The following is a 55,874-nucleotide window of genomic DNA, read 5'->3' on the forward strand; positions in this document are numbered from 1 at the left end:
GGCGTCCGCCAGCGCCGCCCAGTCCCGCGCCGCGTCGCGCCGCGCGGCCAGCGCGCCAAAGGCATCGCGCGCCGCGGCGAGCGCGCCCGAGCGCAGGGCGGTGCGCCCAAGCTCTTGCAGTTGTTCAAGGCTCAACCCGCCGGCAAGCGCCCGCGCGCCAAGGGTGGCGGCGTCCTCGCGCGCCGCGGCCAGATAGCCGCCGGGCAGGAAATCCAGGTCCTTGGCCCGGGTTTCGGCGCGGCGCAGCGCCGGCGCGGGGGTGGCGACGATGCGCGCCGACACCGCGCCCGCATAGGGGCGGATCTCGTCAACGCCGGTTTTCAGGAAACAGGCGCGGGCCTTGGGATTGTAGGTGAGCGCCGCGCATTCGGCGCGCCCGAGGCAGGCGGCGACGCAATCCTGCTGGCTGACGTCGCGCAGTTCATCCATGTCGCCGCCGTAAAAATCCAGATCGCGCTCGACCACGACCCGCCGTTCGGGCGCGGGCGATCGTTCCGCCGACTGATTTGCCGCCGACTGATTTGCCGCCGTCTGATTTTCGGTTGTCTGCGCGACCGCGACCGCGCCCGGTCCGGCCAGAAGCAGCGCCAGAAAACCGATGCGAAGGGCCGGAAATCGGGGGCGAATGGGCATGACGCGACCTCCCTGCAGCGACTGAGGCCCCGTGCGCGGCGCGGAATCGCGCGGCGGGGGGACGGGGGCAGGTTAGCGCCTTGTCGCGGCGATTGCGCGACGGAAATCGCCGCATCGCGGCGCATGACGTCCCGGGCCGGCAAAACCGCTAGGGGGCCCGATACACCTGCGCCTGACGCGCCGAGACCGCCGCCCAGTCCGCGGCCGTCGCGGGGTCCGGCGCCACGGTGTCGCCATCGTTGCTCATGGCCCCGGCCGCCGCGTCAAAGCTGTCGAACCAGCCGGCGCCCACCGCCGCCGACATGCCCGCGCCCAGCGCCGAGGCCTCCAGCGAGAAACTGCGCGTCAGGGGCAGGCCGGTGGCGTCGGCCAGCATCCGGGTCCAGATGCGGCTGTTGGCGCCGCCGCCCACGGCGAGGATGCGTTCGGGCCGCAGCCCGTTGTCGCGCATGGCGGCGATGCAGCGCGCGCTTTCCAGGGTCAGCGCCTCCAGCGCCGCGCGGTAGACATGGCCGATGCCGTGCCCCGGCGCCAGCCCGGTGATCGCCGCCCGCGCCCGCGGGTCCCAATGGGGATCCATGCAGCCCGTGAGATAGGGCGAGACGGCGACGCCTTCGGCCCCCAGCGGGATCTTTTCGGCCAGCGATTCCAGCCGGTCATACACGCCGGGATCTTCCCGCCCGCCGGCGAAGGCGTCGATCAGCCAGTCGACGAAGAACGCCCCGGCGCGCTGGCAGCCCTCCAGAAAGAACCCCTCGCCGGTGGGCGAGGTCATGGTGCGCCAATGGCGGCTGATCTCGGGGCGCGGCGACCAGGCGCCGGTGATCATCGCGGTGCCCAGATTCAGGTAGATCACCCCCGGACGCACCGCGTTGACCCCGAGCCCGGCGCATTGCCCGTCGCCGCCCGCCGCGAATACCGGCGTGCCGGGGGCGAGCCCGGTTTCGCGCGCCGCCGCCGCGGTGACGGTCCCGACCGGCGCCCCCGGGCGGGCGAGATCGGCGAAGCGTTCGCCGCCCAGCCCCAGATGCGCCAGCACCGGCTGCGACCACTGTCTGGCGGCGATGTCGAACGTGCCGAACGGGTCGGCGCTGGTCCAGCTCGCCACCGCCCTGCCGGTGAGAAACCCGGTGAGAAATCCGTGCACGTCGAGGATTTTCGCGGTTCGCGCCAGCGCGTCCGGCTCATGGCGCTTCATCCAGCTCAGCCGGTGCAGGACGGGCGTGATGTCGAGCGGCTTGCCGGTGATCGCGTGCAGCCGATCGCCGCCGAATTCCCGGTCGATGATCGGCAATTCGTCTAGCGCCCGTTCGTCGAGCCAGACGATGGCGGGCCGGGTCGCGGCGCCGTTTTCATCGATGAAGGCCACGGTTTCGCGCTGGTTGGAGATCGCCAGTCCGGCGACGCGCGCCGGGTCGATCCCGGCGCAGACCGCCTGCAGCGCCGCGGCGGCGGCGGCGCGCCAGTCGGCGGGGTCCTGTTCGACCCAGCCGGGGCGGGGCGCGGCCATGTCGATGGCGGCGCGGCCCTCGGCCACCGGCTCGCCGGCGCGGCTCCAGGCGATGGCTTTCGCGGATTGGGTGGAACTGTCCAGCCCGATGACCAGATCCTTGTTCATCGCGTCCCCGTATCGGAATTCGCGGCCCGGCGCGCCAGCAGGTCGCGCGCGGTGTCCGCATCGGTCACCAGATGGGTGGCGTAGCCGCCGGACAGGATCGCCGACAGCGCGTTCAGCTTGCGCGGCCCGCCCGCCACGCAGATGCGTTCCGGCGCCGCCAGCACGTCGCCAAGCTCGATGCCGATCTGGCGGCCGGAAAGCGGGCCCTCGACCTCGCGCCCGCCTGCGTCGACGAAGCGCCCGATCATCACCCCGGCGGCCTGCGCGTCGAGATAGCGGGCGACGGTCTCCTCGGTCAGGAAATCGCGGTCCGAGAACTCCACCGAGCGATCCAGTTCCCCGGCCCCGAACAGGATCACGTCGCAGGCGCGGATGCGCGCCAGCTGCCGCGCGATCCCGGGCTCGGCCAGCAGCGCGTCGCGCAGGCGCGGCGAGGACACGATGGCCGGGGCATGGAAATTCTCGCAGCGGGCGCCCAGCCGCGTGGCGATCAGCGCGGTGCAGAATTCCGGCGATTGCGCGCGTCCGCCAAGCGAGCTGCCGGACACCTGCACCACCCGCATCCGCGGATTGCGGGTCTCGGGCAGGGCCTCGGCCAGCGCCAGCATGGTGCGCCCCCAGGCGACGCCGAGCACGCTGTCGCGGCGCAGCCGCGGGCGCAGCACATGCGCCCCGGCGATGCCGAGCCGACGGCGCAGATCGGCGGCGGCGGGCGTTTCGGGGCCGGAATCGGGGCCGGAATCGGGGCCGGAAGCCGGGTGGGACTCAGGGTCCGCCTCGGGCAGGGTCGCGGGGATCACATGCGCCCCCGTCAGCCGGTAGGCGGCGGCCAGCGCGCGCCCCAGATCGACGCGGGCGAGCATGCCGGGATCGACATTGATCGACACCAGCCCCCGCCGCCGCGCCTCGGCCAGGTAATTGGCCACCGAGGCGCGCGACACGTGCAGCGTCTGGGCGACCTCGTTCTGGGTGCGGCCCTCGGCGTAATACAGCCACATGGCCCAGGCCACGGCGTCGTCGCCGAATTCCGCCGGCGGCGTCGCGGCGGCGCGGCCCGCGGCGCGGCCGGAAGGGGGCGGGGTCGAGGTCATGGCCTATTTCGGCCCGCAGCGTGTCAAATGTCAAGGTCGGGTGTCATTAGTGTTGACATATGACAGCACCTGCTATCACATGTATCCAGCAGGCAGCAACCGCATGACCCAAACCGCATGACCCAGACCGCGTGACCCAGACCGCATGACCCAGACCGCATGACCCAGACCGCATGACCCAGACCGACGCCGCGCCCGATCCGCCGACCGCCCGCGCCCGCGCCTCGGGCGCGCCCGCCGGCGGCTGGACCGCGGGCATCGACGAAATCCGCCGCGGCGAATGGGTGAACCCCGAGACCGGCGAAAAAGCCCCGCCCGCGCCCAACGAGGCCATCGTCATCGCCGACGATCTGGACGGGCGCGAACCGGCGCTGATCCGGGGCCTGGGGCTGGACGGCGCGGTGACCATCGTCGCCGATCGCGACACCTGGGACGCGCTCGGCGCCCGGGTGGCGCGCAATCTCGGCGGCAAGCCGGCCGGCGTCAGCGAGATCATTCTCGATCGCCCGCACGCCACGATCGCCGAGGCCGAGGCCCTGAAGACCCGCCTGCGCGGCGCCGACGCGATCGTCGCCGTGGGGTCGGGCACCGTCAACGACCTGTGCAAATACGTGACCGCCGGGGACGGGCGGCGCTACTGCGTGTTCGGCACCGCGGCGTCCATGGACGGCTACACCTCGACCACCGCCTCGATGACCCTGGAAAGCGGGCTGAAGATCTCGTTGCCCGCCCATGCCGCCGCCGGGGTGTTCCTGGACCTGAACGTCAGCGCCGCCGCGCCCGCGCGGCTGGCGGCGGCGGGGTTCGGCGACAACCTGTGCCGGTCGGTGGCGCAGATCGACTGGTGGATGTCGCATCGGCTGCTGGGCTCGTTTTACACCGGGGCGCCCTACCTGATCGCCGACGCCGACGAAATCGAGACCAACCGCCGCGCCGCCGCCATCGCGCGCGGCGATCACGAGGCGATCGGCTATCTCAACCGGTCGCTGATCCTGTCGGGGCTGGGGGTGGCCTTCACCGGCGTGTCCAATCACGGCTCCATGGGCGAGCACCAGATCTCGCATTACGTCGACTGCTTTGCGGGCGCGCGCCATCCCGGCACGCTGCACGGCCAGCAGGTGGGGGTGGCGACGCTGACCATGGCGCGGCTCCAGCGCCGGATGCTGGCGCGGGACGCGCCGCCCGAACTGCGCGCGACCCGCATCGACGAGGCCGACATGACGCGGCGCATGGGGCCGGAGATCGCGGCGCTTTGCATCGCCGAATACCGCAAGAAGGCGCTGGACGCGGCGGGCGCGGCGCGGATGAACCGGAAGCTGCGCGACATCTGGCCGGCGCTGCGCGCCGAATGCCTGCGCTTCGCGCTGCCGGTCGAGGACATGCGCGACATGCTCGCCGCCGCCGGCGGCCCGGTCAGCGCCGCCGAACTGGGTCTGCCGGCGGAGGTCTATCGCGAGGCGGTGCGCCACGGTCACGAGATGCGCAACCGGTTCTCCTTCGCCGATCTGGCCTGCGATTCAGGGCTGCTCGACGATTTCGCCGCGGCGGAGGGCTGAGAGCCATGCGCCCCATCCGCGACATGCCCCCCGCGACCGCCGCCGGCATCCGCTGCGTGCTCACCGACATCGACGACACGCTGACCAGCGACGGGCGCCTGCCCGCCGCCGCCTACGCCGCGCTGGAATCCCTGCATGACGCCGGGATCAAGGTGGCCCCGATCACCGGGCGCCCGGCGGGCTGGTGCGACATGATCGCCCGGCAATGGCCGGTGGCCGGCGTGGTCGGCGAAAACGGCGCCTTCTACTTCGCCTATGATCCGGGCGCGCGGCGCATGACGCGGGTCCATGCGCAGGACGCCGCCACCCGCGCGGCCAATCGCGATCGCCTGCGGGCGATCCGCGCCCGGGTGCTGGCGGAGGTTCCGGGCGCGGCGGTGGCCTCGGACCAGTTCTGCCGGGAAATCGACCTCGCGATAGATTTCTGCGAGGACGTGGAGCCGCTGCCGCCCGCCTCCGTCGATCGCATCGTGGCGATCTTCGAGGACGCCGGCGCGGTGGCGAAAATCTCCTCGATCCACGTCAACGGCTGGTTCGGGGATCATGACAAGCTGACGATGTCGCGCCGATTCGCCGCCGAGGCGCTGGGGCTGGACATGCAGGCCGACGAGGCCGCCTTCGTCTTTTGCGGCGACAGCCCCAACGACGCGCCCATGTTCGCGCATTTCTCCAACGCCTGCGGGGTCGCCAATGTGCGCGATTTCGCCGGGCGCATGGAAGCCCTCCCCGCCTGGATCGCCGAGGCGCGCGGCGGCGCCGGGTTCGTCGAGATCGCCGAGATCATCCTGGCCGCCCGACGCGGCGGCGCCCGACATGTCACAGCAGGACTGGAAAGCACATGACCAAAGCGGAACTCGCGCTCAGGCAGGAAATCGCCGATCGCTGCCGGGAGATGAACGCCAACGGGCTCAATCAGGGCACTTCGGGCAATATATCGGCGCGATTCGGCGACCGGATGCTGATTTCGCCCTCGGCCACGCCCTATGACGACATGACGGCCGAGATGATCGCCTCGGTGGCGGCGGACGGGTCGTGGGAAGGGCCGCTGAAGCCCTCGACCGAATGGCGCTTTCATCTGCGGCTGCTGCAGGAACGCCCGGACAGCAACGCCGTCATCCACGCCCATTCCACCTATTGCACGACGCTGGCGATGGCCCGCAAGGAGATCCCGGCCTGCCACTACATGATCGCCGCCTTTGGCGGCAACAACGTGCGCTGCGCCGGCTACGCCACCTTCGGCACCGCCGATCTGTCGGACCTGGCGCTGGAGGCGATGCGCGATCGCTCCGCCTGCCTGCTGGCCAATCACGGCATGATCGCCATCGGCGAAAACCTCGCCAAGACCATGTGGCGCGCGGTGGAGCTGGAAACCATCGCCCAGCAGTATTTCCACACCCTGCAGATTGGCGGACCGGTGGTGTTGAGCGACGCCGCCATCGACGACACCATCGCCGGTTTCGCCGGCTACGGACTGCAGACCGAGGATGACGAGGCGCCGGCCAAGCCCGCCCGCCGCGCGCCCCCAAAGACCGCGCGCAAGACCGTGCGCAAACCGGCGGCGAGGCGGCGCGCGACCTGAAGGCTCGCGCCCAAGGGACCGCGCCGAGGGGGGCGAGGGGGCGCCGTTCAGCCGCGGGTCATCCTTGAGCGCGGCAAATGGGTGACGGCGGCCCGTCGGCCGCCCCGATGAACGCCTTGCCGCCGGTCGCGACCGGCGGCGCGAATGCAAGGCCGAAGACCGGCCGCAACGACCAGACCCGGATCAGCGGGCGCCAGACAGGGAGAACGCGAAGATGAGCGGATCAATGGGCAGGCTGCGCAGGCTGGTCTCGTCAGACCACCCGTTGCCGTGGCTGACGCCGCTCATCGTCATGCTCGGCGTGTTCGCGATCTATCCGCTGTTCTACAATATCTGGCTCAGCTTCCACGAATACGCGCCGTTCAAGCGCAAGCTGGTCTATGTGGGCTGGGACAACTGGTCCAAGCTGATGAGCGACGACCGGTTCTGGGAATCGCTGATCGTCACCTTCGTGTTCTTCGCCGTGGCGCTGGCCATCGAACTGGCGCTGGGCATGGCGCTGGCGCTGCTGCTGGACAATGACGATCCGGGCTTCGGGCTGCTGCGCGCGGTGCTGACCCTGACGCTGGTGGTGCCCCCGGCGATCACCGGCATGATGTTCCTGCTGATGGAGGATCCCAGCTTCGGGGTGCTGTCCTACGTGCTGACGCTGGTCGGCGCGCTGGATCCGTCGACGCCGATCCTGGCCACGCCCTCGACGGCGCTGGCGGGGGTGATGCTGGCCGATGTCTGGCAGTGGACGCCGTTCATGGTGCTGATCTTCCTCGCCGGGCTCAGGTCGCTGCCCGCCGAGCCCTACGAGGCGGCGATGCTGGACGGGGCCTCGGCGGCGCAGGTGTTCCGGCGCATCACCCTGCCGCTGCTGTCGCGCGTGATCGCGGTGGCGGTGCTGCTCAGGGGCATCGATCTGCTGCGCATGTTCGACTACGTGTTCGTGATGACCTCGGGCGGGCCGGGCACTTCGACCTACACGGTCAGCCTCTACGCCTGGCAGCAGACCTTCAGCTTCATCAAATGGGGCTACGGGGCCACCATCTCGCTGGTCACGCTGGCGCTGATCGTGCTGATCGCCAACCTGTTCATCTGGCGCATGAAAGTGAGGTGGTGATGGTCCGCTCCAACACATCGCGGCTGCTGCGCGCCCTGTTCGCCTGGGCGGCGGTGCTGCTGTTCGCCTTTCCGCTGTATTACTGGGTGACGGTGGCCTTCAAGGACGCCCGCGAAATCTTCGACACCATCCCCAATGTCTGGACCTTCTCGCCCACGGTGAAGAATTTCGAGCAGGTGTTCGGGATCTCGCTGGGCTTCATTTCCCAGCAGGAGGTCCTGCCCGGCGGCGGCAATTTCTACATGGCCCCGCGGCTGTGGGATTCGATCGTCATCGCGGTGTTCTCGACCATCCTGGCGGTGTCGATCTCGACCCTGGCGGCCTATGCGCTGTCGCGGATGCAGTTTCGCGGCCGCCACCATTTCGTCAACTGGGTGCTGTCCACAAGGATGATGCCCCCGGTGGCCGTGGCGATACCCATGTTCTTCATCTACAAGGATTTCGGGCTGCTGGACACCTATCTGGGCATGGTGCTGGCGCACGCGCTGATGAACCTGCCGCTGGCGGTGCTGCTGCTGAAAAGCTTCTTCGACGACATTCCTCAGGAAATCGACGAAAGCGCCATCATCGACGGCGCCTCGCGCTGGCTGATCTTTCGCCGCGTGGTGCTGCCCATGGCCAAGGGCGGGATCGCCGCCACCGCGGTGCTGTGCTTCATCTTCAGCTGGACGGAGTTCCTGTTTTCGCTGACGCTGACGCAGACCAGCATCAAGACCGTGCCGGTGGTGTCGTCCAGCTTCGTCACCTCGACGGGCACCGCATGGGGCAACATGGCGGCGCTTGGCGCCGTGGCCATGGTCCCGGCTTTCATTTTCATCCTGCTGGTCCAGAAACAGCTGGTCCGCGGGCTTACGCTCGGATCGCTCAAGCAATAGAGCGCCAGGCTTCACCACTGCATCAGGGAGGATACGCCGATGCGAGACCAAGACCGAAAGCAATATCTGGCGAGACTGACCGACAGCTACGTGAAACGCAAGATCAACCGGCGCGATTTCATGCGATCCGCCGCCAAGCTGGGGCTGGGGCTCGGCGCCTTCGGGTTGGGCATGTCGCGCCCGTTCGGCGGGCATTTCTTCCCCTCCGCCGAGGCCGCCGAACTGCGGCCCTCGGATGAGAACCTCGCCTGGGTGAAGGAGGTCTCCAAACCCTTCGCCGGCACGACGCTGAAGCTGGCGACGGAATCGACGCCGCCGTCGAACGCGCTCAACAGCCAGTTGAAGAAATACTTCGAGGAAGCCTCCGGCATGAGGGTGGAGATCGAGGTGCTGCCGCTGGAGCAGGTGCTGCAGAAGATGACGCTGGACATCGCGTCCCAGCTCGGCACCTATGATCTCTACTACATCGACCAGAGCTGGGCCGCCTCGGTCAGCCGCGACGTGTTCGACCCGCGCGAACAGACCGCCGACAAGCCCGACCTGGCGATGCCGGGCTACAATCTCGACGATTTCCTGCCGGCTCTGGTCGACGGAATCGCGCTCTACGAGGACCGCTGGGTCGGCGTCCCCTACGACATCCCGATCTTCATCATGATGTACCGCAAGGACATCTACGAGAACATGGGCTTCAAGGCGCCGGTCAGCCTCGACGAATACCTGATGCAGGCGCAGGCCATCACCAAGGAATACGGGCCGAAGATGTACGGCGCCACCGGGCAGATGAAGTCCGGCCACTATTCGCTGGAATGCGACTGGACCGCGTGGCTCTGGGCGCATGGCGGTTCGATCTTCGATTCCAACGGCAAGTTCTCGGGCCATGACGGGCGCGGGCTGGAGGCGATCGCCTACTGGGACAAGCTCAAGGAAACCATGCCGCCGGGCGTCACCGGCTGGACCTGGGACGGGCAGGGGCAGTCCGTGGCGCAGGGCGTCGCCGCGTCGATGATGTCATGGGGCGAGTTCTTCCCCTATTTCGACGATCCCAGCGCCACCAAGGTCTCGGGCCTGATGGAAGCGGTGCGCTGCCCGCCGCCCAAGAACCCGCTGCGCACGGTCGACGAGACCGGTTTCGGCGAAATCCCCGGCGTCGGCCATCAGGGCGGATCCTCGCTGGCGGTGTCGCATAATTCCAAGAACCCGGACGCGGCGTGGATCTTCATGCAGTGGGCGACCTCGTTTGACACCCAGGTGCTGATCACCGCGCTTGGCGGGGGCACCGGGCCGACGCGGGCCAGCGTCTATGACGACCCGCGCATCATCGCCAATCGGCGCGTCGGGCCGGGCACCACCCGCCATCTCGACGTGGTGCGCGACACCATCGCCATGGACATGGGGTCCGAACCGGATCTGCCCCAGTGGGCGGAGCTGTCCAACGACACCATCCCGGTGCGTCTGGGCAAGTATTTCGCCGGCGAATACAGCTCGGCGAAGGAGGCCATGGACGATATCGCCCAGGCCGCCGACAAGATCGTCGCCGGCTGAACCGCCGGTTGGATCAAAGCATGGCCGGGGATGGGCGAGATCGTCGCCGGCCATGCGGCGACCGGGGTCCCGGCGGCGTCTCCCTTCGCCGCCGGGGCGTCGGCCCCGGTTGGGCCGTCAGGCCCGCAGCACCGCATTGACCGGCCGCCGCGCGCCGGCGCCGAACCGACTGGGACGAGAATGGCAACTGTCGAATATCGCAACATCCGCAAGACCTACGGCGCCGTCGAGGTGCTGCACGACGTGTCGCTGTCGATCGCGGACAAGGAATTCACCGTGCTGCTCGGGCCCTCGGGCTGCGGCAAGACCACGCTGTTGCGCATGACCGCCGGGCTGGAGACCATCACCGGGGGCGATCTGCTGATGGACGGCGCGCGGATGAACGACGTGCATCCGCGCGATCGCGACATCGCCATGGTGTTCCAGAACTACGCGCTCTACCCGACCATGAAGGTGTTCGGGAACATCGCGTTTTCGCTGGAAATCAAGAAGCTGCCCAGGGACGAGATCCGGCGCAAGGTGGAGGCGGCGGCGGAGCTGCTGCATCTGACCCCGTATCTCGACCGCTACCCCAAGGAATTGTCCGGCGGCCAGCGTCAGCGCGTGGCCATGGGCCGGGCCATGGTGCGCAACCCCAAGGTGTTCCTGTTCGACGAACCGCTGTCCAACCTGGACGCCAAGCTGCGCGCCCGGATGCGAGTGGAGATCCGCCAGCTGCACGCCCGGCTGGAGGCCACGACGATCTATGTGACCCATGACCAGATCGAGGCCATGACCATGGCCGACCGCATCGTGCTGATGAAGGACGGCGACATCGAGCAGGTGGGCGCCCCCGACGAATTGTTCGACCGGCCGGTGAGCCGCTACGCCGCCGACTTCATCGGCTCGCCGTCGATGAATTTCATCGACGCGGCGATTTCCGCCGAAAACGGCGCGCCGGTGGTGAGCGGCGAGGGCGTGCGCCTGACGCTGCCCGAGGGGACCGCCGCGCAGGTCGGGCAGAAGGTGACTTGCGGGCTGCGGCCCTCGGATCTGACGCTGGACCCGCAGGGGGAGATCACCGGCGAGGTGATCCTCGCCGAAAAGACCGGCCCCGATCAGAACCTGTATCTGAAAGTCGGGATCGCCGAATTCATCGCCACCGCGCCGCGCGACGCGCGGATCGCGGCCGGCGAGACCATCCGCCTGCACGTGCCCCGGGACAAGATCCACCTGTTCGATCCGGCGAGCGGCCGGCGGATCTGATGTCTTTCCGGGGTCGGGTCGTGCGGCGCGGCGGTCAGGCCGGGCCGGCGTGGTCGAGCGCCAGCAGGGCCATGCCGTAGGCCGCGTCGCCGGACAGGGTTTTCGCCGCCTTCACCCCGAGCTTTCCTTCGCGCATCGCGGTCCAGACCGGGTTGCGCGCGCCGCCGCCGACGGTGCGGATGCTGCGCAGCGGCGGCGCGCCGAGTTCGGCGAGGCGCTGATAGGCGAGGCGCTCGACATTGGCGACGCCTTCGAGCAGCCCGTGCAGGAAAGCGGCGTCATCGGCGGGGCGCGGCGTCAGGCGCGGCGCGAAATCCGGGTCGCTGTGGGGAAAGCGTTCGCCGGGCCGGTTCAGCGGGTAATAGTCGAGCCCGGTGGCGGCTTCGGGGTCGATGCGGCGCGACAATTCGGCGATGCGATCGGCGCTGAAGAACCGCGCCAGCACCGCGCCGCCGGTGTTGGAGGCCCCCCCCGCCAGCCAGCGATCGCCGATCCGGTGGGAATAGATGCCGAATTGCGGCGCGAAGATCGGCGCGTCGCAGAGCAGCTTCACGGTCATGGTGGAGCCGAGCGCCGTCACCCCGTCGCCCGGTTGCGCCGCGCCGGTGGCGAGAAACGACGCGCAGCCGTCGCTCATCCCGGCGACCACCTGCGCGCCCGCGGGCAGGCCGAAGCGGCGCGCGGCCGCGGCGGTGACGCGCCCGGCGGGGGCCCCGGGGGGCAGCGCCTCGGGCAGCAGCTCGATGCGCGCGCCGGCCGCCGCCATCCAGTCCGGCCAGCGCCCGGTCACCGGGTCGAAGCCGGTTTTCAGGGCGTTGCTGGAATCGGAAAGGTCGAAGCGCCCGGAGAACTGCGCCGCCAGCCAGCCCGCCTGATGGGCGATGCGCGCGACGCCGGGGGTGGTCTGGAGCGCCACGAAACGGGCCAGCCCGGACGTCGCGCCATGCACGGCGCTGGCGCGCGGGGCGGCGGCGGCAATGGGGTCCAGGATCGCCGGATCGGCGATCGCGTGATCATACATCAGCCCGTCGGCGAGCGGCGCCCCAGCGGCGTCGATCGGGGCCATGCTGCCCGAAGTGCCGTCCACCGACAGCGCCCGCACCCGCCCCAGATCGGCGGTTTCGGCGAGCCGGGCCAGGGCCGCCGTCATGGCCGCGGCCCAGGTCGCCGGGGCGCGCGGGGCGTCGCCGAAATCGGCCATGGCGGCGGCGGCTTCGCCGACCGCGGTCCGGGTCGCGTCCACGGCCACGGCGCGCACCCCGGAGGTGCCGCAGTCGATGCCGAGCCAGAGCGCGCCGTCGGGGGCGGCCGGAGCGCCGGGGGCGTTCACGCGCCGGACTCCGCCGGGGCGGTCTCCAGCGACTGGCGGTATTTTTCCGCGTCCCAGTCGAGCAGGGCGTGGGTTTCGTCCGGGGTCAGGGGGCGCAGGCGCGCCTCTGCGGGGATGCGGGCGGCGACATCGGCAAGGCAGCGGGCCAGTTCCTCGGCCCCGTCGCTGGCGGTTTCGTGCATCAGCACCCCCTGTCCGGGGAAAAGGATCGACGTCGGAACCGGGCGCCCGGCGGCCTGCTCGCGCATCAGCACGCCCTTTGCGTCCTGATGTCGCTCGGCAATCACGCAACCCGTTCCGAGGAAGATCACGTGGTCGGGATACAGCGCGCCCTGCGCGGCGATGGCGAGCGAGACCGGATCGCAGGCCACGGCATGGGCGCGGGCGTGGCGCGGCGCCCGGTAGGGGGCCCCCGCCGCCAGCCGCGCCAGCGTCGCGTCGGGGGCGGTCGGGCCGGGGGCGCGGGGGGGAACGGCGAGCGCCTCGCGCACCCGCGTCAGCAGGGCTTGCGCGCCCGCGACGCTGTCGGCGGCCACCACCAGCCCGTGATTGCCGAGCACCGCCACGTCGATGCCCGGCGTGAGCCGGGCGGCGATTTCGCGCGACAGCGGCAGGCCGGGGCGGATATAGGGGACGTGGATCCAGTCAAACCCCGCCAGTCGCCGCTCAAGCGTATCCCGGTCGCGGCGCACCGCGGCGGCGATGGTGTCCACGCAATGCACATGGATCACCACGCGCTGCTCGAAGGCGGCGTGCACCGTGGTTTCGATCGAGGGGCGCAGGCCGGAGCGGTCCAGCGCCGCGATGACGAAATCCTGGGCCTTTTCGGCGCGGGGGTCGTTGGCCTCCATGGCCGCGCGCAGGGGGGCGAGGGCGACGGGGGCCATGACCTCGCGGGTCATGGCGTGGGCCAGCCAGGCGCCGGAGGCCTTGATCCACATCGCCGCGTCGGTCTTCAGCGAGGTATTGCCGCCGGCCCCCTGAATCAGCGTCGGGTCGGCCCCGATGCGGGCGGAGAACCGTTTCAGTGCCTGAAGCTCGTCCATGTCGCGCAACCTCGTCAGCGATTCGGTCGCGCCGCGGGCGGCCGCCCCGAAGGTGGTGAATCAATCGCTGCGAGCATAGCGCCTTTTGCGCGCCGGGCGGGGGATTTCGCCCCCCGCCAGGAGAGTGCAGGCGCAAAAACCTTTTGTTGCCAAGGGGGGGGCAAAGGCGACGATCGGTGCGCCGGGTCGGGGTCTCAGCCGACGAAGGCGCGTTCCACGACGTATTCCGAAGGCTTGTTGTTGGCGCCTTCGGTCAATCCGAAATCCTCCAGCACCGCCTTGGTGTCCTTCAGCATGGCCATGGAGCCGCAGATCATGCCGCGATCCACCTTCGGGTCGATGGGCGGCACGCCGAGCTGCCTGAACAGGCTGCCGGTGGTCAACAGGTCGGTGATGCGGCCCATGCGGGGGAAATCCTCGCGGGTGGTGGAGGTGAAATGCACCAGCTTGGGGGCGGCGAGTTCGCCGACCAGCGGGTCGTTGCGGGTGGCGTCCACCAATTCCTCGCCGTATTTCAGTTCGGCCACCTCGCGGCAGGTGTGGGTGAGGATCACCTGATCGAATTTCTCGTAGGTCTCGGGGTCGCGGATCAGCGAGGCGAAGGGGGCGATGCCGGTGCCGGTCGAGAACATGTAAAGCCGCTTGCCCGGGGTCAGCGCGTCGAGCACCAGGGTGCCGGTGGGTTTCTTGCGCATCCAGATCTTGTCGCCGGGCCGGATCTTTTGCAGCTTTGAGGTCAGGGGGCCGTCGGGCACCTTGATGGAGAAGAATTCGACCTCCTCGTCCCAGGCGGGCGAGGCGATGGAATAGGCGCGCCAGACCGGTTTTTCGCCGGGCATGGCGATCATCACGAATTCGCCGGAGCGGAAGCGGAAGCTGGCCGGGCGGGTGATGCGGAACTTGAACAGGCGGTCGGTGTAGTGCTTCACGCTGAGCACGGTTTCGGCGAACACGCCCTTGGGGGGCTCGATCGCATCGCTTGCCGTGGGCGCCGTTTCTGCCATGATGTTCATCCGTGTTTCTCCGCGACTGGCGTTCGATAACAGGCGGGACGGCGGGGGGAAAGGCCGTTGGCGCCGCGTTGGGGTCCATCTGGGCCGGCGGCGGGCGGATTGCAATTGATTTTCACATCAAATTTTTGGCGTGGATATATTTCACGCGAAAACGGTGTGATGGATTTGGAGGCGCGAGCGTCGCGCACGCGACGCCCCCGGGGCGCATATGGTGGGGGAAGCGCGCTCCGGGGTCTGGCCGACTTACGCAACTCGATCAGCCTCAAACCGTGATGGCCTAGTCGACCAGCTCCCCGGAGCGCCAGTCAACGACAGGGAGTGGACCCAGTCTTTCACGAAGCCCTGTGCGGCGTAAGACTCCGAAATGGTGAGGATGACGGTGTCAGGCCATTGATGACGCAGCGTCAAGTGGCGATCAGAGCACCGCGGTGGCCTCGATCTCCACCTTGGCGCGGTCCTCGACCAGGGCGCTCACCTGCACCAGGCTCATGGCCGGGTAATGGCGCCCGATGACATCGCGATAGGCGGCCCCCACATCGGCGAGCCGGTCGAGATATTCGCGCTTGTCGGTGACGAACCAGGTGAGGCGGGCGATGCGGTCGGGCCCGGCGCCGGCTTCTGCCAGCACTGCGACGATGTTTTGCAGGGCCTGGCGGGTCTGGTCGGCGAAATCGTCGGTCTCGAAGACCTGCTCGGCGTTCCAGCCGATCTGGCCGCCGACGAAGACCAGCCGGCCTTCGGCGAGGATGCCGTTGGCGTAGCCTCTCGCGGCTTTCCAGGTTTTCGGGTGCAGCGGGGTCAGCGGATCGGTCATGGCCGGGGTCCTTGCGTGGGCCGGGCGGTTCCTTGCAGCGCCTGGCGGGCGATGATCACCTTCTGCACGTCCGAGGCGCCCTCGTAGATGCGCAGGGCGCGGATCTCGCGATAGAGGCTCTCGACGATCGATCCCTTGCGCACCCCGTCGCCGCCATGGATCTGCACCGCCTGGTCGATGATCTTCTGGGCGGTCTCGGTGGCGTGCAGCTTGGCCATGGCGGCCTCGCGGGTGATGCGCGCGGCGCCCATGTCCCTGGCCCAGGCGGCGCGGTAGATCAGCAGGGCCGAGGAATCCACCCCGAGCGCCATGTCGGCGATATGGCCCTGCACCATCTGCAAGTCCGACAGGGGCGCGCCGAACAACTGGCGCGACTGGGCCCGGGCGAGGGTTTCGTCGAGCGCGCGGCGCGCAAAGCCGAGCGCCGCGGCGCCGACCGTGGCGCGGAACATGTCGAGCACCGACATGGCGATGCGGAATCCGCCGCCGGCTTCGCCGATCAGCGCCTGCGCGGGCAGGCGGATGTCGTTGAAGCGAAGATGCGCCAGCGGGTGCGGGGCGATGGCCTCCAGCCGCTCGACGATCTCGAGTCCCGGCGCGTCGCCCGGCAGCAGAAAGGCGGAGAGTCCGCGCGCGCCCGGGGCCTCGCCGGTGCGGGCGAACAGGCAGTAGAGATCGGCGATGCCGCCGTTGGAAATCCAGGTCTTTTCGCCGTTGATGCGCCAGTGGTCGCCGTCCCGGGTTGCGGTGGTCTGGATCTGGGCCACGTCCGAGCCGGAGGCAGGTTCGGTGAGCGCGAAGGCGGAAATCGCGGCCCCGGCCTGCGTGCGGTCGAGCCATTGCCGCTGTTCGGGCGTGCCGAACAGGCTGATGGCGCCGGTCCCGAGCCCCTGCATGGCGAAGGCGAAATCGGCGAGGCCGTCATGGCGGGCGAGGGTTTCGCGGATCAGGCAAAGCGTGCGCACGTCGATGCGCCCGCCCGAGGCATGACGCAGGACTCCGGCCTTGCCGAGCGCCGCGACCAGGCCGCGACAGGCGGCGTCCACGTCGCCGTGGTCCACGGGCAGGTTGGCGGCGCACCATGTTTCAAGCTCGGCGGCCAGCGCGCGGTGGCGGGGGTCGAAGAACGGCCAGTCGAGGAAGCTGCGATCGGGCATCAGCCTGTCCTGGTTGGGGCGGCGTTGGGGCGGGCGGCGTCCCGGATCGGGTCCGGGACGCGCGCGGGACCAGGGGCGGGACGGGAACGGGCGCGGGAACGGGCGCGGGAATGGGCGCGGGAATGGGCGCGGGGCGCCATGTTCAGTCGCCCTCGAACACGGGTTTCCGCTTGGCGACGAAGGCCTTGTAGGCGCGTTCGAAATCGCGGGTCTGCATGCAGATCGCCTGGGCCTGGGCCTCGGATTCAATGGCCTGATCGAGGCTCATGTTCCATTCCTGGTTGATCTGGGTTTTGGTGATTCCGTTGGCGAAGACCGGGCCGGCGGCGATGCGCCGGGCCAGCGCGAGGGCCTCGGATTCGACCTCGTCGCCCGGCGCGAGGCGGTTGAAGAAGCCCCAGCGTTCGGCTTCCTCGCCCGACATGGCGCGCCCGGTGTAGAGCAGCTCGGCGGCGCGGCCCTGGCCGATGATGCGGGGCAGCATGGCGCAGGCGCCCATGTCGCAGCCCGCCAGCCCGACGCGCGAGAACAGGAACGCCACGCGGGATTCGGGCGTGCCGATGCGCAGGTCCGAGGCCATGGCGATGATCGCCCCGGCCCCGACGCAGACCCCGTCCACCGCCGCGACGATGGGCTTGCCGCAATGCAGCATGGCTTTCACCAGATCGCCGGTCATGCGGGTGAAATTCAGCAACTGCTTCATGTCCATGGCCACCAGCGGGCCGATGATGTCGTGGACATCGCCGCCGGAGCTGAAATTGCCGCCATTGGCGGCGAACACCACCGCGTCCACGTCCTCGGCGTAGACGAGGGCGCGGAACGTGTCGCGCAGTTCGGCGTAGCTGTCGAAGGTCAGGGGGTTCTTGCGCGCGGGGCGGTCGAGGCGGATCACCGCGACCCGGCCCTCCATGCGCCAGAGGAAATGCTTCGGGGCGAGGCCCGCCATGTCGGTCATCGTCGTGATTCCTCAGATTTCGCCGCCAGCGATGGGGATCGCCTGGCCGGTGACGGCGTCGGAGCCGGGCCCGCACAGCCAGAGCGCGGCGGCGGAGACCTCCGCCGGGCGGATCAGGCGGCCCATGGGGTTGGCGGAGGCGAGCGCGGCGCGGGCTTGCGATTCGGTCCGGCCGGTCTTTTGCATGATGTTGGCGACCGAGGCGTCGGTCATGGGCGTGTCGAGAAACCCGGGGCAGAGCGCGTTGACCGTGATCCCGGTCTTCGCGGTTTCCCGGGCCAGCGCGCGCACCAGCCCCACGGCGCCGTGCTTGGCGGCGCAATAGGGCGCGACATAGCCGTAGCCCTTGAGCCCGGCGGTGGAGGCGACCGCGATCAGCCGCCCCCAGCCGCGCCCCTTCAAGCCGTCGAGCGCGGCGCGAAAGGTGAGGAAGGCGCCGGTGAGGTTCACGTCCAGCATCCGCCGCCACTGATCCAGCGAAGTTTTCGCGATCGGCGCGCTTTCGGCGGCGCCGGCATTGGCGATGACGATGTCAAAGGCGGGCTGGTCGAACAGGGCGTAGACCGAGGCTTCGTCGGTCACGTCGCATTGACGGTAGGCGAGCCTTGCGAGGGCGGCGTCAGGATGCGTTGGTTCGGGATGCGTTGGTTCGGGATGCGTCGGTTCGGGGGGCGTCGGTTCGGGGGGCGCGGCGCGGCGCCCGCAGATCACCACCTCGGCCCCCGCGGCGGCGAGGTCCAGCGCGATGCGCGCCCCGACCCCCGAGCCGCCGCCGGTCACCAGCGCGCGCCGGCCTGAAAGCGGCGTCACCATGGGCGTGGGGCGGTTGGTCTGCGCATGCGGGATCCTCCGGGACATGGGCGGAGGTTGCCACGGGTCGGGCATAACTTCAAGCTTGAAATTTTATGCATAAAGCATTTGTTTGGGGCGCGCGCAGCGCCGCCCCCGCCGCCGCGCCGGGCGCAGCCCGGCGCGGCGGCTCTGAATCAATCGGAATTCGGGGCGCCCCCGGGGGATCATTCGTCAAAGCGCTTCTTCACGTAGGATCCCGGGGCGTCCTCGATGACGCCGCAGACCGCGCCGGGCTCGCGCGGCTTGACCTTGCGCCCGGAGCGCCTGGCGAGCCATTTCGCCCAGTCCGGCCACCAGGAGCCGGGGATTTCCCGCGCGCCCTCCAGCCAGTCGGCGAGGGTCTCGGCGCTCATGTCCTCGTTGATCCAGTGCTGGTATTTCTTCATCGCCGGCGGGTTCACCACCCCGGCGATATGCCCGGAGCCGGCGACCACGAAGCGCAATTCGGCGTTGGTCATCTTGCGGGCGCCGTCATAGACCGAGGCGGCGGGGGCGATGTGGTCCTCGCGGCTGGCCACGTGATAGACCGGGGTCCTGATGTCGGCCAGGGTCACCGGCACGCCTTTCAGCGCAAGATCGCCGGTGGCGAAGACGTTGCGGTTGTAGAACTGGTCAAGATAGAAGTGATGCACCTTGGCCGGCATCGAGGTGCTGTCGGCGTTCCAGTACAGCAGGTCGAAGGGAAACGGATCCTTGCCCAGATAGTAGTTGTTGATCACGTAGCTCCAGATCAGGTCGGACGAACGCAGCATGTTGAAGGCCGAGGCCATGGAGCGCGCCGGCAGATAGCCCTTGTCCATCTGTTCGTCCACCACCGCCACGGTCATGTCGTCGACGAACACCTGCAATTCGCCGGCGTCCTCGAAATCCAGCTGCGCGGTGAAGAAGGTGGCGGATTTCACCCGCTTGTCGCCGGTCTTGCCCATATAGGCGAGCATGCCGCCGGTCAGGGTGCCGCCGACGCAGTAGGAGGCGAGGTTGACCTGTTTCTGGCCGGTTTCCTTCAGCGCCATGTCGATGGCCTCCATGGCGCCTTTTTCCATGTAGGATTCCCAGGTCTCGTCCTTCTGGCTCTCGTCCGGATTGACCCAGGAGATCATGAACACCGTGAACCCCTGTTCGACCATCCATTGCACCATGGATTTCTTCGGGTTGAGGTCGAGCACGTAGTATTTGTTGATCCAGGGCGGGATGAACAGCAGCGGCGTCGCGTGGACCTTTTCGGTTTTCGGCGCGTACTGGATCAGCTGCATGACGTTGTTCTGGTGGATCACCTTGCCCGGGGTCAGGGCCATGTCGCGGCCGACCTCGAAGGCCTCCATGTCGGTCTGACGGATCAGCAGCTGGCCTTTGCCGCGCTCCAGATCCTCGGCCATCATGGTGAGGCCGCGCACCAGGTTTTCGCCTTTCTGCTCGTAGGTGGCGTTCAGCACCTCGGGGTTCATGGCGGCGAAATTGGTGGGGCTCATGGCCTCGACGAAGTTGCGGGTGAAGAAGGCGACCTTCTTGCGGTCGCGGGGCTCCATGTCGCCGAGTTCGCTGGCCGCATCCTGGATGTAGCGCGAGGTCAGCAGGTAGCTTTGCTTGATGTAGTCGAAGACCTGGTTGTCGGACCACTCGTCGGATTTGAAGCGCTTGTCGCCGCGGGCCGGTTCGGCGAGCGGCCCGGGGGTCTCGCCGCCGATCCATTTCAGGGTCATGCGCCGCCACAATTCGGCCTGCCGGGTCCAGAGGTCCAGCGTGCGGTCGGCGACCTCCTGGGGGTTGGACATCATCGCCTGGCCGAGTTCGGCGAAGGCGGGCAGGGTGTTGAGCGGGTCGCCATGGGCGGGGTGGTCGTCCCCGGCGTTCGATTGCAGCAGGTGCATCCAGATTTCCTGGCTGCGCTCGACGACCTTGGCCATGTTGGCGGTGAATTCGGCGCTGGTCCGGGCGGCGGCCTCGGCGCCTTCGAGGGCGGCCTTGGCGGGGTCCTTGTCGTCCATGCTCGGGGTCCTCGGTGTCGAAAAAAGGGCGTCGGAATGGCGGCGCATTGCGGCTGGCGCCCCCGCCGGGTTGTCGATATTGTTCCGGTCATTATGGCAGATTCACCATGGGAACACCAAGCGTCTCGGCGAACGGGCGGCGCGAAATGTCGCACTGCAGCAATTTTGCTGCAGTGCAGCGTAGCCCTTGCCGCCTGCGCGCCCCTGAACGGGGCGCCCGGCGGCGTCGACCTGCCCGAGGATCCGCCCCCGGCGGCGGGCGACTGGCCGCGGCTGGTGGATGCGCCGCAGGCGATGACGCCGGGAAGGTTCAGCGCCGCGGCGCCGGATCCCGCCAACGGCGCGGCGGTGCGGCGCGCGCTCGCCATCGATGCCGCGGCGGCGCATGTCGAGGCCGAGCGGCTGGCGGCGCCGGTGATCCCGGCGCCGCAGGCGCGCCGCCTGCGCGGCGCCGCGCGGCGCTGAAGGCCCCGGGCGGGGCCGGCCAGCGGCAATATCGCGCTGCAATGCGCGCCGCGACCGGGTATAACGCGGTCCAGATTCGCCCCAACCCGATCCCGCCCCCCGATCCCGACCCCCGATCCCGACCCGATCCCGTCCTGACCGATCCACCCTGACCCACCATCACCCGGAGGCTGGCGCCGCGCCCATGTCCGAAGAATTCCACCGCATCAAACGCCTGCCCCCCTATGTGTTCGCCGAGGTCAACCGCCTGAAGGCCGCGTATCGCGCCGAGGGCATGGACATCATCGATTTCGGCATGGGCAACCCGGACATGGACACCCCCGCCCATATCGTCGACAAGCTGGTGGAGACCGTGCGCAAGCCGCGCACCCACCGCTATTCGGCCTCGCGCGGCATCCCCGGGCTGCGCCGGGCGCAGGCGGGGTATTACGCGCGCCGCTTCGGGGTCGAACTGGACCCGGAGACCGAGGTGATCGCCACGCTCGGCTCCAAGGAGGGGCTGGCCAACCTCGCCATGGCGATCACCGCGCCGGGCGACGTGATCCTGTCGCCCAACCCGAGCTATCCGATCCATCCCTACGGGTTCATGATCGCCGGCGGCGCGCTGCGCCATATCCCGGCGCTGCACGAGGGGCGGTTCGATCCGGAGGTGTATCTGGCGGCGGTGCACCGGGCGATCCACCATTCGGTGCCCAAGCCGGTGGCCATCGTGGTGAATTTCCCCTCCAACCCCACGGCGCAGCTTTGCGATCTGGATTTCTACGCCGCGCTGGTGGCGCTGGCGCGCAAGCACGGGCTGTGGCTGCTGTCCGACCTCGCCTATGCGGAAATCTATTTCGACGACAACCCGCCGCCCTCGCTGTTGCAGGTCGAGGGCGCGCGCGAGGTGGCGGTGGAGTTCACCTCGCTGTCAAAGACCTATTCCATGCCCGGCTGGCGCATGGGCTTCGCCGTGGGCAACGCGCGGCTGATCGGGGCGCTGACGCGGATCAAGTCGTATCTGGATTACGGCGCCTTCACCCCGGTGCAGGTGGCCGCGGCGGCGGCGCTGAACGGGCCGCAGGAATGCGTGGCCGAGATCCGCGGCGTGTATCGCGCGCGGCGCGACGCGCTGGTCGAGGCCATGGGCCGCGCCGGGTGGGACATTCCGCCGCCGCCGGCCACCATGTTCGCCTGGGCGCCGCTGCCGGAGAAGTTTCGCGCCATGGGGTCGATGGCGTTCTCGAAGATCCTGCTGCGCGAGGCGGCGGTGGCGGTGTCCCCGGGCGTCGGGTTCGGGGAATACGGCGAGGGTTTCGTGCGCCTGGGGCTGGTGGAGAACGAACAGCGCATCCGGCAGGCGGCGCGGGGCGTGAAGAAGGTGCTGCAGAACGCCGACGCGATCCTGTCGCGCTTCGCGGCGCAAGGCGGCGAGGCGCGGGGCGCATGAGCGAGCGCTGGGATTTCGCCGGCCAGAAGGCGGACACCGAATGGATGTGGCGCCAGCTGAAGGGCCAGCGGGCGGCCGAACCCGACGAGGCGATCACGCTCGACATCCAGTTCGCGCCGGCGCGGGCGCGGGTCGATGCCGACGGGTTCGCGGCGGCGCTGCGCCGCGCCGGGTTCGAGGCCCATGCCTATGAGCAGGACGGCGCGCCGGTGGTCGAGGCCTCGGCCGCGCAGGCCGAGTTTTCCATTGCCTGCATCTGGCATTACGAGGAGCGCGCCACCCGGATCGCGCTGAAATTCGGCTTCGAGCCCGAAGGCTGGGGGTTCATCGAGGCGCGCGGGGTCTGACGCCGCCCGGGGCGTCGCGCAGCCGCCGGTTGTGACCGGGGCGGCCAGCCGCTAGAACCGGTCGCACGCGACAACAAGGAACCGTGCCCGATGACGAAACAACCTCTGCGACTGGGCCTTGCGGGGCTTGGCACCGTCGGCTGCGGCGTGGTGAAGATCGTGCAGGCGCATGGCGCGCTGCTGGCGGCGCGGGGCGGACGCGCGGTGGAGATCGCCGCCGTGTCGGCGCGCAGTCGCGGGCGGGATCGCGGCGTCGATCTGTCGGGCTACGCCTGGGAGGATGACCCGGTGGCGCTGGCGGCGCGCGACGACATCGACGTGTTCGTGGAAATGATGGGCGGCGAGGACGGGCCGGCCAAGGCCTCGGTCGAGGCGGCGCTGGCGGCGGGCAGGCATGTGGTCACCGCCAACAAGGCGATGCTGGCCCATCACGGCCAGGCCATGGCCGAGGCCGCCGAGGCGAAGGGGCTGGCGCTGCGCTACGAGGCGGCGGTGGCCGGCGGCATCCCGGTGGTCAAGGCGCTGGGCGAAGGGCTGGCGGGCAACGCGGTGACGCGGGTGATGGGGGTGCTGAACGGCACCTGCAACTACATCCTGACGGAAATGGAGCGACGCGGCGCCGATTACGCCGAAGTGCTGGCCGACGCGCAGCGGCTGGGCTATGCGGAATCCGACCCGGCCTTCGACGTGGGCGGCGTGGACGCGGCGCACAAGCTGGCGCTGCTGGCGGCGCTGGCCTTCGGCGTGCGGGTTGATTTCGCCGGGGTCGACATCGAGGGCATCGAGCGCATCACCCCGGCCGATATCGAGCAGGCCCGCGACATGGGCTATCGCATCAAGCTGCTCGGGGTGGCGCGGATGACCGGCGCGGGGCTCGAGCAGCGCATGCAGCCCTGCCTGGCGCCGGCGGGTTCGGCGCTGGGGCAGCTGGAGGGCGTCACCAACGCCATCGCCGTCGAGGGCGATTTCGTCGGCCAGACCATTTTCGAGGGGCCGGGCGCGGGCGAGGGGCCCACGGCCTCGGCGATCATCGCCGACGTGATCGACATCGCCGCCGGGTCGCGCCGCCCGGCGTTCGGCGTGGCGGCCGCCGCGCTGGCCGCGGCGCCGCGCGCGGCGGATGCGGGCGAGGCGGCGTTCTATCTGCGCCTGTCGCTGTCCGATCAGCCCGGGGTGCTGGCCCGGGTGGCGGCGGCGCTGGGCGAGGAGGGGGTCTCGATCCACCGCATGCGTCAGTATGACCATGACGGGCGCGCCGCCCCGGTGCTGATCGTCACCCATCCGGCGCCGCGCATGGCCATCGACGGCGCCCTGGGGCGGATCGGCGCGATGAAGGACAGTCTGGCGGCCCCGGTGGCGCTGCGCATCGAGACCATGTGATTGCTTTTCCTGATTGTTTCAGGGCGCGCGCGCGTCGCGCGGCGCGGGGGGCGCCCGGGGCCGGGGGCGCGCCTTGAAGGATGGGGGCGCGGCCCCGGGTCGGCGCGGGCGTTGATCGCGGCGTGAGAGCGCCGGCGCGTCGGCGCTTCGCGCGACGACGCCGGCGGCGGGCCCGCCCTTTCACGCGGAAAACTGTTTTGCTTGCGGGGTTGGCGTCGGGCTCGTAGAAGCGCTGCGAGATTGCAGCCTTCGCGCCTGTCGCGGCGGCGATGAATTGAGGAGACGACCATGTCCGATGCCCGCGAGTTGATTTTCACCGACCGCATGCTGTCGCTCGGCCTCGCCCGCGTGTCCGAAGCCGCCGCCATCGCCTCGGCCAAGCTGATCGGGCGGGGCGACGAGAAGGCCGCCGATCAGGCCGCCGTGGACGCCATGCGCACGCAGCTCAATCTGCTGGAGATCCGCGGCACCGTGGTCATCGGCGAGGGCGAGCGCGACGAGGCGCCGATGCTGTATATCGGCGAGCAGGTGGGGCGCGGGACCGGCCCCGAGGTCGATATCGCGCTGGACCCGCTGGAGGGCACGACGCTGACCGCAAAGGCCATGCCCAATGCGCTGGCGGTGATCGCCATGGGGCCGCGCGGGTCCATGCTGCACGCGCCCGACGTCTACATGGACAAGCTGGCGATCGGGCCGGGCTACGCGCCGGGGCTGGTCGATCTGGACATGGCGCCGACCGAGCGCATCGCCGCGCTGGCCGCCGCCAAGGGCTGCGGGACAGACGGCGTCACGGTGTGCATTCTGGAGCGCCCGCGCCACGAGGATCTGGTGCGCGAGGTGCGCGGCACCGGGGCCGCGATCCAGCTGATCACCGATGGCGACGTGGCCGGGGTGATCCATTGCGCCGAGGCGCACAAGACCGGGATCGACATGTATATGGGGTCTGGCGGGGCGCCCGAGGGGGTGCTGGCCGCCGCGGCGCTGAAATGCATGGGCGGGCAGATCCAGGGCCGGCTGCTGTTTCGCAACGATGACGAGCGCGGCCGCGCCGCCAAGGCCGGGATCACCGATCTGGACCGCAAATACGGGCTTGACGATCTGGTCACCGCCGACGTGATTTTCGCCGCCACCGGGGTCACCGACGGGTCCGTGGTGCGCGGCGCGCGGCGCGACGGCGAGTATCTGGAGACCGAGACCATTCTGATGCGGTCGAAAACCGGATCGGTGCGGCGGTTGTTCTACCGCAGCAAGATGGTCTGAGCTTTCGGCCCCGGCGGGCGGTCGCCGCGCCGCCGCGGTTTCGGGGCCTTTGGCTGATGCGCCGGCCCGATGACCGGGCGGCGGTCGCCTGGGTCGAGCGGGTTTCCGGTTTTGGCCGGGCTTGACTCTTCTGGTTTGCATCTTGCCCGTGGGGAGCGGCTGCGCCGGTGGGGCGGGGCCTCGCTTCGCTCGGGATTGACGGCTTTGCCGTCGGGACGGGAGCCTCGCTTCGCTCGGGGTTGACGGCTTTGCCGTCGGGGCGCGCTTGCGGGCGGGGATGTGAACAATGGTCAGCTTGATCCGACTCGGGTTTTTCTGTAGGCCTCTTCAGGAAATGAACGATCATTCAGTGGCGATCTGATCTCCGGATCGGGCGGATCGCGGCAGGCGGGCGGCGCTCGCCGGATGCACAGGAGGTTTTCATGACGCTCTCGCAGGATTCAGGACGCGCGCTCGCCCCCAACGGCGACCCGATCGTCATCGTTGGCGCGGCGCGCACGCCCATGGGCGGCTTTCAGGGAGATCTGGCCGGGGCCTCGGCGGCGCAGCTTGGCGGGACGGCGATCGCCGCGGCGCTTTCGGGCGCGAAGGTGGCGGCGGGGGATGTGGACGAGCTGCTCATGGGCTGCGTGCTGCCCGCCGGGCAGGGGCAGGCGCCGGCGCGCCAGGCCGGGTTCGCGGCCGGGCTGGGCGAGGAGGTTCCCGCCTCGACGCTCAACAAGATGTGCGGCTCGGGGATGAAATGCGTGATGGCGGCGCATGACCAGCTGCTGGTCGGGAACGGCGCGGTGGTGGTGGCGGGGGGCATGGAGAGCATGTCCAACGCCCCCTATCTGCTGCCCAAGATGCGCGCCGGGGCGCGATTGGGACATGCGCAGGCCATGGATCACATGTTTCTCGACGGGCTGGAGGACGCCTATGACAAGGGGCGTCTGATGGGGACCTTCGCCGAGGATTGCGCCGAGAAATACCAGTTCACCCGCGAGGCGCAGGACGAATATGCGCTGGGCTCGCTGTCCGGGGCGCTGGAGGCGCAGAATTCCGGCGCCTTCGACGCCGAGATCGCGCCGGTGACGATAACGACCCGCCGCGGCGAGGTGGTGGTGAGCGGCGACGAGCAGCCGCGCAAGGCCCGCCCCGAGAAGATCCCGACCCTGAGGCCGGCCTTTCGCAAGGACGGGACGGTGACGGCGGCGAACGCCTCGTCGATATCCGACGGGGCGGCGGCGCTGGTGCTGATGCGCCGCTCCGAGGCCGCGGCGCGGGGCCTGGCGGTGCGGGCGACGATTCTGGGTCATGCCAGCCACGCGCAGGCGCCGGCGTGGTTTTCCACCGCGCCGATCCCGGCGATGAAGGCGCTGATGGCGCGCATCGGCTGGGGCGTCGACGACGTGGATCTGTGGGAAATCAACGAGGCCTTCGCCGTGGTGCCCATGGCGGCGCAGGTCGAGATGGGCATCCCGCGCGAAAAGCTCAACGTCAATGGCGGGGCCTGCGCGCTGGGGCATCCGATCGGGGCCTCGGGGGCGCGGATCCTGGTCACGCTGCTGCATGCGCTGGAGGCGCGGGGCGCCAAGCGCGGCATGGCCGGGATCTGCATCGGCGGCGGCGAGGCGACGGCGATGGCGCTGGAACTGGGGTGATTTTCCTGAATTGGGGGCGTCTTGTCGGCTTGGGCGGCTTGACGTCGCCGCCCCGCGGAGAGGCGTGCGCGGGCAACGGAGCGCCGGGTTGAGCGAGGAGAGATCGATGAAGCACGTGAAGGACATGGTGGCCGAGGCCAATGCGGTGGTCGAGACCGTCTCGGTGGATGCGGCGAAGGCGCTGCTGGGTCAGGACGGGGTCACCTTCGTCGACATCCGCGACATCCGCGAATTGCAGCGCGAGGGCGTCGTGCCCGGCGCCTATCACTGCCCGCGGGGCATGCTTGAATTCTGGATCGACCCGGAAAGCCCCTATGCCAAGGAGGTTTTCCAGCAGGGCGGCAGATATGTGTTTTTCTGCGCCGCGGGCTGGCGCTCGGCGCTGGCGGCGCGCACCGCGCAGGAGATGGGGCTGCAGGGGGTCTGCCATATCGACGGCGGCTTCGGGGCCTGGAAGGCGGCGGGCTGTCCGGTCGAGGCCAGGGGCTGAGGCCAGGGGCGGGGAGCGCCGACATGCTGACCGACGAACAGAGCCTGATCCGCGACACCGCGCGGGCCTTTGCGCGGGACCGGCTGACGCCGGGCGCGGCGGCGCGGGAGAAGGCGGGCGAGATCGAGCCCGAGATCCGCGCCGAGCTGGGCGAGCTGGGGTTTCTGGGCATGACCATCCCCGAGGACCGGGGCGGCGTCGGCGCCGATTACGTGAGCTACGCGCTGGCGCTGATGGAGATCGCCGCCGGGGACGGGGCGGTGTCGACCATGGTCTCGGTGCACAACGCGCCGTTTCTGGCGATACTGGACCGCTTCGCCAGCCCCGAGCAGCAGGAGCGCTGGCTGCGCCCCGCCGCCGCGGGCGCGTTCATCGGCTGTTTCGCGCTGACCGAGGCGCATGCGGGGTCCGACGCCTCGGCCCTGCGCACCCGGGCGGCGGCGCGCGACGGCGGGTATGTGGTGAACGGGGCCAAGCAGTTCATTTCCTCGGCGAAGATCGGCGGGGCGACGGTGCTGTTCGCGGTCACCGATCCGGGCGCCGGCAAGAAGGGGCTCAGCGCCTTCATCGCCGCCAATGACGCGCCGGGCTTCGTGGTCGCCAGACCCGAGGAGAAGCTGGGGCAGAAGGCCTCGGACACCTGTGCGCTGGCCTTCGAGGACATGGCGCTGGACGGCGAGGCGCTGATCGGGGCCGAGGGCCAGGGCTACGCCATCGCGTTGTCGAGCCTGGAGACCGGGCGCATCGGCATCGCCGCGCAATCGGTGGGCATGGCGCAGGCGGCGTTCGATCACGCGCTGGCCTACGCGCGCGCGCGCGAAAGCTTCGGAAAGCCGATCTTTGCGCATCAGGCGGTGCAGTTCCGCCTTGCCGACATGGAGACCCGGCTGGAGGCGGCGCGGCAACTGGTGCTGGCCGCCGCGCGGCTGAAGGATGCGGGCGCGCCCTGCCTGCGCGAGGCGGCGATGGCCAAGCTGTTTGCCTCGGAAATGGCCGAAACCGTGTGCTCGGGCGCGGTTCAGACGCTGGGCGGCTACGGCTGTCTGTCGGACTATCCGGTGGAAAAGATCTATCGCGACGTGCGGGTGTGCCAGATCTACGAGGGCACGTCGGACATCCAGAAAATCATCATCGCCCGGCAGATGGCCGGGTGAGCGAGGGAGACGGGACATGAAGATCGGCAATGACATCGCGGCGGTGATCACCGGCGGGGCCTCGGGGCTGGGCGAGGCGACGGCGCGCAGGCTGGCCGCCGATGGCGCGAAGGTGGCGCTGTTCGACAAGAACGCCGATCGCGGCGAAAAGGTCGCGGCGGCGCTTGGCGGGGTGTTCTGCGAGGTGGACGTGACCGACCCGGCCAGCGTTGCGGCGGGGTTCGCGAAAGCCCGCGCCGCCATCGGGCAGGAGCGCATCTGCGTGAACTGCGCCGGGGTGGCCTGGGCGGCGAAAACCGTGGATCGCGACGGCAAGCCGCATGATCCGGGAATGTTCGCGACCACCATCACCATCAACCTGATCGGCACCTTCAACGTCGCCAGCCAGGCCGCGGCGGGCATGAGCGCCGCCGCGCCGATCACTGGCGACGGCGAGCGCGGGCTGATCGTCAACACCGCCTCGGTCGCCGCCTATGACGGGCAGATCGGGCAGATCGCCTATGCGGCCTCCAAGGGCGGCATCGTCGCCATGACCCTGCCCATGGCGCGCGACCTGTCGCGCGCCGGGGTGCGGGTCTGCGCCATCGCGCCGGGGCTGTTCCTGACGCCGATGCTGAAGGGGCTGCCCGAGGACGTGCAGCAGGCGCTGGGCGCGCAGGTTCCGTTCCCGTCGCGATTGGGCGATCCGGCGGAATACGCGGCGCTGGTGGCCCATATGGCCGAAAATTCGATGCTGAACGGCGAGGTGGTGCGGCTGGACGGGGCGATCCGCATGGCGCCGAAGTGATGACTGCGCGCCCGGCCTAGCCTTGGCGGACCGGGCGCGCCTATGCTGCGCCGATGATCGGCATCCTGAAGAACCGCAGCTACGCGGCGCTGTTTTCGGCGCAGGTCGTGGCGTTGCTCGGAACCGGGCTGCTGACCGTGGCGCTGGGGCTGCTGGCCTTCGATCTGGCCGGCGAGAAGGCCGGGGTGGTGCTGGGCGCCGCCTATGCGATCAAGATGCTGGCCTATGTGGGGCTGGCGCCGCTGGCCAGCGCGCTGGCCGAGCGGTTGCCGCGCAAGGCGGTGCTGATCGGCGCTGACGCGGTGCGCGCCGGGGTGGCGCTGCTGCTGCCCTTCATCGATCAGGTCTGGCAGATCTACGCGCTGGTTTTCGTGCTGCAGGCGGCCTCGGCCACCTTCACGCCGGCGTTTCAGGCGACGATTCCCGACATCCTGCCCGAAGAGGCCGATTACACGCGGGCGCTGTCGCTGTCGCGCCTCGTCTATGACATCGAGAATCTGGTGAGCCCGGCGCTGGCGGGGCTGCTGCTGGCTGTCATCAGCTATCATTGGCTGTTCCTGGGCACGGTGGCGGGGTTCGCCGGATCGGCGCTGCTGGTCTGGGGGGCGGCGCTGCCGCCGCGCGCGCCGGGGGCGGGGCGGCGGTCCTTCGGCGACCGGCTGACCCGGGGCGCGCGGATCTATCTGGCGACGCCGCGGCTGCGCGGCTTGCTGGCGCTGACCCTGACGGCGGCGACGGCCAGCGCTTTCGTGCTGGTCAACACCGTGGTCATGGTGCGGATCGGCTACGGCGCGGGCGACGCGGCGGTGGCGGCGGCGCTGGCGGCCTATGGCGGGGGCTCGATGGCGGCGGCGCTGGCGATGCCGTGGCTGCTGGCGCGGGTCGGCGACCGCCTTGCGATGGCGGCGGCGGGGCTGGCGCTGGCGGCGCTGATGCTGGGGCTCGGAATGTGGATGCTGGTCGCGGGGCTGCCGGGCTGGGGCGGGTTTCTCGCGGCCTGGGCGGCGAGCGGGGCGTTGTATTCGGCGATCCTGACGCCCGCGGGGCGGCTGCTGCGCCGCTCGGCGCGGGCCGAGGACCGCAACGCGGTGTTCGCCGCGCAATTCGCGCTGTCCCATGTCTGCTGGCTGCTGACCTACCCCATCGCCGGGCTGGCGGGCGAGGCGTTGGGTCTGCCCGTGACGATGACGATCCTGGGGGTGGTGGCGCTGATCGGCGCGGCGGCGGCGCTGGCGCTGTGGCCGGCGGAGGATGACGGGGATCTGCCTGACGATCGACCCGACTTGCCTCCCGACCCGCCCCATATGCGGGCCGAAGCCTGAGGCGGCGCCCTAGATGGCGTTCATCGTCAGCAATTCATAGGTCGCCACCTTGTCGCCGTCCTGGTTGGTCAGCGCCACGTCCCAGCGCACCTCGCCATGGTCGTCGTTGCGCCGGGTCTTGCGTTTCACGGTCAGGCGCACGGCGATGCTGTCCCCCGGCGACACCGGCTTCAGGAACCGCAGCCGGTCAAGCCCGGTATTGGCCAGCACCGGGCCGGGATCGGGCTGCACGAACAGGCCGGCGGCGAAGCTCAGCAGCAGGTAGCCATGGGCGACGCGGCCGGGGAAGAAGGGGTTCGCCCTGGCCGCGTCCTCGTCCATATGGGCGTAGAAGGTGTCGCCGGTGAAATGGGCGAAGGCGTCGATGTCGTCGAGGGTGATTTTTCGCGCGGCGCTGCGCAGGGTCTCGCCGATTTGCAGATCGCCGAAGCGGCGGGTGAAGGGGTGGGCGCCGGTGGTGATTTCCGGCGCGCCGTCCAGCCAGTCGCCGCCGATCGCCGCCAGCATGCGCGGGCTGCCCTGAATGGCGGTGCGCTGCATGTAGTGGAGCGCGCCGCGCACGCCGCCCAGTTCTTCGCCGCCGCCGGCGCGCCCCGGCCCGCCATGCACCATGTGGGGCAGGGGGGCGCCGTGGCCCGTGGCCTCGCGCCCCGCGTCGCGATCGGCGAAATACAGGCGGCCGTGGAAGGCGCCGGCGCCCAGCGCCGCCTCGCGGGCGAAATCCGGGTCATGGGTGAACACCGAGGCCACCAGCGAACCGCCGCCGCGATTGGCCAGCGCCACCGCGTGACCGGGGTCGCGATAGCCCATCAGGGTCGCGACCGGGCCGAAGGCCTCGACCTCGTGCACCGCGCTTGCCGCGTCGGGATCGGCGCAGCGAAACAGCATCGGCGGCAGGAAGGCGCCGCGATCGGGGTCGGCGCCGTCAACGCGGAAATCGTCGGGATCGCCGAAGATGCGCTCGGCCTCGGCGCCGATGCGCGCGGCGCTGGCGAGCACGTCGGTTTTCTGCGCCGCGGAGGCCAGCGCGCCCATGCGGGTGGTTTCGCGCCTCGGGTCGCCGACCCGCACGCCGGCGAGGCGGGCGCAAAGCGCGTCGCTGAGCGCGTCGAGATGGGGTTCGGGGGCGATGACGCGGCGGATGGCGGTGCATTTCTGCCCCGCCTTGGTGGTCATTTCCGTGCAGATTTCCTTCACGAACAGGTCGAATTCGGGCGTGCCGGGGGCGGCGTCGGGGCCGAGGATCGACGCGTTCAGGCTGTCCTGTTCGGCGACGAAGCGCACCGAGCCGTCGAGGATCGCGTCCTTGCGCCTGAGCAGGGCGGCGGTGGCGGCGGAGCCGGTGAAGCCGACCACGTCCTGACAGGTCATGTGGTCGAGCAGGTCGCCGACGCCGCCGCAGATCAGCTGGATCGCGCCCGCGGGCAGGATGCCGCTGTCGAGCATGACGCGAAAGCAGGCCTCGGTCAGATACGAGGTTGCGGTGGCGGGCTTGACGATCGCCGGCATGCCGCCGAGGATCGCCGGGGCGAGCTTTTCAAGCATCCCCCAGACCGGGAAGTTGAAGGCGTTGATATGCACCGCCACGCCGTGCAGCGGGGTGCAGACATGGCGGCCCATGAAGGCGCCCGAACGCGACAGCTGTTCGACCTCGCCATCGAGATAGAGCTTTGCATCGGGCATCTCGCGCCGGCCCTTGGAGGCGTAGACGAACAGCGTGGCGATGCCGCCGTCGATGTCGATCATCGAATCGGCCTTCGTGGCGCCGGTCATGGCGCTGAGCGCGTAGAGCGGCTCGCGCCGCTCGTTCAGGTGCATGGCCAGCGCCTTGAGCATCCGGGCGCGGTCGTGGAAGGTGAGCGCGCGCAGCGCCGGGCCGCCTCTGGCGCGGGCGTGCTCGGCCATGGCGGCGAAATCGAGGTCATCGGTCCCGGCCTCGGCGATCACCTCGCCGGTGACGGCGGAGCGGATGGCGCGGGCGCCGGCGGGGGGGATCCATTCGCCGGCGGCGAAACTGTGCAGCTGCATGACGGTCATGGGGCGCTCGCGATTGGAGGGTCTCGGATACGGCGAATATTATTGACCGACCGGTCGGTTTATGCAAGATCTTTCCAGAAGGACGACGGGCGCGCCGCGTCGCAGCCGGGGAGGCGAAATTGTCGGACACCATACTTGCCGAACGCCGGGGCGCGGCGCTGATCCTGACGCTGAACCGGCCCGACAGGCTGAACGCCTTCACCGACGAGATGCACGGCGCGCTGCGCGATCAGCTGGCGCGCGCCGCCGAACCGGAGATCCGCGCGGTGCTGCTGACCGGCGCCGGGCGCGGGTTCTGCGCCGGGCAGGACCTGGGCGACCGCGATCCGTCGAAGATGCAGGGCCCGCCGGATCTGGGCGGCACGCTGGAAGAATTCTACAACCCGCTGATCCGCATGATCCGGGGGCTCGACAAGCCGGTGGTCTGCGCGGTCAACGGGGTCGCGGCGGGCGCCGGGGCCAATGTGGCGCTGGCCTGCGACATGGTGCTGGCGGCGCGCTCGGCGCGCTTCATCCAGGCGTTCTGCAAGCTGGGGCTGATCCCCGACGCCGGCGGCACCTGGGCGCTGACGCGCCGGCTGGGCGAGGCGCGGGCCAAGGGGCTGGCGCTGACCGGCATGCCGCTGGGCGCCGAGCAGGCCGAGGCATGGGGGCTGATCTGGCGCGCCGTCGACGACGACGCGCTGATGGGCGAGGCGCTGGCGCTGGTCGCGGGTTTCGCCGAAGGCCCCACCTATGGCTACGGGCTGACCAAACGGCTGATCCAGGCGGCGGGCGCCAACGATCTTGACGCGCAGCTCGACCTTGAACGCGACAGCCAGCGGCTGGCGGGGCGCTCGCCCGACTACGCGGAGGGCGTCGCCGCCTTCCTCGGCAAGCGAAAACCGGTTTTCAGCGGGAGAAGCCAATGACACCCGAAGCCATCGCGCGCAGATGCGCCGATCTGATGTGGGCCAGCGATGCGGCCAGCCAGGACATGGGCATGCGCATCGACAGGGTGGCGCCGGGCAGCGCCACCCTGTCGATGGTGGTCGAGGCGCGCCACGCCAACGGCCACAGCATCTGCCACGGCGGCTATATCTTCTCGCTCGCCGACAGCGCCTTCGCCTTCGCCTGCAACAGCCGCAACAAGCTGGCGGTGGCGCAGCACAATTCCATCACCTATCTGCGCCCGGGACAGATCGGCGAGCGCATGGTGGCCACCGCCGTCGAGATCGCCGTGAAGGGGCGCACCGGCATCTATGACGTGCTGGTCACCGTCGAGGGCGAGCCGATCGCCAGTTTCCGCGGCGTGTCGCGCATCGTCGAGGGCGAGCATTTCGCCGAGAGCCTGATCGACGCCAACGGCAACGCGGATGGGGACGAAAACGGGGGCGCGGGGGCATGAGCGAGGCGTTTCTGTGCGAGGGCGTGCGCACCCCCATCGGCCGTTTCGGCGGCGCGCTGGCCACGGTGCGGGCCGACGACCTGCTGGCGCATGCGATCCGCGAGGTCATGGCGCGGGCGCCGGGGCTGGACCCGGGCGCGATCGACGACGCGATCATGGGCTGCGCCAATCAGGCGGGCGAGGACAACCGCAACGTGGCCCGCATGGCGACCCTGCTCGCCGGGCTGCCCGACGGCGTGCCCGGCGCGACGGTGAACCGGCTGTGCGGCTCGGGGCTGGAGGCGATCGGGCAGGCGGCGCGCGCCATCCGCTGCGGCGAGGCGGATGTGGTGCTGGCCGGCGGGGTCGAGAGCATGACCCGCGCGCCTTTCGTCATGCCCAAGGCCGGGGCGGCGTTTTCGCGCGCCAACGCGGTCTATGACACGACCATGGGCTGGCGGTTCGTCAACCGGCTGATGAAGGATCAATACGGCGTCGAGTCCATGCCCGAGACGGCGGAGAACGTGGCGGAGGATTTCGGGATTTCGCGCGCGGATCAGGACGCCTTCGCGCTGCGCAGCCAGCGGCGCGCCGCCGCCGCGCAGGAAAGCGGGCGGCTGGCGCTGGAGATCGCCCCGGTGCGCGTGCAGCAGCGCCGGGGCGATCCGGCGATCTTTGCGCAGGACGAACATCTGCGCGCCACCTCGGCGGAAAAGCTGGCGGCGCTGCCGACGCCGTTCCGCAAGGGCGGCACGGTGACGGCGGGCAACGCCTCGGGCATCAATGACGGGGCGGCGGCGGTGATCGTGGCCTCGGGCGCGGCGGTGGAACGTCACGGGCTGGTCCCCATGGCGCGGATCGCCGGCATGGCCAGCGCCGGGGTCGCGCCGCGGATCATGGGCATCGGCCCGGCGCCGGCGACAAGGAAGCTGCTGGCGCGGCTGGGGCTCGGCATCGGCGACGTGGATCTGATCGAGCTGAACGAGGCGTTTGCGGCGCAGGGGCTGGCGGTGATGCGCGAATTGGGGCTGCCCGACGACGCGGCGCATGTGAATCCCAATGGCGGGGCCATCGCGCTGGGACATCCGCTGGGCATGTCCGGGGCGCGGCTGGCGCTGACCGCCGGGGTGGAGATGCGCGAGAGGGGCCATTCGCGGGCCCTGTGCACCATGTGCATCGGCGTCGGGCAGGGCATCGCGCTGATGCTGGAGAGGCCCTGAGCGGGCGCGGGGGCCGGGGGCGGCGTCGTGCGACGGGAATTCGACGAAAGCGGCTGGGACACACGCCGGGAGGACTTCATGAAGGATCTGACACCGAGCCGGGCCGATCTCGACCCCATCGAGATCGCCTCGCGCGACGAGATATCGGCTTTGCAGCTCGAGCGCATGAAATGGTCGCTGCGCCACGCCTATGACAACGTGCCGTTCTACCGCGCGAGCTTTGATGCGGCGGGGGCGCATCCCGACGACCTGACCTGCCTGGCGGATCTGGCGAAGTTTCCTTTCACCGCCAAGCAGGATCTGCGCGACAATTATCCGTTCGGCATGTTCGCCGTGCCGCGCGAACGGGTGGCGCGGATCCATGCGTCGTCCGGCACCACCGGCAAGCCGACCGTGGTGGGCTACACGAAGAACGATCTGGAGATCTGGGGCGACGTGGTGGCGCGATCGCTGCGGGCCTCGGGCACGCGCCCCGGCGACATCGTGCACAACGCCTATGGCTACGGGCTGTTCACCGGCGGGCTGGGGGCGCATTTCGGGGCCGAGAAGCTCGGCTGCACCGTGGTGCCGATCTCCGGCGGCATGACCCAGCGCCAGGTGACGCTGATCGAGGATTTCAAGCCGACGACGATCCTGGTGACGCCGTCGTATTTCCTGTCGATCCTCGACGAATACCGGGCGCGGGGGATCGATCCGCGCGACAGCTCGCTGCAGGTGGGAATTTTCGGGGCCGAACCCTGGACGGACGCCATGCGGCGCGAGATCGAGGAGGCCTTCGACATGCACGCGGTGGACATCTACGGGCTGTCGGAGGTGATGGGCCCCGGGGTCGCCAACGAATGCGTGGAGACCAAGGACGGGCTGCATGTCTGGGAGGATCATTTCTATCCCGAGATCATCAACCCCGAGACCGGCGCGCCGGTGGCCGACGGCGAGATGGGCGAACTGGTGTTCACGACGCTGACCAAGGAGGCGCTGCCGATCATCCGCTACCGCACCCGCGACCTCACCCGGCTGCTGCCGGGCACGGCGCGCAGCATGCGGCGCATGGAGAAGATCACCGGGCGTTCCGACGACATGATCATCCTGCGCGGGGTCAACGTGTTCCCGACCCAGATCGAGGAGCAGCTGATGAAGGTCGCGGGGCTGGCCCCGCATTACCAGATCGAGCTGACCCGCGAGGGGCGCATGGACCGCATGACCATCCATGTGGAGGCTTTGGCGGGGGCCGCGACCTCGGGCGATCGGGCGGTCAGCGGCAAGGCGCTGGCGGCGGCGATCAAGGGCGTGGTCGGGGTCACCGCCGCGGTGCGCGTCGCCGATCCCGGCGGGGTCGAGCGATCGGCCGGCAAGGCGCGGCGCGTGGTGGACAACCGGCCGAAGGGCTAGGGGTGGCGCGCTCTCGGGCCAGCGACTACGACGCCAAGCGCGCGGCGCTGCTGAAAGGCGCGGCGCGGGAATTCGCCGCGCATGGCTATGACCGCACGTCGATGAACGCGGTGGCGGCGGGGTGCGGCGTGTCCAAGGCGCTGCTGTACCACTATTACGCCTCCAAGGAGGCGCTGCTGTTCGACATCATCCATCGGCATCTCGGCGATCTGGTGGCGGCGGCGGCGGCGGCGGCGGATGAGGCGGCCGATCCGCGCGCGCGGCTCGGGGCGCTGGTGCTGGCGTTGCTGGAGGCCTATCGCGACGCGGATTCCGAGCACAAGGTGCAGCTCGACGCGCTCTCGGCGCTGCCCGAGCCGCTGCAGGCGCAGGTGCGCGCCCGCGAGCGCCGGCTGGTGACGCTGTTCGCCGAGTCGATCCGGGCGGCGCATCCGGGGCTGGACGAGGCGATGCTGAAACCCGCGACCATGAGCCTGTTCGGGATGCTGAACTGGTTCTACATGTGGTTCCGCGAGGGCGGGGCGCTGACCCGCGAGGCGTATGCGCGGATGGTGACGGCGATCTTTCTAGACGGGGTGCGCTCGCTGCGCTGACGGGCGCGCCCGTGGCCGGCGCCGCCAATGGCGGTGCGATCGGCGCGGCGGCGGCGAGCGGGGCGCCTGCGACGGCAGGCTCCGGATCGCGACCGCCCCGCGCATGCCGTGGCGTCCCGCAGCCATCCGGGATCGCCGCGCCAGGAAGCCGGGCCAGGAAGCCGGGCCGGGAAGCCGGGCCGGGCGGGGTCAGCCCAGCGAGGCGCGCACCTCGGCGCCGACCTTGCCGAAATCCATCTGCCCCGGGTATTTCGCCTTCAGCGCCCCCATCACCGCGCCCATGTCGCGGATCGAATGCGCCTTGGTCTGGGATATCGCCTCGGAGATCGCCTTGGCGACCTGCTGTTCGGACAGCGGCTTGGGCAGGAATTCGCGGATCACCGCGATCTCGTCGCGTTCGCGCTCGGCGAGTTCGAGGCGCCCGGCCTCTTCGTAGGCGCGGATCGATTCGTTGCGCTGTCGGATCATCTTGGCGAGGATCTGGGTGACCTCGGCGTCCGAAACCCCGCTGGCGCCGTCATCGGCGCCGCGCGCCTCGATGTCGCGATCCTTGATGGCTGCGGTGATCAGGCGGAGGGTCGAGAGCCGGGTGGCGTCCCGGGCTTTCATCGCCTCCTTGAGGGCGGCGGTGATGCGCTCGCGCATGGGGGCTTCCTGCGTTGCTTCGATCGAGGCAGTGACGTTACACGATGTCGGGCGAGTCGCCAATCCATGTTAAATTTCGGTTAACCATCGGGGCGAATTGATGTTTTTCCGAATCGCCCGCGGCGCTTGACGCGAGGCTCGCGCGCCTCTAGCTTCCGGCGAAATCCAACCGATCCGGGGTCCGCAGATGACCGTTTCCACCAGCGCCGCCGCGGGAGCCGCCGCCGCACCCGACCACGCGCCCGCCGCCCTGCCGGGCGGGCGGGCCACCGCCTGCATCGCGCTGGCCGACGGGTCGCTGTTCTACGGGCGCGGCTTTGGCGCGACCGGGGCCGCGATCGGCGAATTGTGCTTCAACACCGCCATGACCGGCTATCAGGAAATCATGACCGATCCCTCTTACGCCGGGCAGATCGTCACCTTCACCTTCCCCCATGTCGGCAACACCGGCGTGAATGCGCAGGATGAGGAATCCGCCGCGCCGGCGGCGCTGGGCATGGTGGTGAAATGGGACCCCACGGCGCCGTCGAACTGGCGCGCGAGCGGCGATTTGTCCGACTGGCTGGCCAGGCGCGGGCGCATCGGGGTCGGCGGCGTGGACACCCGTCGGCTGACCCGCGCCATCCGCCTGCACGGCGCGCCGCATGTGGCGGTCGAACACCGCCTGGACGGCGATTTCGACGCCGCGGCGCTGGTGGCCCGGGCGCGGGGGTTCGCCGGGCTGGAGGGCGCCGACCTCGCCGGGGACGTCACCTGCGCTCAATCCTATCGCTGGGACGAGATGCGCTGGGCCTGGCCCGACGGTTTCGCGCGCCGCGCGGCGCCGGGCCGGCGCGTGGTGGCGGTGGATTTCGGCGCCAAGCGCAACATCTTGCGCTGCCTCGCCTCGGCGGGCTGCGACGTGACCGTGCTGCCCGCGACCGCCTCGGCCGAGGAGGTGCTGGCCCATGATCCCGAGGGCGTGTTCCTGTCCAACGGCCCCGGCGACCCCGCGGCCACCGGGGTTTACGCCGTGCCGATGATCAAGGGCGTTCTGGCCGCCGACATCCCGGTGTTCGGCATCTGCCTGGGCCATCAGATGCTGGCGCTGGCGCTGGGCGCGCGCACGGTGAAGATGAGCCACGGCCATCACGGCGCCAACCATCCAGTCAAGGAACTGGCGACCGGCAAGGTGGAGATCACCTCGATGAATCACGGTTTCGCCGTGGATTCCCAAAGCCTTCCCGTCGGCGTCGAGGAAAGCCATGTTTCGCTGTTCGACGGCTCCAATTGCGGCATCCGCATGACCGGGCGGCCGGTGTTTTCGGTGCAGCATCACCCCGAGGCCAGCCCCGGCCCCCAGGACAGCTTTTACCTGTTCGAGCGCTTCGTCGATTTCATGGGCTGAGGCGCGGCGTTTACCGCCGGTTAACCGCGATTTCCTAGCCTGTGCGCGAACCTCACGGGAGCGCGGCCATGGCCATCGACAGCGCCCGACGGGCCCGCCCCCCCGAACCTCCGGTCCGGCTGGGCGAGATCCTGAAGGCCCGCAGGGCGATCACCGATCGCGATCTGCGCACGGCCCTGCGCCGGCAACGGCGCTGCTCGGCGCGGCTGGGCGAAATCCTGTCCGCCAACGGGCTGGCGCGGCCCGAGGCGGTGGCCTCGGCGCTGGCCCTGCAACGGGGGCTGGATTTCGTCGATCTGGACGCGACGCCGCCCATGCCGGGGCTGCTGAGGGACCGCGATCTCGACCATTGCCTGCGCCGCCGGGTCCTGCCCTGGCGGCTGGAGCAGGGACGCATGCTGCTGGCTTCGCCCGAGCCCGACGCGCTGGCGGGGGCCGAGCCGTTCCTGCGCCGGGCGCTGGGGCTGGCGCCGGATCAGCCCATCGCCATCGTCGGCTGCGCGCCGGACGCCTTCGACCGGCTGCTGGCGGCGCGATTCGCGCAGGCGCTGGCGCGGCGGGCCTCGCGCCGCACGCCGACCCGGCTGTCGGCGCGCGCGGTCACCGGGCTGGCGGCGCAGCTGCTGATCGGCGGCGTGCTGGTCGGGTCGCTGGCGGCGCTGGTCCTGGCGCCCGTCTACGCGATCTCGGCGCTGTTCGCGCTGGCGCTGCTGTTCAACATCCTCAATATCGGACTGCGGCTGGCGACCATGGCGCTGCCGCCGATCCGGTCGTTCCTGCCTTGCGCGCGCCTTGGAACGCGCGCCCGCAAGGCGGCGAAGGGCGCTGCGCCGGACCCGCGCGTGAAATCCCGCGCCGCGCCGTTGCCCCGGATCTCGATCATCGTCGCGCTGTATCGCGAACCGCGCATGGCGGAATCGCTTGTCGCGGCTCTGAAAAATCTCGACTACCCGCGCGAACGGCTGGAGGTGCTTCTGGCGCTGGAGGCCGACGACGAAGCGACCCGGATCGCCCTGGACGCGCAGGAACCGCCGCCCTGGATGCGCATCATCGTCACCCCCGAAGGCGGGCCGCGGACCAAGCCGCGCGCGCTCAACCACGCGCTGGATTTCGCCCGGGGCGAGATCATCGGGGTCTATGACGCCGAGGACCGTCCCGACCCCGACCAGCTGCTGAAGACCGCCGCCGCCTTCGAGGGCGCCACCGCGAAGCTGGCCTGCGTGCAGGCGCGGCTGGCGTTCCGCAACGAATCCGACGGCTGGATCGCGCGCTGCTTCGCGGTGGAATACGCCACCTGGTTCCACGTGATGCTGCCGGGCATGGCGCGGCTGGGCTTTCCGCTGCCGCTGGGGGGGACCTCGGTGTTCTTCCGCCGCGCGGCGCTGGAGCGCCTCGGCGCCTGGGACGCCCACAACGTCACCGAGGATGCGGATCTGGGCATCAGGCTGGCGCGCGCCGGCTACGTCACCGGCATCATCGACAGCGAGACCGCCGAGGAGGCCACCCGCACGGCGCTGGCATGGATCCGCCAGCGCTCGCGCTGGCAAAAAGGCTATCTGCTGACCTGGCTCACCCATATGCGCGCGCCGGCGCGGCTGTGGCGGGATCTGGGGATGGGGGGCTTTCTGGGGTTCCAGACGCTGTTTCTGGGCTCCGCCAGCGCCTTTCTGGCGCAGCCGCTGTTCTGGGCGGTGTGGATCTGGTGGCCGCTGGCGGGGCCGGTCTACGATTCGGCGTTGATGACGGGCGCGAGCGGGCTGGCGCTGAAGGCCGGGCTGCTGGCGGGGCAGGGGGTGGTGATCGCCTCCAGCCTGCTGGCGCTCCGGCGGGCCGGGCGGCGCGGCCTGACCCGCACGGCGCTGAGCCTGCCGCTCTACTGGCCGCTGGGCGCGGTGTCGGCGATCAAGTCGCTGATCGAGGCGGCGATCGCGCCGCGCTACTGGGACAAGACCGAACACGGGCAGGGCCGCGCCGCGGCCCCGGCGCCGCCAGACCCGACCGCCCCCTGAAACGCCGCGCCCGCCGCCTGGCCTTCCGCAGGGCGCCCGCGTCACGCGCCCGCGTCGGGCCCCGGGCCCGGCGCATTCAGTGGCCGCGCCGCCCGGTCCCCTCTCGGGGGGGCCGGGCGGCGGGGGCGCATCGTTGAATCCCGGCCGGACCCCGGCCTCGGGCTCAGATGCCGCCCATGGACAGGTACTTGATCTCGGTGAAGTCATCGATGCCGTATTTCGAACCCTCGCGCCCCAGCCCCGACTGCTTCACCCCGCCGAACGGCGCCACGGCCGAGGACGGCAGCGCGTCATTGACCCCGACGATGCCGTATTCCAGCGCCTCGGCGACGCGCCAGCAGCGCCCGATGTCGCGCGAATAGAAATAGGCGGCGAGGCCGAATTCGGTGTCGTTGGCCATCTCCACCACCTCGTCCTCGCCCGAAAACCGGAACAGCGGCGCCAGCGGCCCGAAGGTCTCCTCGCGCGCCACCTGCATGGCCTGGGTCACCCCGGTCACCACCGTGGGTTCGAAGAAACTGCCGCCCAGCGCATGGCGCTTGCCGCCGGCGACCACATGGGCGCCCTTGGCCAGCGCGTCGGCGAGATGCTCCTCTACCTTCTCCACCGCCGCGTCGTCGATCAGCGGGCCGGTGGTTATGCCGGCCTGCATGCCGTCGCCCACGGTCAGGGCCTCGGCCCTGGCGGTCAGGCGGGCGGCGAAATCGTCATAGACCGCGTCCTGCACGTAGATGCGGTTGGCGCAGATGCAGGTCTGCCCGGCGTTGCGGAATTTCGAGGCCATGGCGCCCTCGACCGCCGCGTCCAGATCCGCGTCGTCGAAGACGATGAAGGGCGCGTTGCCGCCCAGCTCCAGCCCCAGCTTCTTGATGTCGTGGCTGCACTGGCGCATCAGCACCCGGCCGACATCGGTCGAGCCGGTAAAAGTCAGCTTGCGCACCTTGGGGTTGGCGCAGATCTCGTTGCCGATGGCCGAGGCCGAGGACCCGCAGACCAGGTTGAACACCCCCTTGGGGAACCCGGCGCGTTCGGCCAGCACGGCGATGGCGGTGGCCGAAAGCGGCGTCAGCTTGGCCGGCTTGGCGACCACGGTGCAGCCCACCGCCAGCGCCGGGCCGATCTTGCGGGTGATCATCGCGGTGGGGAAATTCCACGGGGTGATCGAGGCGATCACCCCGATGGGCTGCTTGAGCACCACCGTGCGCTTGCCCGGGGCCACGGCGGGGATGGTGTCGCCATAGACCCGCTTGGCCTCCTCGGAAAACCAGCCGAGGAAGCTGGCGCCGTAGACCACCTCGCCGCGCGCCTCGGCGAAGGGCTTGCCCTGCTCGCAGGTGAGGATGGTCGCCAGGTCGTCGGCGTTCTCCAACATCAGGTCGTGCAGCTTCATCAGCAGCGCCGCGCGTTCCGAGGCCAGCAGCGCGGCGTAGGATTTCTGCGCCGCGTAGGCGGCGTCGATGGCGCGGCGGGTCTCCTCGGCGCCCAGATCCGCGACCTCGGCGAGGGTCTCGCCGGTGGCGGGGTTGGCGACCGGGAAGGTCTTGCCGCCGGGGCCGTCCACCCAGGCGCCGTCGATGAAGGACCGGCCGGTCAGCAGCGAGGGATCTTTGAGTTTCATCTGGGGGCTCCTCTGGATTCGGGTTGATCAATGTCTACAGGACCCGCGCCGCCGGGCGCAAACGACGTGTTGGCGCGCGGCGGCGCGGGGCTGGGGCGCGCGGCGCGGCGGGGCGCGCGCAAAGCAGCATTTGACTTGGCGCCGGCCATGCCGGACAAATCCCCGACCCCCGAGGGGACGAGGATTTGGGCGGCGCCGGGGCGATCGCCGCAACTGGAGGAGCGAGATGAAAAAGGTCTATGGATCCGCGGCCGAGGCGCTTGACGGCCTGCTGTTCAACGGCATGACCATCGCCGCCGGCGGCTTTGGCCTGTGCGGCATCCCGGAACTGCTGATCGCGGCGATCCGCGACGCGGGCGTCAAGGATCTCACCGTCGCCTCCAACAACGCCGGGGTCGATGATTTCGGGCTCGGGGTGCTGCTGCAGACCCGGCAGGTGAAGAAGATGATCTCCTCCTATGTGGGCGAGAACGCCGAATTCATGCGCCAGTTCCTGTCCGGCGAGCTGGAGCTGGAATTCAACCCGCAGGGCACGCTGGCCGAGCGCTTGCGCGCCGGGGGCGCCGGGATCCCGGGGTTCTATACGAAGACCGGCGTCGGCACGGTGATCGCCGAGGGCAAGGAGCACAAGGATTTCGACGGCGAGACCTATATCCTCGAACGCGGCATCGTCGCCGATCTGGCCATCGTCAAGGCCTGGAAGGGCGACGACATGGGCAATCTGATCTACCGCAAGACCGCGCGCAACTTCAATCCCAACGCCGCCACCGCCGGCAAGGTCTGCGTCGCCGAGGTCGAGGAGATCGTGCCCCGCGGCAGCCTGGATCCGGATCTGATCCACACGCCCGGCATCTACGTGACCCGGCTGATCGCCGGCGATCACCAGAAACGCATCGAGCAGCGCACCATCCGCGCCGCCTGAGCCGCGCCCCCGCGCGCCCCCTCTCGCCGGGCCGTCCCGGCGATGCGCGAAACACAGCTACCGGAGAAAAATCACATGCCCTGGGACCGCAATCAGATGGCCGCCCGCGCCGCGCAGGAACTGCATGACGGCTGGTACGTCAATCTCGGCATCGGCATCCCGACGCTGGTGAGCAATTTCATTCCCGACGGCGTCGACGTGACGCTGCAGTCGGAGAACGGCATGCTCGGCATGGGGCCGTTCCCCACCGAGGAGGAGATCGACGCCGACCTGATCAACGCCGGCAAGCAGACCATCACCGAACTGCAGCGGACCTCGTATTTTTCCTCCGCCGACAGCTTCGCGATGATCCGAGGCGGCAAGATCAACATGGCGATCCTCGGGGCCATGGAGGTGGCCGAGAACGGCGATCTGGCCAACTGGATGGTGCCGGGCAAGCTGGTCAAGGGCATGGGCGGGGCCATGGATCTGGTCGCCGGCGTCGGCCGGGTGGTGGTGCTGATGAGCCATGCGGACAAGCGCGGCAATTCCAAGCTGCTGCGCGAATGCACCCTGCCGCTGACCGGCAAGGGGGTGGTGGATCGCGTCATCACCGATCTGGGGGTGTTCGACGTGGTTCCGGGCGGGCTGAAGGTGGCGGAGATCGCCGAGGGCGTGGCGCTCGATCAGATCCGCGCCCGGACCGAGGCGGCGCTGGTCGACTAGCCGGGGGCGTCGGGCGGGGCCTGCGAATCGGCTGCGGCCCCCGGCGCGGACGGCGCGTCAGGGTTTCGTTAATCATTTTTGGGATTTTTCCTGATCGCCGGTGCTGGTCCAATCGCCCGGACGCGGTCGGCGGATCAGGCGCCCGGGCGCAGGTCGCAGGCCTCGCGCGGGCCCCTGGGCGGCGTGGCGCAGAGCGACCGCACGCCGTGGAAACTGGCCAGCACCTTGGCGACGTAGTCGCGGGTTTCGGCATAGGGCGGCACGCCCTTGTATTTCAGCACCGCGTTCTCGCCGGCGTTGTAGGCGGCCAGCGCCAGCAGCGCGTCGTCGTTGAACATCCTGAGCAAAACGTCGAGATAGGCGGCGCCGCCGGCGATGCTTTGGGCCGGGTCGTAGGCGTCCGACACCCCGAAGCGGCGGGCGGTGCCGGGCATCAGCTGCATGAGCCCGCGGGCGCCCGCGGGGCTCCTCGCCCTGGGGTCGCCGCCTGATTCGACTCCGATCACCGCAAGCAGCAAAGCCAGCGACACATTGGCATTGGCGACCGCCTTGGTTAACGCCGCGCCGTGCTCGCGGGCGACGCGCCGGGCGGCCTCGGGGCCGCCGAGCCCGGGCCAGGCGCCGGTGAATCTGGCGGCGTTGGCGGTCACGATCCGGTCGAGCCGGGCCGGGTCGGCGGCGGCGATCCCGGCGGCGACGTCCTTCCAGAACCAGGCGTAGCTCTGCGCCCGTCCGGGCAGGGCGCTGCTGGATGAGTTATTGAAAACGATACGTTTTTTTGCGCCCGGACGCGGTGGACGGACCCGGCGGAAGGTGAAATCGGCCTCCTGCGCTATGCTGCGGACGGGCAGGGGCGACAGCGGCGCGGGGGCGGCGAACAGAACGCAGATCACCAGGGCGGCACGGGCCAGACGCATTGCGGGACACTCCTGAAAACACACGGATAGGACAAAACCACGCGCTACATGAACGGAAACCAAACAAAGACCTTCTCGACGAGGCCGAAACCGGATAACATGAACAGAGTGGGTTCAGGTATGGCCGGATTATGGCCAAGAGACAGGTGGTTGAGTCTATGGTCGAAAACGTGTTGGCAACGCAAGGGCGGTTCCGCGAATGCGAGTCCGGCGCCGTGACCGTCGATTGGGTGGTGCTCACGGCCGGCGTGCTGCTGGCCTTCGTTCTGGCGGGAGAGCCGATATACGGCGTCATGGGCGGGCTCGTCGAGGAAGTGGCCAGCGAAATCGATGACATCAGCGTCGACCCCTTCAACTGATTCGGGCATGCGGGCGGCGTGACCCGGGAGTGAATGACAGGCGATTCGCCTGTGCGTTCGGTGAACACCCCGGTGAACTTCACAGTGATTCGGCGTCAAAACGGGCGTAAATCACGCTCGGACCCGCCGTCAATTCATGAAAATCCGCCGCATTGCGGCCCGATTCGAGCCGATAGCGCCCCGATTCGGAGCATTTTCTGCGATTCTCGAATTATCAAAATGAACGCAGAGTTAATTTTTCGGGTTTCTCGTTTGAAGTTTGCGCTTCTCTGTGTATAGTCAGTTCAGCTTCGGCCCGAGGGTTGCTTTTGTGTGGGGTTCCAAAGGCCAAGCTTGCAAGTGTCCGTTCATTCAAGTTGAGCGGTTGTTCAGGAGCCTGGGTGGGAGACCAGAAGCGCAGGCTTGGTGTTCTGGAGGGAAGAAATGAAGTTCTTTGCAAAAATCCGCGGCATGTTCGGAGACGAGTCCGGCGCCGTGACGGTGGACTGGGTCGTGTTGACCGCCGCCGTGGTGATCCTGTCGATCGGCGCCATCGCCGCGCTGGACACCAGCATCGATTCGCTCGTGGGCGAGATCAGCGCCGAACTGGATTACGACACCATCAAATCCGGCTCGGGCGGCTGAATCGTCTGAGATGACGTTGCGCGCCGCGCAACGCCCCAAGGTTCAACGGCCGCTCCTCAGCCTCGTCTGAGGGGCGGTCAATCGGTTCAGGGTGACCCCATGCGTATCATTGCCATTCTTGTCCTGCTGTTTGGCGCCGGCCTCGCCGGGGGCGCGGTCTATGTCATGTACGGCAAGTTCAAGGCGATGGAACTGCGCGCGCAGCGGGCGCCCAAGGTGCGCACCATCCCTCTGGTCAAGGTGGCGGTGGCCAAGTCGCTGCTGAAATACGGAGCGCCGATCACCGCCGATTCGGTGCGGCTGGTGGACTGGCCCAAGAACGCCGCCCCCGAAAACAGCTTTGATTCGATTGACAAGCTGTTCGTTGATGGCGCCAAGACCCGCACCGTGCTGCGGCGCATGGAGCCCAACGAGCCGATCCTCGCCTCAAAGGTCAGCGGTTTCGGCGAGCGCGCCACGGTGGCGGCGCTGCTGGACCCGGGCATGCTGGCCTACACGTTTTCGGTGGACGCGGTGGCCAGCGCCGGCGGCTTCATGCTGCCGGGCACGCGCATCGACGTGGTGCTGACGGTGGCGGACCGGATCCAGGGGCTGAAGACCTATTTCCTGATGCAGAACATCGAGGTGGTGGCGGTGGATCAGGACACCGACAAGGACCGGATCCAGGCGCGGGTGGCGCGCACCATCACCGTGCAGGCGACCCCGGATCAGGTGAAGCAGCTGACGCTGGCCCGCAATCTCGGCAAGATCTCGCTGGCGCTGCGCGGCTTCAATTCCACCGAAATGGCCAGCAACACGGCGATCAATCGGCAGACCCTGCTGGGCGACGAAATCGTGGTCGAGCCGGAGGCGCCGCCGGAGGTCGAGCGGAAGGTTCGCGTGCGCCGCGGGGGCAAGGCGGAGGCCGTGGCCGTCGAGTGATGAACGCTTCCTGAATGCTGCTCAAGCGCCTTCCCAAGGGCTTCTTCATAAACCGTTGATTGCTTGTGTTTATCTGGGAGCTTGGTAAAGTTCTCGGCAGTAATGCGCGTAGTGTATGGGTATTGCGCGCAGGCTTACCTCAGGGAGACTGAGTATGAAGGTGTTGCGTATCGCAGGCGTTGCCATGGCCATGATGGCGGCGCTCGCATCCGGAGAATCCGGAAAGGCGTCGGCGCAGTCCGGCGTGCTGAAAGTCGCGAGAGGCGCGGCGGCGCGGGACGTGTCGGTGAACGTGAACCGCGCGGTCGTGCTGGAAGCGGCGGAGGCCTTCGCGGAAGTGTCGGTCGCCAATCCGGGGATCGCCGACGTGGCGGCCCTGTCGAACAAGACCATATACATTCTGGGCAAGAAGGCGGGCCGCACCACGCTCACGCTGCTGGGCAACGGCGGGCGGCTGATCGCCAACGTGACGATTCGCGTCGCCCCCGATCTGGCGGAATTCAAGACCCGCCTGCGCGAAATCCTTCCCGGCGAACCGATCGAGGTGCGCACCGCCAATGACGGCGTGGTGCTGTCGGGCGTGGTCTCGGGCGTGGCCAAGCTGGCCCGCGCGGTGGAGCTGGCCGAGCGCTACGCGCCGGGCCGGGTCACCAACATGATGTCGGTGGGCGGCACCCAGCAGGTGATGCTGAAGGTGCGCTTCGCCGAGGTGCAGCGCAACGCCTCCAAGGAGCTCGGCTTCAACTGGTCGATCGGCTTTGGCGGCGGCAATTTCGGCGTCGATCTGGGCAGCGGCGACTATCTGCGCCCCGGCAACCTGCCCGGCACGCCGGTGGATGGCGGGCTCAGCACCGGCTACCGGTCGAGCTCGGGCTCCGACGGCATCCTGCGCCTGGGCTATTCGGCGGGCGGCTTCATCGCCAACGTCGCCATCGACGCCATGGAGGGCAAGGGGCTGGCGCGCACGCTGGCCGAACCCAATCTGATCGCGCTGTCGGGCGACGCGGCGTCGTTCCTGGCCGGCGGGTTCTACCCGATCCCGGTGGCCGATTCCGACGGGCAGATCTCCATCGACTACCGCCCCTTCGGCGTGTCGCTGGCCTTCACCCCGACGGTGGTGGACGACGATCTGATCAATATCGAGATGACCGCTGAGAGCAGCGCCATCGACGCCTCGATCGTCGTGCAGGGCAACGGCATCGCCTATAACGGCTTCTCCACCCGGCGGGCCGAGACCACGGTGGAGCTGCGCGACGGGCAGAGTTTCGCCATCGCCGGGCTGCTGCAGGACAGTTTCGTCGACAACGCCAACCAGATCCCCTGGCTTGGCGACGTGCCGGTGCTGGGCGCGTTGTTTCGCAGCACCGATTTCCAGCGCCGCCAGACCGAGCTGGTGATCATCGTCACCGTGCATCTGGTGACGCCGACCACCGAGGACGCGCTCAGCCTGCCGACCGACCGGATCAAGATCCCCAGTGAAGCTGAGCTGTTCCTGTTCGGAAAGATGGAAGGAGACCCCGCGATGCGCGAGGTCGCCGGCCAGAATTTCGAAGGGTCCTACGGCTATGTGATGGAGTGAGCAGAGTGTCGCGTATGCATATCATCCTTTCGTTCGCAGCCGCCGGCTTGCTTGGCGCCTGCAGCGACCGCGCGGCGGGCTACATGCCCGGCGAAGCCGATTTCGGCGCCGCGCATCAGTCGAACATCATCACCCACGCCGCCTACGCCTATGCGGACAGGCGGTTGGTGGCGCTGTCCGACAAGTTCCGCCGCGAGGCGACCGACACGGTGAATTTCGCCTTCAACGGATCGACCCTCGACGCCGAGGCGCGCCGGACCCTCGACGCCCAGGCGGCGTGGCTGAAGGCCAACCCCACCGTGCGCATGCGGATCTACGGGCACACCGACAAGGTGGGGCCGGATTCCTACAACAGCCGGCTCGGCTTGCGCCGGGCCCGGGCGGCGGTGCGCTATCTGTCGGGCAAGGGCGTGGCGCGCAACCGGCTCGACGCGGTGGAGAGCCGCGGCGAAAGCGAGCCGCTGATCGACACCGAGGAACGCGAGCGCCGCAACCGGCGCGCGGTCACGGTGGTTCAGGGCTTCGCGCAGGGTTATGTGGGCGATGGCATGGACGGCAAGCGGGCGGCGCTGGGCTACAAGGAATACATCTGGGACGAGCTGGAGGCGGCTCAGGCCGTGAAGCTCGCCGGCGGCCAGTAGCGAGGACCGATAAAGCGTGCGGTCGGCGCCGCGGCGCCGACCCGAAATGCGTAGCGTGCGCCGTCGCGCCGCGCGTCCGCTGATCCGCCCCGCGTCGCCGGCCCGCCAGCGGACCGGAAACGGGGCGAAAGGGCGCGCGTCGCGGCAGGATTTGATGAGGAGTCGTGCGTCCATGCCTGGACAGCAGCGAAGGCGGGCCGGGGCGGGTCCCGGAGCGCCGGGCCCCCTGCAGGAGCGGACATCCGACGGGTCGCCTGAGCGGGGCCCTGGCCGGGCGATCGGGCGGAAGGCCGGCCGGGCGCCGGGCGTCGCGGGACAGCGCCGCCGTCTCCATGCTATCATCGTCGACCGAGCCGGCCGCGCCGCGGGGGGTGCGGGCGGGGGCGCGATCGCCGCGCCGGGCGCGGCCCGGCGCGAACCGCATCGCGGCCCGGATCAAGGCCCCGATCAAGGCCCGAACCAAGGCCCGAACCATGGACCGCGTCGCGGCCCGCGCCCGCGCGGCGATGTGCGAAACACTGAAAGAAGAAGGCCCTAAGCATGCAGTTGCGCAGACTCAAGCCCAAACCGGTGGAACTGTTCGCGGTGGCGGACAATTTCGCGGTGTTCCAGGGCATCGGCGAGGAGCTGGACGCGGAGTTCGCCGATGAGGCCTGGGCGCCCATAGGCTTTGCGGAAATGCGCAAGCTGCTGGCCACCGGCGCGCCGGACACGCTGGAATTCGTGCTGCTGGGCGTGGACAGCGCCGACGAGGGCCGCCTGAAGGAGGTCGCGACCCTGGTGGCCACCGTCAAGGCCGCGAAATTGCCGCTGATCCTGCTGGCCAAGGACATCAGCCCCGCCGCCACCCACGCGCTGCTGCGCGCCGGCGCCGATGATTTCCTGCCCTACCCGGCCCCCGAGGACGCGCTGACCGAATGCCTGGAGCGCGTGCGCAACCGCGCCGCCGGCCTTGGCGCCGAGGCCGGCGAGGGCAAGGGGCGCGGGCGGCGCGGCGTGGTGCTGCCGGTCTACGGGGTTTCGGGCGGGGTCGGATCCTCCACCTTCGCCGCAAATCTGGCCTGGGAGCTGGCGATCGAGACCAGAAAATCCAACAAGCGGGTCTGCGTGATGGATTTCGATTTCCAGTACGGGTCGATTTCGACCTATCTGGACCTGCCGCGCATGGAGGCGATCTACGAACTGGTCTCGGAAAGCGATTCCATGGACCATGACGGCCTGGCCTCGGCGCTCACCAGCTACAAGAAGCGCCTCGCGGTGCTGACCGCGCCCATGGACGCGCTGCCGCTGGACATCATCGGCCCCGAGGATGTGAAGAAGCTGCTCGGCCTGGCCACCCATTCCTACGATTTCGTGGTCGTGGACATGCCCACGACCCTGACCCACTGGACCGAGACGGTGCTGCACGTGGCCGAGACCTTTTTCGTGCTGATGGAGATCGACATGCGCTCGGCGCAGAACATGCTGCGGTTCCTGCGCGCGCTCCGGGCCGAGGACCTGCCGCTGGAAAAGCTCGATTTCATCATGAACCGGGCCCCGAGCTTCACCGACATGGGCGGCAAGGCGCGGGTCAAGCGCATGGCCGAGAGCCTGGGCATCGACTACGCGATCATGCTGCCCGACGGCGGCAAGGCGGTGTCCCAGGCCTGCGATCAGGGCGCGCCGCTTGAAACCAGCGCGCGCTCCAACCCGCTGCGCAAGGAAATTCGCAAGGTGGCGAAATCCATCTCCGACTCCGTTGAAACCGCGCAGGCCGCGATCGCCTAGCCGCCGAAGGGACCCGGATGTTCAAGCGTTACCAGAAACCCGCCGCCGCGCCGCCGCCGCCGCCGATTCAGAAGCCCAAGGCGGCGACGAGCGAGCCCGGCAAGCGCGTGCGTCGCCCCGAGGCGGCGGCGGCGGAGTCCGGCGGGGAAAGCCGCGACAGCAAGCGCCGCCAGCGGCTGCTCAGCGTCAAGGTCGACCTGCATCGCCGGCTGCTGGAGACGCTCAATCTGGCGATCATCGACAAGGTGCCCGAGCCGGAGCTGCGCCGCGAGGTCGCCGCCATCACCCGCGAGGGGCTGCGCGACATGGGCATGGTGCTGAACGCGCAGGAGGCCGAGCAGCTTACGTCCGAACTGATGGACGAGGTCACCGGGCTCGGCCCGCTCGAACCCCTGCTGAAGGACGATTCGATCAATGACATCCTGGTCAACGGCCATGCGCAGGTGTTCGTGGAGCGCGACGGCAAGCTCGAGCTCACCGAGGTGGAGTTCAAGGACAACAAGCACCTGCTGCGGGTGATCGACAAGATCGTGTCCGCCGTCGGGCGGCGCGTCGACGAAAGCCAGCCCTGGGTGGATGCGCGGCTCGCCGACGGGTCGCGCGTCAACGCGCTGGTGCCGCCCTGCGCGGTGGACGGGCCGCTGCTGTCGATCCGCAAATTCTCCAAGGAGCCGCTGTCGATCGACAAGCTGATCGCCTTTGGCGCCTTCACCGAGGAAATGGCCGCCTATCTGCAGGCGATCGTCTCCACCCGGCTGAACGTGCTGGTGTCCGGAGGCACCGGGTCGGGCAAGACCACCACGCTGAACGCGCTGTCGAGCTTCATCGACAACAACGAGCGCATCGTCACCATCGAGGACACCGCGGAGCTGCAGCTCCAGCAGACCCATGTGGGTCGCATGGAGAGCCGCCCCCCCAACGTGGAGGGCAAGGGCGAGGTCAGCCAGCGCGACCTGCTGAAGAACGCCCTGCGCATGCGCCCCGACCGCATCATCGTCGGCGAGACCCGCGGCGCCGAGGTGCTCGACATGCTGCAGGCCATGAACACCGGCCATGACGGGTCCATGACCACCATCCACGCCAATTCGGCGCGCGACGCGGTGGGGCGCATCGAGAACATGATGCTGATGTCCGGGGTCGAGATCCCGCTGCGCGCCACGCGGTCGCAGATCGCCTCGGCGATCAACGTCATCGTGCAGGTTTCGCGCCTGTCGGACGGGTCGCGGCGCATGGTGTCGCTGTCGGAGATCACCGGCATGGAGGGCGAAGTGGTCTCCATGCAGGAGATCTTCAAGTTTCAGCGCGAAGGTATGGACGAGAACGGGCGCATCACCGGCGGTTTCTACGCCACCGGCATAAGGTCGACCTTCGCCGACCGATTCGAGCAATGGGGCTATCGTTTGCCCAACGATATCTACAAGCCCAACCGACGACTGGGATAACCGCATGTCCATCGAGCCGCTCATCTTCGCCTTCATCTTCATCGGGGTTCTCCTGATCGTCGAGGGCATCTACCTGCTGGCCTTCGGCAGTTCGGCGCGGCGCGCCAGCAAGGTGAACCGCCGCCTGCAGCTGCTGGAGAAGGGCGAGGACCCCGAGGACGTGCTGACGCAGCTGCGCAAGGAGCGCGAGCAGCATCTGGGGTTCAATTCGATCCCGCTGATGTCGCCGCTGTTCGAACGCGCGGCGCAGGCCAACATCCCGTGGTCGCCGGTGACCATCAGCGGCATCATGGTGGGCGCCATGGCGCTGGTCTTCGTGCTGCTGACATATTTTTCCACCGCCGCCGCGCCGGTGCGCGCGCTGGTGGCCGTGGCCATGGGCTACGGGGTGATGTTCATCTGGCTGCGCAACCGCGCCAAGAAGCGCATCGCGCTGTTCGAGGAGCAGCTGCCCGACGCCATCGAACTGATGGTGCGCTCGCTTCGCATCGGCCATCCCATGTCCTCGGCGATCGCCATCGTGGCGCAGGAGATGCAGGACCCGCTGGGCACCGAATTCGGCATCATCGCCGACGAGAGCACCTACGGCATGGACATCACCGAATCGCTGACCCGGCTGGCCGAAAGGGTGGCGGTGCAGGATCTGCGCTTTCTGGCGGTGGCGGTGATGATCCAGAGCCAGTCGGGCGGCAACCTGGCGGAGATCCTCGAAGGGCTGTCCACCGTCGTGCGCTCGCGCTTCAAGCTGTTTCGCAAGATCAAGGCGATCACCGCGGAGGCCCGCTGGTCGGGCTGGTTCCTGTCCATGTTCCCGATCATGGCGCTGATCATGGTGCAGCTGATCCGCCCCAACTACTATGACGGGGTGATCGATCATCCCATGTTCGTGCCGGCGTCGATTGCCGTGGCGGTGATGTTGATCATCAACATCCTGTTCATGCGCATGATGGTCAATATCAAGGTCTAGGGGGGGCGCGCGTGACACAGCCCCCCCGATACGCCGCGCGAAGATGCGGCTGGCGCGGATCCGCGCGCCGCGCGATCGGCGTCGCGGCGGCCGGCCCGGCGGCGGCGCTGGCCTCTGCCGGCGCGGCGCTGGCCCAGCAGGCGGGCGAGGCGGTCGCGGGGGCCGTGGCGGCGCAGCCGCTGCTGGCGCCGGCCTCTCGGGTCACGGTGATCGACCGGGGCATCGGCTTTCTCACCGAGACCTTCGGGCCGCTGGGCCCGGTCTATGCGCTGGCGGCGGTGGCGGCCTTCCTGATCGCCTCGGCGACGCCGCTGCTGCTGAAGAAGAAGGCCGACCCGATCGACAAGCTCGGGCGCCCGCGCACCAACCGCGCCAACCCCAAATCCCGCGCCGAGCAGGTGCAGAAGCTGCGCTACGACACCGGGTCGGGCAAGCTTGACGCGCTGGCGCCGTATCTGGAGCCCAAGGACGAGAAGGAACTCGGCACCATCCGCCAGACCCTGCTGCAGGCCGGCTACCGGTCGCGCGGGGCGGTGCGCACCTTCTATCTGGCGCGCGGGCTCGGGGCGATCACGCTCACCCTGTTCGCGGTGATCTATCTGGGCCTGCGCGATCAGCAGGTGGAGATGACCACCTATCTGATGGTCGCCGGCGGGGCCATGGGGCTGGGCTATCTGGCCCCCAACTACTGGGTGACGCGGCGCAAGCAGGGCCGCCAGGAGGAGATCGGCGACGGGTTCCCCGACGCGCTGGACCTGATGCTGATCTGCGTCGAGGCCGGGCAGTCGCTGGACCAGTCGCTGATGCGGGTCTCGGCGGAGATCAAGCACGCCCACGGCGCGCTGTCGGAGGAATTCGAGATCATCTCGGTGGAGATGCGCGCCGGCAAGGACCGCGCCGCGGTGCTGCGCGATTTCGCCAACCGCTCCGGCGTCAACGACATTTCAAGCTTCGTGACGGTGCTGATCCAGTCCGCCACCTTCGGCACCTCGGTGGCCGAGGCGCTGCGGGTCTACGCCGCGGAAATGCGCGACAAGCGCCTGATGCGGGCCGAGGAAAAGGCCAACGTGCTGCCCACCAAGCTGACGCTGGGCACCATGTTCTTCACCGTGCCGCCGCTGATGCTGATCCTGATCGGCCCGTCGATCATCGACATCATCGGCGCGCTGTCGGGGTTCAACAAGTGACCGGCGCCGATTCGGGGCGCGGCCCCCGGGCGTTGGCCCGCAGCGTTGTCGCGGCGCTCGCCGCCATGACGGCGCTGGCGGGCTGCGAGGCCGGGCGCGGCGTCGACCTCGCCGCCGCCGCCGGCGGCCCGCCGGATCTGGCGCGCCCGCCCAGCGGGGTCAGCGCCTCGCAATACGGGATGCGGCTGCTCAACGACAACCAGCCGGACCTGGCGCTGAAGGCCTTCGGCATCGCCATGGTCAAGGAGGGCGCCTCGCTGCAAACCCTGGCCGGGATCGGCGCCGCCAATGTCAGGCTCGGGCGGCTGCGCCAGGCGCGCAAGATCCTGATCCGCGCCAACGAGATCTACCCGGACAGCCCGGTGCTGCGCAACAATCTCGGCGTCGTGCTCTACGATCTTCGCGACTACGAGAGCGCCCGCCAGCAGTTCCGGATCGCCTTCGCCCTGTCGGACGGCGCGGAGGCGGAGATCGAGCACAATATCGGCATCGCCCAGAACGGCGTCGCCCGCATGGAGGCGCTGCAGCCCCGCCCGGTGTTTTCCCCCTACACGGTCGTGCCGCTGGGCTACGGCCAGTTCTTTCTGCTCAAGCAAGGAGAGGCGTCCCTATGAGCTCCACCGTGCGCATCCCCGCCCGTCCCGCCATCCGGCGTCTGGCCGCGCCGCGGGGCTCGACGATCCGGCTGCTGCTGGCGCTGGCCGGGGTCCCGGCGCTTGCGGCCTGCGGCGGGCATGTCACCGAGGAGGACAAGGCGGTTGACCTGCGCACCAACGCCATCGACGAGCTGAACCTCAACGACATCATGCTCACGGTCGCCGATCCCGGCGACGCGGTGACCTATTTTCGCGACGCGCTGGGGCGCGAGCCCGATCGCGTCGACCTGCAGCGCGGCTACGCCTA

The 55,874-nt window shown here is 69.4% G+C and carries 52 protein-coding genes (1 of these 52 running past the window's edge); 37 read left to right on the forward strand and 15 right to left on the reverse strand.

Features of this window, described 5'->3' with window-relative positions; all coding sequences use genetic code 11:
• The 3 genes from AC1HC7_RS10035 to AC1HC7_RS10045 form a co-directional block, all read right to left on the reverse strand.
• The coding region (locus AC1HC7_RS10035) for a PAN/Apple domain-containing protein (protein ID WP_479498982.1) at window positions 1-465 on the reverse strand (465 nt) is incomplete at its 3' end.
• A gap of 316 nt (window positions 466-781) precedes the next feature.
• Window positions 782-2,251, reverse strand: coding sequence for a xylulokinase (locus AC1HC7_RS10040; RefSeq protein WP_479497140.1), 1,470 nt, complete (start codon window positions 2,249-2,251; stop codon window positions 782-784).
• Window positions 2,248-3,342, reverse strand: a complete 1,095-nt coding sequence (locus tag AC1HC7_RS10045; protein WP_479498983.1) for a sugar-binding transcriptional regulator — start codon at window positions 3,340-3,342, stop codon at window positions 2,248-2,250. The genes AC1HC7_RS10040 and AC1HC7_RS10045 overlap by 4 nt, the downstream gene beginning before the upstream one ends.
• A 173-nt stretch (window positions 3,343-3,515) precedes the next feature.
• Between AC1HC7_RS10045 and AC1HC7_RS10050 the strand changes: the two genes are divergently transcribed.
• The 7 genes from AC1HC7_RS10050 to AC1HC7_RS10080 all read left to right on the forward strand — a co-directional run bounded on the left by AC1HC7_RS10050 (window position 3,516) and on the right by AC1HC7_RS10080 (window position 11,247).
• Window positions 3,516-4,898: an iron-containing alcohol dehydrogenase gene (locus tag AC1HC7_RS10050; protein ID WP_479497142.1), complete on the forward strand. Its 1,383-nt coding sequence runs from the start codon at window positions 3,516-3,518 to the stop codon at window positions 4,896-4,898.
• A gap of 5 nt (window positions 4,899-4,903) precedes the next feature.
• Window positions 4,904-5,740: an HAD-IIB family hydrolase gene (locus tag AC1HC7_RS10055; protein WP_479497143.1), complete on the forward strand. Its 837-nt coding sequence runs from the start codon at window positions 4,904-4,906 to the stop codon at window positions 5,738-5,740.
• Entirely contained in the window at window positions 5,737-6,477 is a 741-nt protein-coding gene (locus AC1HC7_RS10060; protein WP_479497144.1) for a class II aldolase/adducin family protein, read from the forward strand. Before AC1HC7_RS10055 ends, AC1HC7_RS10060 begins: the two co-directional genes overlap by 4 nt.
• Window positions 6,478-6,691: 214 nt before the next feature.
• Window positions 6,692-7,585 (forward strand): carbohydrate ABC transporter permease, encoded by an 894-nt coding sequence (locus AC1HC7_RS10065; protein WP_479497145.1) that lies wholly within the window; start codon window positions 6,692-6,694, stop codon window positions 7,583-7,585.
• Window positions 7,585-8,460, forward strand: coding sequence for a carbohydrate ABC transporter permease (locus tag AC1HC7_RS10070; protein ID WP_479497146.1), 876 nt, complete (start codon window positions 7,585-7,587; stop codon window positions 8,458-8,460). Before AC1HC7_RS10065 ends, AC1HC7_RS10070 begins: the two co-directional genes overlap by 1 nt.
• A gap of 39 nt (window positions 8,461-8,499) precedes the next feature.
• On the forward strand, window positions 8,500-10,002 hold the full coding sequence (locus tag AC1HC7_RS10075) for an ABC transporter substrate-binding protein (RefSeq protein ID WP_479497147.1): 1,503 nt from the start codon (window positions 8,500-8,502) through the stop codon (window positions 10,000-10,002).
• 180 nt (window positions 10,003-10,182) lie between these two features.
• Complete coding sequence (locus tag AC1HC7_RS10080; RefSeq protein ID WP_479497148.1) at window positions 10,183-11,247, forward strand: ABC transporter ATP-binding protein; 1,065 nt, start codon at window positions 10,183-10,185, stop codon at window positions 11,245-11,247.
• Window positions 11,248-11,281: 34 nt separating this feature from the next.
• Here AC1HC7_RS10080 and AC1HC7_RS10085 read toward each other — a convergent pair whose 3' ends face one another.
• The 8 genes from AC1HC7_RS10085 to AC1HC7_RS10120 all read right to left on the reverse strand — a co-directional run bounded on the left by AC1HC7_RS10085 (window position 11,282) and on the right by AC1HC7_RS10120 (window position 20,399).
• A complete protein-coding gene (locus tag AC1HC7_RS10085; RefSeq protein ID WP_479498984.1) occupies window positions 11,282-12,577 on the reverse strand; it encodes an FGGY-family carbohydrate kinase in 1,296 nt (431 codons plus the stop codon).
• Window positions 12,574-13,623 (reverse strand): class II aldolase/adducin family protein, encoded by a 1,050-nt coding sequence (locus AC1HC7_RS10090; protein WP_479498985.1) that lies wholly within the window; start codon window positions 13,621-13,623, stop codon window positions 12,574-12,576. Before AC1HC7_RS10090 ends, AC1HC7_RS10085 begins: the two co-directional genes overlap by 4 nt.
• A gap of 194 nt (window positions 13,624-13,817) precedes the next feature.
• On the reverse strand, window positions 13,818-14,636 hold the full coding sequence (locus tag AC1HC7_RS10095) for a ferredoxin--NADP reductase (RefSeq protein ID WP_479497151.1): 819 nt from the start codon (window positions 14,634-14,636) through the stop codon (window positions 13,818-13,820).
• Between the two features lie 415 nt (window positions 14,637-15,051).
• A complete protein-coding gene (locus AC1HC7_RS10100; protein WP_479497152.1) occupies window positions 15,052-15,450 on the reverse strand; it encodes a RidA family protein in 399 nt (132 codons plus the stop codon).
• On the reverse strand, window positions 15,447-16,607 hold the full coding sequence (locus tag AC1HC7_RS10105; RefSeq protein ID WP_479497153.1) for an acyl-CoA dehydrogenase family protein: 1,161 nt from the start codon (window positions 16,605-16,607) through the stop codon (window positions 15,447-15,449). Before AC1HC7_RS10105 ends, AC1HC7_RS10100 begins: the two co-directional genes overlap by 4 nt.
• Before the next feature lie 142 nt (window positions 16,608-16,749).
• A complete protein-coding gene (locus tag AC1HC7_RS10110) occupies window positions 16,750-17,562 on the reverse strand; it encodes an enoyl-CoA hydratase family protein (RefSeq protein WP_479497154.1) in 813 nt (270 codons plus the stop codon).
• 12 nt (window positions 17,563-17,574) lie between these two features.
• Window positions 17,575-18,420: an SDR family NAD(P)-dependent oxidoreductase gene (locus AC1HC7_RS10115; RefSeq protein WP_479497155.1), complete on the reverse strand. Its 846-nt coding sequence runs from the start codon at window positions 18,418-18,420 to the stop codon at window positions 17,575-17,577.
• A 158-nt stretch (window positions 18,421-18,578) separates the two neighbouring features.
• Window positions 18,579-20,399, reverse strand: coding sequence for a PHA/PHB synthase family protein (locus AC1HC7_RS10120; RefSeq protein ID WP_479497156.1), 1,821 nt, complete (start codon window positions 20,397-20,399; stop codon window positions 18,579-18,581).
• A gap of 165 nt (window positions 20,400-20,564) precedes the next feature.
• On the opposite strand from AC1HC7_RS10120, the gene AC1HC7_RS10125 reads away from it, so the two are divergent.
• From AC1HC7_RS10125 to AC1HC7_RS10170, 10 genes are all read left to right on the forward strand, one after another.
• Window positions 20,565-20,864, forward strand: coding sequence for a hypothetical protein (locus tag AC1HC7_RS10125; RefSeq protein WP_479497157.1), 300 nt, complete (start codon window positions 20,565-20,567; stop codon window positions 20,862-20,864).
• A 184-nt stretch (window positions 20,865-21,048) separates the two neighbouring features.
• The gene (locus AC1HC7_RS10130; RefSeq protein ID WP_479497158.1) at window positions 21,049-22,293 is read left to right on the forward strand and encodes an LL-diaminopimelate aminotransferase; all 1,245 of its coding nucleotides are present in this window, start codon (window positions 21,049-21,051) and stop codon (window positions 22,291-22,293) included.
• On the forward strand, window positions 22,290-22,640 hold the full coding sequence (locus tag AC1HC7_RS10135; RefSeq protein ID WP_479497159.1) for a ribonuclease E inhibitor RraB: 351 nt from the start codon (window positions 22,290-22,292) through the stop codon (window positions 22,638-22,640). The genes AC1HC7_RS10130 and AC1HC7_RS10135 overlap by 4 nt, the downstream gene beginning before the upstream one ends.
• A gap of 90 nt (window positions 22,641-22,730) precedes the next feature.
• Window positions 22,731-24,020 (forward strand): homoserine dehydrogenase, encoded by a 1,290-nt coding sequence (locus AC1HC7_RS10140; protein WP_479497160.1) that lies wholly within the window; start codon window positions 22,731-22,733, stop codon window positions 24,018-24,020.
• A gap of 288 nt (window positions 24,021-24,308) precedes the next feature.
• On the forward strand, window positions 24,309-25,280 hold the full coding sequence (gene glpX, locus AC1HC7_RS10145; protein ID WP_479497161.1) for a class II fructose-bisphosphatase: 972 nt from the start codon (window positions 24,309-24,311) through the stop codon (window positions 25,278-25,280).
• A 422-nt stretch (window positions 25,281-25,702) separates the two neighbouring features.
• A complete protein-coding gene (locus tag AC1HC7_RS10150; RefSeq protein ID WP_479497162.1) occupies window positions 25,703-26,923 on the forward strand; it encodes an acetyl-CoA C-acyltransferase in 1,221 nt (406 codons plus the stop codon).
• Window positions 26,924-27,029: 106 nt separating this feature from the next.
• Entirely contained in the window at window positions 27,030-27,413 is a 384-nt protein-coding gene (locus AC1HC7_RS10155; RefSeq protein ID WP_479497163.1) for a rhodanese-like domain-containing protein, read from the forward strand.
• A gap of 23 nt (window positions 27,414-27,436) precedes the next feature.
• Window positions 27,437-28,567, forward strand: a complete 1,131-nt coding sequence (locus tag AC1HC7_RS10160; RefSeq protein WP_479497164.1) for an acyl-CoA dehydrogenase family protein — start codon at window positions 27,437-27,439, stop codon at window positions 28,565-28,567.
• Window positions 28,568-28,583: 16 nt separating this feature from the next.
• Entirely contained in the window at window positions 28,584-29,354 is a 771-nt protein-coding gene (locus AC1HC7_RS10165; protein ID WP_479497165.1) for an SDR family NAD(P)-dependent oxidoreductase, read from the forward strand.
• A gap of 53 nt (window positions 29,355-29,407) precedes the next feature.
• Window positions 29,408-30,676 (forward strand): MFS transporter, encoded by a 1,269-nt coding sequence (locus AC1HC7_RS10170; RefSeq protein WP_479497166.1) that lies wholly within the window; start codon window positions 29,408-29,410, stop codon window positions 30,674-30,676.
• Window positions 30,677-30,685: 9 nt separating this feature from the next.
• On the opposite strand, the gene paaZ is transcribed toward AC1HC7_RS10170, so the two are convergent.
• A complete protein-coding gene (gene paaZ / locus AC1HC7_RS10175; RefSeq protein ID WP_479497167.1) occupies window positions 30,686-32,713 on the reverse strand; it encodes a phenylacetic acid degradation bifunctional protein PaaZ in 2,028 nt (675 codons plus the stop codon).
• Window positions 32,714-32,832: 119 nt separating this feature from the next.
• Between paaZ and paaG the strand changes: the two genes are divergently transcribed.
• The 5 genes from paaG to AC1HC7_RS10200 all read left to right on the forward strand — a co-directional run bounded on the left by paaG (window position 32,833) and on the right by AC1HC7_RS10200 (window position 37,281).
• Entirely contained in the window at window positions 32,833-33,624 is a 792-nt protein-coding gene (paaG, locus tag AC1HC7_RS10180) for a 2-(1,2-epoxy-1,2-dihydrophenyl)acetyl-CoA isomerase PaaG (RefSeq protein WP_479497168.1), read from the forward strand.
• Window positions 33,621-34,100, forward strand: coding sequence for a hydroxyphenylacetyl-CoA thioesterase PaaI (paaI, locus tag AC1HC7_RS10185; RefSeq protein WP_479497169.1), 480 nt, complete (start codon window positions 33,621-33,623; stop codon window positions 34,098-34,100). The genes paaG and paaI overlap by 4 nt, the downstream gene beginning before the upstream one ends.
• On the forward strand, window positions 34,097-35,299 hold the full coding sequence (pcaF, locus tag AC1HC7_RS10190; RefSeq protein WP_479497170.1) for a 3-oxoadipyl-CoA thiolase: 1,203 nt from the start codon (window positions 34,097-34,099) through the stop codon (window positions 35,297-35,299). The genes paaI and pcaF overlap by 4 nt, the downstream gene beginning before the upstream one ends.
• 78 nt (window positions 35,300-35,377) lie before the next feature.
• Complete coding sequence (gene paaK, locus AC1HC7_RS10195; RefSeq protein ID WP_479497171.1) at window positions 35,378-36,688, forward strand: phenylacetate--CoA ligase PaaK; 1,311 nt, start codon at window positions 35,378-35,380, stop codon at window positions 36,686-36,688.
• A 2-nt stretch (window positions 36,689-36,690) separates the two neighbouring features.
• Complete coding sequence (locus tag AC1HC7_RS10200) at window positions 36,691-37,281, forward strand: TetR/AcrR family transcriptional regulator (protein ID WP_479497172.1); 591 nt, start codon at window positions 36,691-36,693, stop codon at window positions 37,279-37,281.
• 189 nt (window positions 37,282-37,470) lie between these two features.
• Here AC1HC7_RS10200 and AC1HC7_RS10205 read toward each other — a convergent pair whose 3' ends face one another.
• Window positions 37,471-37,926, reverse strand: a complete 456-nt coding sequence (locus AC1HC7_RS10205; protein WP_479497173.1) for a GatB/YqeY domain-containing protein — start codon at window positions 37,924-37,926, stop codon at window positions 37,471-37,473.
• 187 nt (window positions 37,927-38,113) lie between these two features.
• On the opposite strand from AC1HC7_RS10205, the gene carA reads away from it, so the two are divergent.
• Both carA and AC1HC7_RS10215 read left to right on the forward strand, forming a co-directional pair.
• Window positions 38,114-39,313 (forward strand): glutamine-hydrolyzing carbamoyl-phosphate synthase small subunit, encoded by a 1,200-nt coding sequence (carA, locus tag AC1HC7_RS10210; RefSeq protein WP_479497174.1) that lies wholly within the window; start codon window positions 38,114-38,116, stop codon window positions 39,311-39,313.
• Between the two features lie 68 nt (window positions 39,314-39,381).
• Window positions 39,382-41,322, forward strand: coding sequence for a glycosyltransferase family 2 protein (locus tag AC1HC7_RS10215; protein WP_479497175.1), 1,941 nt, complete (start codon window positions 39,382-39,384; stop codon window positions 41,320-41,322).
• Between the two features lie 163 nt (window positions 41,323-41,485).
• Here AC1HC7_RS10215 and AC1HC7_RS10220 read toward each other — a convergent pair whose 3' ends face one another.
• On the reverse strand, window positions 41,486-42,940 hold the full coding sequence (locus AC1HC7_RS10220; RefSeq protein WP_479498986.1) for an NAD-dependent succinate-semialdehyde dehydrogenase: 1,455 nt from the start codon (window positions 42,938-42,940) through the stop codon (window positions 41,486-41,488).
• Window positions 42,941-43,166: 226 nt separating this feature from the next.
• Here AC1HC7_RS10220 and AC1HC7_RS10225 point away from each other — a divergent pair, with 226 nt between their 5' ends.
• Window positions 43,167-43,862, forward strand: a complete 696-nt coding sequence (locus AC1HC7_RS10225) for a CoA transferase subunit A (RefSeq protein ID WP_479497177.1) — start codon at window positions 43,167-43,169, stop codon at window positions 43,860-43,862.
• 75 nt (window positions 43,863-43,937) lie between these two features.
• Window positions 43,938-44,567, forward strand: coding sequence for a CoA transferase subunit B (locus tag AC1HC7_RS10230; RefSeq protein WP_479497178.1), 630 nt, complete (start codon window positions 43,938-43,940; stop codon window positions 44,565-44,567).
• A gap of 134 nt (window positions 44,568-44,701) precedes the next feature.
• On the opposite strand, the gene AC1HC7_RS10235 is transcribed toward AC1HC7_RS10230, so the two are convergent.
• Complete coding sequence (locus AC1HC7_RS10235; RefSeq protein ID WP_479498987.1) at window positions 44,702-45,484, reverse strand: lytic transglycosylase domain-containing protein; 783 nt, start codon at window positions 45,482-45,484, stop codon at window positions 44,702-44,704.
• 170 nt (window positions 45,485-45,654) lie between these two features.
• Here AC1HC7_RS10235 and AC1HC7_RS10240 point away from each other — a divergent pair, with 170 nt between their 5' ends.
• The 11 genes from AC1HC7_RS10240 to AC1HC7_RS10290 all read left to right on the forward strand — a co-directional run.
• A complete protein-coding gene (locus AC1HC7_RS10240; RefSeq protein WP_479498988.1) occupies window positions 45,655-45,843 on the forward strand; it encodes a hypothetical protein in 189 nt (62 codons plus the stop codon).
• A 423-nt stretch (window positions 45,844-46,266) separates the two neighbouring features.
• Complete coding sequence (locus AC1HC7_RS10245) at window positions 46,267-46,467, forward strand: hypothetical protein (RefSeq protein ID WP_479497181.1); 201 nt, start codon at window positions 46,267-46,269, stop codon at window positions 46,465-46,467.
• Window positions 46,468-46,566: 99 nt separating this feature from the next.
• Complete coding sequence (cpaB, locus tag AC1HC7_RS10250; protein ID WP_479497182.1) at window positions 46,567-47,388, forward strand: Flp pilus assembly protein CpaB; 822 nt, start codon at window positions 46,567-46,569, stop codon at window positions 47,386-47,388.
• A gap of 154 nt (window positions 47,389-47,542) precedes the next feature.
• Window positions 47,543-48,967: a type II and III secretion system protein family protein gene (locus AC1HC7_RS10255; RefSeq protein ID WP_479497183.1), complete on the forward strand. Its 1,425-nt coding sequence runs from the start codon at window positions 47,543-47,545 to the stop codon at window positions 48,965-48,967.
• 14 nt (window positions 48,968-48,981) lie between these two features.
• Entirely contained in the window at window positions 48,982-49,608 is a 627-nt protein-coding gene (locus tag AC1HC7_RS10260) for an OmpA family protein (RefSeq protein WP_479497184.1), read from the forward strand.
• A 540-nt stretch (window positions 49,609-50,148) separates the two neighbouring features.
• A complete protein-coding gene (locus AC1HC7_RS10265) occupies window positions 50,149-51,375 on the forward strand; it encodes a CpaE/TadZ family protein (RefSeq protein ID WP_479497185.1) in 1,227 nt (408 codons plus the stop codon).
• A 17-nt stretch (window positions 51,376-51,392) separates the two neighbouring features.
• A complete protein-coding gene (locus AC1HC7_RS10270) occupies window positions 51,393-52,817 on the forward strand; it encodes a CpaF family protein (protein ID WP_479497186.1) in 1,425 nt (474 codons plus the stop codon).
• A 4-nt stretch (window positions 52,818-52,821) separates the two neighbouring features.
• Window positions 52,822-53,784 (forward strand): type II secretion system F family protein, encoded by a 963-nt coding sequence (locus AC1HC7_RS10275; protein WP_479497187.1) that lies wholly within the window; start codon window positions 52,822-52,824, stop codon window positions 53,782-53,784.
• Window positions 53,785-53,990: 206 nt separating this feature from the next.
• On the forward strand, window positions 53,991-54,971 hold the full coding sequence (locus tag AC1HC7_RS10280) for a type II secretion system F family protein (protein WP_479497291.1): 981 nt from the start codon (window positions 53,991-53,993) through the stop codon (window positions 54,969-54,971).
• On the forward strand, window positions 54,968-55,585 hold the full coding sequence (locus AC1HC7_RS10285) for a hypothetical protein (RefSeq protein ID WP_479497188.1): 618 nt from the start codon (window positions 54,968-54,970) through the stop codon (window positions 55,583-55,585). Before AC1HC7_RS10280 ends, AC1HC7_RS10285 begins: the two co-directional genes overlap by 4 nt.
• Window positions 55,582-55,874 carry the 5' end (the start) of a tetratricopeptide repeat protein gene (locus AC1HC7_RS10290; protein ID WP_479497189.1) on the forward strand. Its footprint extends 622 nt past the window's final position, so the window shows 293 of its 915 coding nt (coding positions 1-293); the start codon lies at window positions 55,582-55,584; its stop codon lies off the right edge, out of view. The genes AC1HC7_RS10285 and AC1HC7_RS10290 overlap by 4 nt, the downstream gene beginning before the upstream one ends.

Source organism: Oceanicella sp. (genome assembly GCF_056449545.1).

What these genes read in the sequence shown, in the direction of transcription:
- AC1HC7_RS10040 (WP_479497140.1), bottom strand. Translation starts at nt 2,251, where the DNA reads ATGAACAAGGATCTGGTCATCGGGCTGGACAGTTCCACCCAATCCGCG.
- AC1HC7_RS10045 (WP_479498983.1), bottom strand. Translation starts at nt 3,342, where the DNA reads ATGACCTCGACCCCGCCCCCTTCCGGCCGCGCCGCGGGCCGCGCCGCC.
- AC1HC7_RS10050 (WP_479497142.1), top strand. Translation starts at nt 3,516, where the DNA reads ATGACCCAGACCGACGCCGCGCCCGATCCGCCGACCGCCCGCGCCCGC.
- AC1HC7_RS10055 (WP_479497143.1), top strand. Translation starts at nt 4,904, where the DNA reads ATGCGCCCCATCCGCGACATGCCCCCCGCGACCGCCGCCGGCATCCGC.
- AC1HC7_RS10060 (WP_479497144.1), top strand. Translation starts at nt 5,737, where the DNA reads ATGACCAAAGCGGAACTCGCGCTCAGGCAGGAAATCGCCGATCGCTGC.
- AC1HC7_RS10065 (WP_479497145.1), top strand. Translation starts at nt 6,692, where the DNA reads ATGAGCGGATCAATGGGCAGGCTGCGCAGGCTGGTCTCGTCAGACCAC.
- AC1HC7_RS10070 (WP_479497146.1), top strand. Translation starts at nt 7,585, where the DNA reads ATGGTCCGCTCCAACACATCGCGGCTGCTGCGCGCCCTGTTCGCCTGG.
- AC1HC7_RS10075 (WP_479497147.1), top strand. Translation starts at nt 8,500, where the DNA reads ATGCGAGACCAAGACCGAAAGCAATATCTGGCGAGACTGACCGACAGC.
- AC1HC7_RS10080 (WP_479497148.1), top strand. Translation starts at nt 10,183, where the DNA reads ATGGCAACTGTCGAATATCGCAACATCCGCAAGACCTACGGCGCCGTC.
- AC1HC7_RS10090 (WP_479498985.1), bottom strand. Translation starts at nt 13,623, where the DNA reads ATGGACGAGCTTCAGGCACTGAAACGGTTCTCCGCCCGCATCGGGGCC.
- AC1HC7_RS10095 (WP_479497151.1), bottom strand. Translation starts at nt 14,636, where the DNA reads ATGAACATCATGGCAGAAACGGCGCCCACGGCAAGCGATGCGATCGAG.
- AC1HC7_RS10100 (WP_479497152.1), bottom strand. Translation starts at nt 15,450, where the DNA reads ATGACCGATCCGCTGACCCCGCTGCACCCGAAAACCTGGAAAGCCGCG.
- AC1HC7_RS10105 (WP_479497153.1), bottom strand. Translation starts at nt 16,607, where the DNA reads ATGCCCGATCGCAGCTTCCTCGACTGGCCGTTCTTCGACCCCCGCCAC.
- AC1HC7_RS10110 (WP_479497154.1), bottom strand. Translation starts at nt 17,562, where the DNA reads ATGACCGACATGGCGGGCCTCGCCCCGAAGCATTTCCTCTGGCGCATG.
- AC1HC7_RS10115 (WP_479497155.1), bottom strand. Translation starts at nt 18,420, where the DNA reads ATGTCCCGGAGGATCCCGCATGCGCAGACCAACCGCCCCACGCCCATG.
- AC1HC7_RS10120 (WP_479497156.1), bottom strand. Translation starts at nt 20,399, where the DNA reads ATGGACGACAAGGACCCCGCCAAGGCCGCCCTCGAAGGCGCCGAGGCC.
- AC1HC7_RS10130 (WP_479497158.1), top strand. Translation starts at nt 21,049, where the DNA reads ATGTCCGAAGAATTCCACCGCATCAAACGCCTGCCCCCCTATGTGTTC.
- AC1HC7_RS10135 (WP_479497159.1), top strand. Translation starts at nt 22,290, where the DNA reads ATGAGCGAGCGCTGGGATTTCGCCGGCCAGAAGGCGGACACCGAATGG.
- AC1HC7_RS10140 (WP_479497160.1), top strand. Translation starts at nt 22,731, where the DNA reads ATGACGAAACAACCTCTGCGACTGGGCCTTGCGGGGCTTGGCACCGTC.
- glpX (WP_479497161.1), top strand. Translation starts at nt 24,309, where the DNA reads ATGTCCGATGCCCGCGAGTTGATTTTCACCGACCGCATGCTGTCGCTC.
- AC1HC7_RS10150 (WP_479497162.1), top strand. Translation starts at nt 25,703, where the DNA reads ATGACGCTCTCGCAGGATTCAGGACGCGCGCTCGCCCCCAACGGCGAC.
- AC1HC7_RS10155 (WP_479497163.1), top strand. Translation starts at nt 27,030, where the DNA reads ATGAAGCACGTGAAGGACATGGTGGCCGAGGCCAATGCGGTGGTCGAG.
- AC1HC7_RS10160 (WP_479497164.1), top strand. Translation starts at nt 27,437, where the DNA reads ATGCTGACCGACGAACAGAGCCTGATCCGCGACACCGCGCGGGCCTTT.
- AC1HC7_RS10165 (WP_479497165.1), top strand. Translation starts at nt 28,584, where the DNA reads ATGAAGATCGGCAATGACATCGCGGCGGTGATCACCGGCGGGGCCTCG.
- AC1HC7_RS10170 (WP_479497166.1), top strand. Translation starts at nt 29,408, where the DNA reads ATGATCGGCATCCTGAAGAACCGCAGCTACGCGGCGCTGTTTTCGGCG.
- paaZ (WP_479497167.1), bottom strand. Translation starts at nt 32,713, where the DNA reads ATGACCGTCATGCAGCTGCACAGTTTCGCCGCCGGCGAATGGATCCCC.
- paaI (WP_479497169.1), top strand. Translation starts at nt 33,621, where the DNA reads ATGACACCCGAAGCCATCGCGCGCAGATGCGCCGATCTGATGTGGGCC.
- pcaF (WP_479497170.1), top strand. Translation starts at nt 34,097, where the DNA reads ATGAGCGAGGCGTTTCTGTGCGAGGGCGTGCGCACCCCCATCGGCCGT.
- paaK (WP_479497171.1), top strand. Translation starts at nt 35,378, where the DNA reads ATGAAGGATCTGACACCGAGCCGGGCCGATCTCGACCCCATCGAGATC.
- AC1HC7_RS10205 (WP_479497173.1), bottom strand. Translation starts at nt 37,926, where the DNA reads ATGCGCGAGCGCATCACCGCCGCCCTCAAGGAGGCGATGAAAGCCCGG.
- carA (WP_479497174.1), top strand. Translation starts at nt 38,114, where the DNA reads ATGACCGTTTCCACCAGCGCCGCCGCGGGAGCCGCCGCCGCACCCGAC.
- AC1HC7_RS10215 (WP_479497175.1), top strand. Translation starts at nt 39,382, where the DNA reads ATGGCCATCGACAGCGCCCGACGGGCCCGCCCCCCCGAACCTCCGGTC.
- AC1HC7_RS10220 (WP_479498986.1), bottom strand. Translation starts at nt 42,940, where the DNA reads ATGAAACTCAAAGATCCCTCGCTGCTGACCGGCCGGTCCTTCATCGAC.
- AC1HC7_RS10225 (WP_479497177.1), top strand. Translation starts at nt 43,167, where the DNA reads ATGAAAAAGGTCTATGGATCCGCGGCCGAGGCGCTTGACGGCCTGCTG.
- AC1HC7_RS10230 (WP_479497178.1), top strand. Translation starts at nt 43,938, where the DNA reads ATGCCCTGGGACCGCAATCAGATGGCCGCCCGCGCCGCGCAGGAACTG.
- AC1HC7_RS10235 (WP_479498987.1), bottom strand. Translation starts at nt 45,484, where the DNA reads ATGCGTCTGGCCCGTGCCGCCCTGGTGATCTGCGTTCTGTTCGCCGCC.
- AC1HC7_RS10245 (WP_479497181.1), top strand. Translation starts at nt 46,267, where the DNA reads ATGAAGTTCTTTGCAAAAATCCGCGGCATGTTCGGAGACGAGTCCGGC.
- cpaB (WP_479497182.1), top strand. Translation starts at nt 46,567, where the DNA reads ATGCGTATCATTGCCATTCTTGTCCTGCTGTTTGGCGCCGGCCTCGCC.
- AC1HC7_RS10255 (WP_479497183.1), top strand. Translation starts at nt 47,543, where the DNA reads ATGAAGGTGTTGCGTATCGCAGGCGTTGCCATGGCCATGATGGCGGCG.
- AC1HC7_RS10260 (WP_479497184.1), top strand. Translation starts at nt 48,982, where the DNA reads ATGCATATCATCCTTTCGTTCGCAGCCGCCGGCTTGCTTGGCGCCTGC.
- AC1HC7_RS10265 (WP_479497185.1), top strand. Translation starts at nt 50,149, where the DNA reads ATGCAGTTGCGCAGACTCAAGCCCAAACCGGTGGAACTGTTCGCGGTG.
- AC1HC7_RS10270 (WP_479497186.1), top strand. Translation starts at nt 51,393, where the DNA reads ATGTTCAAGCGTTACCAGAAACCCGCCGCCGCGCCGCCGCCGCCGCCG.
- AC1HC7_RS10275 (WP_479497187.1), top strand. Translation starts at nt 52,822, where the DNA reads ATGTCCATCGAGCCGCTCATCTTCGCCTTCATCTTCATCGGGGTTCTC.